This window comes from Streptomyces sp. NPDC057854 (assembly GCF_042797055.1).
GTDB lineage: Bacteria > Actinomycetota > Actinomycetes > Streptomycetales > Streptomycetaceae > Streptomyces.
In genome coordinates, this window is the sequence record NZ_JBHVMF010000015.1 from 55934 (window position 1) to 111875 (window position 55942).

Annotated in this window: 46 protein-coding genes and 1 tRNA gene (2 of these 47 cut by a window edge); 18 read left to right on the forward strand and 29 right to left on the reverse strand. The window is 74.4% G+C overall.

The features are described from left to right. The 4 genes from ACFVQZ_RS21825 to ACFVQZ_RS21840 form a co-directional block, all read left to right on the forward strand. A protein-coding gene (locus tag ACFVQZ_RS21825) for a nuclear transport factor 2 family protein (RefSeq protein ID WP_030495864.1) crosses the window boundary here: on the forward strand, positions 1 to 464 show its 3' portion. The gene continues 22 nt to the left of window position 1, outside the view; only the last 464 of its 486 coding nucleotides appear in the window; its start codon lies off the left edge, out of view; its stop codon occupies positions 462 to 464. A gap of 112 nt (positions 465 to 576) precedes the next feature. Continuing rightward, the gene (folB, locus tag ACFVQZ_RS21830) at positions 577 to 936 is read left to right on the forward strand and encodes a dihydroneopterin aldolase (protein ID WP_030495863.1); all 360 of its coding nucleotides are present in this window, start codon (positions 577 to 579) and stop codon (positions 934 to 936) included. Next, the gene (gene folK, locus ACFVQZ_RS21835; RefSeq protein ID WP_030495862.1) at positions 933 to 1532 is read left to right on the forward strand and encodes a 2-amino-4-hydroxy-6-hydroxymethyldihydropteridine diphosphokinase; all 600 of its coding nucleotides are present in this window, start codon (positions 933 to 935) and stop codon (positions 1530 to 1532) included. The genes folB and folK overlap by 4 nt, the downstream gene beginning before the upstream one ends. A gap of 48 nt (positions 1533 to 1580) precedes the next feature. Then, on the forward strand, positions 1581 to 2060 hold the full coding sequence (locus tag ACFVQZ_RS21840; RefSeq protein WP_030495861.1) for a DUF3180 domain-containing protein: 480 nt from the start codon (positions 1581 to 1583) through the stop codon (positions 2058 to 2060). A gap of 18 nt (positions 2061 to 2078) precedes the next feature. Here ACFVQZ_RS21840 and folE read toward each other — a convergent pair whose 3' ends face one another. The 6 genes from folE to dacB form a co-directional block, all read right to left on the reverse strand. Further along, entirely contained in the window at positions 2079 to 2684 is a 606-nt protein-coding gene (gene folE, locus ACFVQZ_RS21845; protein ID WP_030495860.1) for a GTP cyclohydrolase I FolE, read from the reverse strand. 101 nt (positions 2685 to 2785) lie between these two features. Next, on the reverse strand, positions 2786 to 4798 hold the full coding sequence (gene ftsH / locus ACFVQZ_RS21850) for an ATP-dependent zinc metalloprotease FtsH (RefSeq protein WP_030495859.1): 2013 nt from the start codon (positions 4796 to 4798) through the stop codon (positions 2786 to 2788). Positions 4799 to 4983: 185 nt separating this feature from the next. Then, complete coding sequence (gene hpt, locus ACFVQZ_RS21855; protein WP_030219931.1) at positions 4984 to 5523, reverse strand: hypoxanthine phosphoribosyltransferase; 540 nt, start codon at positions 5521 to 5523, stop codon at positions 4984 to 4986. 41 nt (positions 5524 to 5564) lie between these two features. After that, positions 5565 to 6581: a tRNA lysidine(34) synthetase TilS gene (gene tilS / locus ACFVQZ_RS21860; RefSeq protein WP_030495858.1), complete on the reverse strand. Its 1017-nt coding sequence runs from the start codon at positions 6579 to 6581 to the stop codon at positions 5565 to 5567. A gap of 270 nt (positions 6582 to 6851) precedes the next feature. Then, the gene (locus tag ACFVQZ_RS21865) at positions 6852 to 7991 is read right to left on the reverse strand and encodes a zinc-dependent metalloprotease (protein ID WP_030495857.1); all 1140 of its coding nucleotides are present in this window, start codon (positions 7989 to 7991) and stop codon (positions 6852 to 6854) included. An 80-nt stretch (positions 7992 to 8071) separates the two neighbouring features. Then, positions 8072 to 9478: a D-alanyl-D-alanine carboxypeptidase/D-alanyl-D-alanine-endopeptidase gene (dacB, locus tag ACFVQZ_RS21870; RefSeq protein WP_030495856.1), complete on the reverse strand. Its 1407-nt coding sequence runs from the start codon at positions 9476 to 9478 to the stop codon at positions 8072 to 8074. A 103-nt stretch (positions 9479 to 9581) separates the two neighbouring features. Here dacB and ACFVQZ_RS21875 point away from each other — a divergent pair, with 103 nt between their 5' ends. Together ACFVQZ_RS21875 and ACFVQZ_RS21880 are read left to right on the forward strand one after the other, a co-directional pair. After that, complete coding sequence (locus ACFVQZ_RS21875) at positions 9582 to 10073, forward strand: inorganic diphosphatase (protein ID WP_030495855.1); 492 nt, start codon at positions 9582 to 9584, stop codon at positions 10071 to 10073. Between the two features lie 128 nt (positions 10074 to 10201). Beyond that, complete coding sequence (locus tag ACFVQZ_RS21880) at positions 10202 to 11857, forward strand: threonine/serine exporter family protein (RefSeq protein ID WP_030495854.1); 1656 nt, start codon at positions 10202 to 10204, stop codon at positions 11855 to 11857. Between the two features lie 81 nt (positions 11858 to 11938). On the opposite strand, the gene ACFVQZ_RS21885 is transcribed toward ACFVQZ_RS21880, so the two are convergent. Continuing rightward, the gene (locus ACFVQZ_RS21885) at positions 11939 to 13126 is read right to left on the reverse strand and encodes a DedA family protein (protein ID WP_383625051.1); all 1188 of its coding nucleotides are present in this window, start codon (positions 13124 to 13126) and stop codon (positions 11939 to 11941) included. 174 nt (positions 13127 to 13300) lie between these two features. Between ACFVQZ_RS21885 and ACFVQZ_RS21890 the strand changes: the two genes are divergently transcribed. From ACFVQZ_RS21890 to ACFVQZ_RS21900, 3 genes are all read left to right on the forward strand, one after another. Next, entirely contained in the window at positions 13301 to 13669 is a 369-nt protein-coding gene (locus tag ACFVQZ_RS21890; protein WP_030495852.1) for a YbjQ family protein, read from the forward strand. A 112-nt stretch (positions 13670 to 13781) separates the two neighbouring features. Beyond that, on the forward strand, positions 13782 to 15059 hold the full coding sequence (locus ACFVQZ_RS21895; protein ID WP_030495851.1) for an ion channel protein: 1278 nt from the start codon (positions 13782 to 13784) through the stop codon (positions 15057 to 15059). A gap of 28 nt (positions 15060 to 15087) precedes the next feature. Continuing rightward, positions 15088 to 16509 carry a glutamate decarboxylase gene (locus tag ACFVQZ_RS21900; protein WP_030495850.1) on the forward strand — a complete coding sequence of 474 codons (1422 nt, stop codon included), beginning with the start codon at positions 15088 to 15090 and terminating at the stop codon, positions 16507 to 16509. Here the strand turns inward: ACFVQZ_RS21900 and ACFVQZ_RS21905 are convergent. The 4 genes from ACFVQZ_RS21905 to ACFVQZ_RS21920 form a co-directional block, all read right to left on the reverse strand. After that, positions 16506 to 17738: a WD40/YVTN/BNR-like repeat-containing protein gene (locus ACFVQZ_RS21905; RefSeq protein WP_383625056.1), complete on the reverse strand. Its 1233-nt coding sequence runs from the start codon at positions 17736 to 17738 to the stop codon at positions 16506 to 16508. The two genes, ACFVQZ_RS21900 and ACFVQZ_RS21905, sit on opposite strands and share 4 nt — an antisense overlap. 107 nt (positions 17739 to 17845) lie before the next feature. Further along, positions 17846 to 18385: a DinB family protein gene (locus tag ACFVQZ_RS21910; RefSeq protein WP_030495848.1), complete on the reverse strand. Its 540-nt coding sequence runs from the start codon at positions 18383 to 18385 to the stop codon at positions 17846 to 17848. An 82-nt stretch (positions 18386 to 18467) separates the two neighbouring features. Then, on the reverse strand, positions 18468 to 19925 hold the full coding sequence (locus tag ACFVQZ_RS21915) for an aldehyde dehydrogenase family protein (protein WP_030495847.1): 1458 nt from the start codon (positions 19923 to 19925) through the stop codon (positions 18468 to 18470). Between the two features lie 95 nt (positions 19926 to 20020). After that, positions 20021 to 20893 carry a Scr1 family TA system antitoxin-like transcriptional regulator gene (locus tag ACFVQZ_RS21920; protein WP_030495846.1) on the reverse strand — a complete coding sequence of 291 codons (873 nt, stop codon included), beginning with the start codon at positions 20891 to 20893 and terminating at the stop codon, positions 20021 to 20023. 368 nt (positions 20894 to 21261) lie between these two features. Here ACFVQZ_RS21920 and ACFVQZ_RS21925 point away from each other — a divergent pair, with 368 nt between their 5' ends. Beyond that, positions 21262 to 21759: an ATP-binding protein gene (locus tag ACFVQZ_RS21925; RefSeq protein WP_030495845.1), complete on the forward strand. Its 498-nt coding sequence runs from the start codon at positions 21262 to 21264 to the stop codon at positions 21757 to 21759. Positions 21760 to 21878: 119 nt separating this feature from the next. Here ACFVQZ_RS21925 and ACFVQZ_RS21930 read toward each other — a convergent pair whose 3' ends face one another. Continuing rightward, positions 21879 to 22091 carry a DUF397 domain-containing protein gene (locus ACFVQZ_RS21930; protein ID WP_030219358.1) on the reverse strand — a complete coding sequence of 71 codons (213 nt, stop codon included), beginning with the start codon at positions 22089 to 22091 and terminating at the stop codon, positions 21879 to 21881. Positions 22092 to 22307: 216 nt separating this feature from the next. Then, complete coding sequence (locus ACFVQZ_RS21935; protein ID WP_383625061.1) at positions 22308 to 23294, reverse strand: FUSC family protein; 987 nt, start codon at positions 23292 to 23294, stop codon at positions 22308 to 22310. 971 nt (positions 23295 to 24265) lie between these two features. Between ACFVQZ_RS21935 and ACFVQZ_RS21940 the strand changes: the two genes are divergently transcribed. Next, the gene (locus ACFVQZ_RS21940; protein WP_383625064.1) at positions 24266 to 24463 is read left to right on the forward strand and encodes a hypothetical protein; all 198 of its coding nucleotides are present in this window, start codon (positions 24266 to 24268) and stop codon (positions 24461 to 24463) included. A gap of 121 nt (positions 24464 to 24584) precedes the next feature. Here the strand turns inward: ACFVQZ_RS21940 and ACFVQZ_RS21945 are convergent, their stop codons facing one another. After that, positions 24585 to 25748, reverse strand: a complete 1164-nt coding sequence (locus tag ACFVQZ_RS21945; RefSeq protein ID WP_383625067.1) for a DUF2786 domain-containing protein — start codon at positions 25746 to 25748, stop codon at positions 24585 to 24587. 172 nt (positions 25749 to 25920) lie between these two features. Here ACFVQZ_RS21945 and ACFVQZ_RS21950 point away from each other — a divergent pair, with 172 nt between their 5' ends. Together ACFVQZ_RS21950 and ACFVQZ_RS21955 are read left to right on the forward strand one after the other, a co-directional pair. After that, a complete protein-coding gene (locus ACFVQZ_RS21950; RefSeq protein ID WP_383625071.1) occupies positions 25921 to 26736 on the forward strand; it encodes an ABC transporter ATP-binding protein in 816 nt (271 codons plus the stop codon). Next, positions 26730 to 28745 (forward strand): FtsX-like permease family protein, encoded by a 2016-nt coding sequence (locus ACFVQZ_RS21955; RefSeq protein ID WP_383625074.1) that lies wholly within the window; start codon positions 26730 to 26732, stop codon positions 28743 to 28745. Before ACFVQZ_RS21950 ends, ACFVQZ_RS21955 begins: the two co-directional genes overlap by 7 nt. 122 nt (positions 28746 to 28867) lie before the next feature. Here ACFVQZ_RS21955 and ACFVQZ_RS21960 read toward each other — a convergent pair whose 3' ends face one another. After that, entirely contained in the window at positions 28868 to 29797 is a 930-nt protein-coding gene (locus ACFVQZ_RS21960; protein WP_383625077.1) for an NADP-dependent oxidoreductase, read from the reverse strand. Between the two features lie 242 nt (positions 29798 to 30039). Here ACFVQZ_RS21960 and ACFVQZ_RS21965 point away from each other — a divergent pair, with 242 nt between their 5' ends. Both ACFVQZ_RS21965 and ACFVQZ_RS21970 read left to right on the forward strand, forming a co-directional pair. After that, positions 30040 to 31284, forward strand: coding sequence for a LuxR C-terminal-related transcriptional regulator (locus tag ACFVQZ_RS21965; RefSeq protein ID WP_030495840.1), 1245 nt, complete (start codon positions 30040 to 30042; stop codon positions 31282 to 31284). 64 nt (positions 31285 to 31348) lie between these two features. Continuing rightward, on the forward strand, positions 31349 to 33046 hold the full coding sequence (locus ACFVQZ_RS21970) for a bifunctional 3'-5' exonuclease/DNA polymerase (RefSeq protein ID WP_383625081.1): 1698 nt from the start codon (positions 31349 to 31351) through the stop codon (positions 33044 to 33046). A 55-nt stretch (positions 33047 to 33101) separates the two neighbouring features. Here ACFVQZ_RS21970 and ACFVQZ_RS21975 read toward each other — a convergent pair whose 3' ends face one another. Together ACFVQZ_RS21975 and ACFVQZ_RS21980 are read right to left on the reverse strand one after the other, a co-directional pair. Further along, a complete protein-coding gene (locus tag ACFVQZ_RS21975; RefSeq protein WP_030495838.1) occupies positions 33102 to 34415 on the reverse strand; it encodes a hypothetical protein in 1314 nt (437 codons plus the stop codon). Between the two features lie 159 nt (positions 34416 to 34574). Next, positions 34575 to 35084, reverse strand: coding sequence for a SigE family RNA polymerase sigma factor (locus ACFVQZ_RS21980; protein ID WP_030495837.1), 510 nt, complete (start codon positions 35082 to 35084; stop codon positions 34575 to 34577). 166 nt (positions 35085 to 35250) lie between these two features. Between ACFVQZ_RS21980 and ACFVQZ_RS21985 the strand changes: the two genes are divergently transcribed. Both ACFVQZ_RS21985 and ACFVQZ_RS21990 read left to right on the forward strand, forming a co-directional pair. Then, complete coding sequence (locus ACFVQZ_RS21985) at positions 35251 to 35640, forward strand: DUF6479 family protein (RefSeq protein ID WP_030495836.1); 390 nt, start codon at positions 35251 to 35253, stop codon at positions 35638 to 35640. A 52-nt stretch (positions 35641 to 35692) separates the two neighbouring features. After that, positions 35693 to 36430, forward strand: coding sequence for a sigma factor-like helix-turn-helix DNA-binding protein (locus tag ACFVQZ_RS21990; RefSeq protein WP_383625086.1), 738 nt, complete (start codon positions 35693 to 35695; stop codon positions 36428 to 36430). Here the strand turns inward: ACFVQZ_RS21990 and ACFVQZ_RS21995 are convergent. The 12 genes from ACFVQZ_RS21995 to ACFVQZ_RS22050 all read right to left on the reverse strand — a co-directional run bounded on the left by ACFVQZ_RS21995 (position 36427) and on the right by ACFVQZ_RS22050 (position 53367). Continuing rightward, a complete protein-coding gene (locus ACFVQZ_RS21995) occupies positions 36427 to 37074 on the reverse strand; it encodes a pyridoxamine 5'-phosphate oxidase family protein (protein ID WP_383625089.1) in 648 nt (215 codons plus the stop codon). The genes ACFVQZ_RS21990 and ACFVQZ_RS21995 overlap by 4 nt on opposite strands. A gap of 129 nt (positions 37075 to 37203) precedes the next feature. Next, positions 37204 to 37277, reverse strand: a tRNA-Thr gene (locus ACFVQZ_RS22000). A gap of 96 nt (positions 37278 to 37373) precedes the next feature. Beyond that, positions 37374 to 38936 carry an alpha/beta hydrolase gene (locus tag ACFVQZ_RS22005; RefSeq protein WP_030495833.1) on the reverse strand — a complete coding sequence of 521 codons (1563 nt, stop codon included), beginning with the start codon at positions 38934 to 38936 and terminating at the stop codon, positions 37374 to 37376. Between the two features lie 61 nt (positions 38937 to 38997). Beyond that, complete coding sequence (locus ACFVQZ_RS22010; RefSeq protein WP_383625094.1) at positions 38998 to 40197, reverse strand: DNA polymerase III subunit delta'; 1200 nt, start codon at positions 40195 to 40197, stop codon at positions 38998 to 39000. Between the two features lie 155 nt (positions 40198 to 40352). After that, positions 40353 to 43757 (reverse strand): dTMP kinase, encoded by a 3405-nt coding sequence (gene tmk, locus ACFVQZ_RS22015; RefSeq protein ID WP_383625097.1) that lies wholly within the window; start codon positions 43755 to 43757, stop codon positions 40353 to 40355. 180 nt (positions 43758 to 43937) lie between these two features. Next, positions 43938 to 46769 carry a type I DNA topoisomerase gene (topA, locus tag ACFVQZ_RS22020; RefSeq protein WP_383625100.1) on the reverse strand — a complete coding sequence of 944 codons (2832 nt, stop codon included), beginning with the start codon at positions 46767 to 46769 and terminating at the stop codon, positions 43938 to 43940. Positions 46770 to 47018: 249 nt separating this feature from the next. Continuing rightward, positions 47019 to 47216, reverse strand: coding sequence for a hypothetical protein (locus ACFVQZ_RS22025; protein WP_030495829.1), 198 nt, complete (start codon positions 47214 to 47216; stop codon positions 47019 to 47021). Positions 47217 to 47366: 150 nt separating this feature from the next. Next, positions 47367 to 48929: a methyltransferase gene (locus tag ACFVQZ_RS22030; protein ID WP_383625103.1), complete on the reverse strand. Its 1563-nt coding sequence runs from the start codon at positions 48927 to 48929 to the stop codon at positions 47367 to 47369. A 174-nt stretch (positions 48930 to 49103) separates the two neighbouring features. Beyond that, entirely contained in the window at positions 49104 to 49763 is a 660-nt protein-coding gene (locus tag ACFVQZ_RS22035) for a hypothetical protein (protein WP_030495827.1), read from the reverse strand. Positions 49764 to 49925: 162 nt separating this feature from the next. After that, the gene (locus ACFVQZ_RS22040; protein WP_030495826.1) at positions 49926 to 52259 is read right to left on the reverse strand and encodes a sodium-translocating pyrophosphatase; all 2334 of its coding nucleotides are present in this window, start codon (positions 52257 to 52259) and stop codon (positions 49926 to 49928) included. Positions 52260 to 52548: 289 nt separating this feature from the next. Further along, the gene (locus tag ACFVQZ_RS22045; protein WP_030495825.1) at positions 52549 to 53010 is read right to left on the reverse strand and encodes an ATP-binding protein; all 462 of its coding nucleotides are present in this window, start codon (positions 53008 to 53010) and stop codon (positions 52549 to 52551) included. 3 nt (positions 53011 to 53013) lie between these two features. Further along, a complete protein-coding gene (locus ACFVQZ_RS22050) occupies positions 53014 to 53367 on the reverse strand; it encodes an STAS domain-containing protein (RefSeq protein ID WP_030495824.1) in 354 nt (117 codons plus the stop codon). Between the two features lie 108 nt (positions 53368 to 53475). On the opposite strand from ACFVQZ_RS22050, the gene ACFVQZ_RS22055 reads away from it, so the two are divergent. Further along, positions 53476 to 55942: the 5' portion of a DEAD/DEAH box helicase gene (locus ACFVQZ_RS22055; RefSeq protein ID WP_383625109.1), read on the forward strand. It continues 83 nt past the right edge of the window; only the first 2467 of its 2550 coding nucleotides appear in the window; it begins with the start codon at positions 53476 to 53478; its stop codon lies beyond the right edge, outside the window.

The following is a 55942-nucleotide window of genomic DNA, read 5'->3' on the forward strand; positions in this document are numbered from 1 at the left end:
ACCGGGCGGCCGTGGAGGCCGCCAACACCGCCTTCTACGCCGCCATGGAGGAGGGCGACTTCGACCGGCTCGAAGACCTCTGGCTCGACGACGGCGCCACCGACATCTCCTGCGTCCACCCCGGCTGGCCCGTCCTCACCGGCCGCGGCGAGGTGCTCCGCTCGTACGCGCTGATCATGGCGCACACCGACTACATCCAGTTCTTCCTCACCGACGTCCGGGTCTCCCTCTCCGGCGACACCGCGCTCGTCACCTGCACCGAGAACATCCTCAGCGGCGGCCCCGCCGAGGACGGCGACGAACTCGGCCCCCTCGTCGGACAGCTCGTCGTCGCCACCAACGCCTTCCGCCGCACCCCCGAGGGCTGGCGGATCTGGTCCCACCACGCCTCCCCCGTCCTCGCCGGACCCGACGACGACACGCCCCCCGCGCCCGGCGCCGACGACCCCGGCCCCATCGCCTGACGGCCCCCGACAGCCGACGCTGTCGGTGCCCGCAGGTAGATTCGATGGTGGACACCCGGCCGTCCGCACCCGGCCGCGTGCCTCCGCACCTACGACAGCAGGAGTGATTCGCGTGGATCGTGTCGCGCTGCGCGGCCTCAAGGCCCGAGGTCACCACGGCGTCTTCCCCAAGGAGCGCGAGGAGGGGCAGACCTTCATCGTGGACCTGGTCCTCGGCCTCGACACCCGCCCGGCGGCCGCCGACGACGACCTCACCAAGACCGTCCACTACGGCGTCGTCGCCGAAGAGGTCGTCGACGTCGTCCAGGGTGAGCCCGTCGACCTGATCGAGACCCTCGCCGAGCGCATCGCCCAGCAGTGCCTCAGCCACGCCGGCGTCCAGGAGGTGGAGGTGGTCGTGCACAAGCCCGACGCCCCCATCACCGTCCCCTTCGACGACGTCACCGTCACGATCACCCGGAGCCGACGATGAAGCCGACCCAGAGCGACCCCACCGTCCAGCCCGTGCCGGCGTCGGTCGTCGCCGCCGTCGACGCCGCCGACAGCACCCTCTCCAACCCGCGCTGGGCCGTCGTCGCCCTCGGCGCCAACCTCGGCAACCGCCTGGAGAACCTCCAGGGAGCCCTCGACGCCCTCGCCGACACCCCCGGCCTCCGCGTCAAGGCCGTCTCCCCCGTCTACGAGACCGAGCCCTGGGGCGTCGAGCCCGGCAGCCAGCCGTCGTACCTCAACGCCGTCGCCCTCGTGAAGACCACCCTCCCGCCCTCCTCCCTCCTGGAGCGCGCCCAGGCGGTCGAGGAAGCGTTTCTGCGCGTCCGGGACGAGCGCTGGGGCGCCCGCACCCTGGACGTCGACATCATCGCGTACGCGGACACCGTCTCCGACGACCCCGTCCTCACCCTCCCGCACCCCCGCGCCCACCAGCGCGCCTTCGTCCTCGCCCCGTGGCACGACGTCGACCCCGAGGCCCAGCTCCCCGGCCACGGCCCGGTCGCGGCCCTCCTCGCCGCCGCCGACCGCACCGGCGTGACGCCCCGGACCGACCTGGAACTCCGTCTCCCCGAGTAGTCGTTACGCTACGTGGCAGACCACCCGCGACCACGTGAAGGACTCCCGGTGAAACAACTGCGGCTCAAGGTGCTCGCCGGACTCTTCGTCGCCGCCGGCATCCTCTCCTGGGGCGGCGCCCGCCTCTGGAACTCGGTCGGCACGCTCCCCAGCGTGCCGCTCGCCGCGCCCGTCGTCCTCGCCGTGATCGCGGTGGTCCTCACCGCCACCGCCCTCTCCCTCCGGGCCCGCCTCAAGGCCCAGCGGGAGCGCCGCCCCGGCGCCAAGGGCGTCGAGCCCCTGATGGCCGCCCGCGCGGTCGTCTTCGGCCAGGCCAGCGCCCTGGTCGCCGCCCTCGTCGCCGGCCTCTACGGCGGCGTGGGCGTCTTCCTCCTCGGCTCCCTCGACGTCCCCGCCCGCCGCGACCAGGCCCTCTACGCCGCCGCCGCGGTCGCCGCCGCCTTCGCCGTCATCGCCGCCGCCCTCTTCCTGGAACGCGTCTGCAAACTCCCCGAGGACGACGAAGGCCCGGGCGGCGCCCGGGCCTGAGGCCGTTCTCCCCGCGCGTCAGCGGGCCATGATGAGGCTCATCGCCTCGGCCCGGGTCGCGGGGTCGCGCAGCTGTCCCCGGACCGCCGAGGTGATGGTCTTCGCACCCGGCTTGCGGATCCCGCGCATCGACATGCACATGTGCTCGCACTCGAAGACCACGATGACGCCGCGCGGCTCCAGGATCTCCATCAGCGAATCCGCCACCTGGGTGGTGAGACGTTCCTGCACCTGCGGGCGGCGGGCGTAGACGTCGACGAGCCGGGCCAGCTTCGACAGCCCCGTGATCTTGCCGGTGGTGGAGGGGATGTACCCCACGTGGGCCACCCCGCGGAACGGGACGAGGTGGTGCTCACAGGTCGAGTACACCTCGATGTCCTTGACCAGCACCATCTCGTCGTGACCCAGGTCGAACGTGGTGGTCAGCACGTCCTCGGGCTGCTGCCACAGCCCGGCGAAGATCTCCTTGTACGCCCGCGCCACCCGCGCCGGCGTCTCGCGCAGGCCCTCGCGGTCCGGGTCCTCGCCGACCGCGATGAGGAGCTCGCGTACGGCGGCCTCGGCGCGCTTCTCGTCGAACTCGCCGATGGTTCCCTCGCCGTCCAGCGTCACCGGGTCGGTCATCTGTGCCTCGTTCCGTCTGGTCTGACTTGGCGCGAAAAAGGGCCGCGCCCTCACAGGCTAGATCCTGGGAGGGCGCGGCTTCCATTCCGGGGGGCCGGGGGTCAGGGCTCCGGGGTGTCCTCCGGGGCGACCTCGATGCCCTTGGTGGTGTCCACCGCGGCCGTGCCGTTCGCGCTGTTCGTCAGGGCCAGCTCCTTGGGGGAGAGGACCGGCGGGCGCGTGGACGGGGTGCGGCGGGACGAGCCGGTCCAGGCCGGGCGGGCCGGGCGCTTGACGATCGGCGCGAAGATCTCGGCGATCTCCTCCTTGCCCAGGGTCTCCTTCTCCAGGAGGGCCAGGACCAGGTTGTCGAGGACGTCGCGGTTCTCGACCAGGATCTCCCACGCCTCGTTGTGCGCGGTCTCGATGAGCTTCTTGACCTCTTCGTCGACGAGCGCGGCGACCTCTTCGGAGTAGTCGCGCTGGTGCGACATCTCGCGGCCCAGGAAGGGCTCGGTGTTGTCGCCGCCGAACTTGATGGCGCCGAGCCGCTCGGTCATGCCGTACTGGGTGACCATCGCGCGGGCGGTGGCCGTGGCCTTCTCGATGTCGTTCGCGGCGCCGGTGGTCGGGTCGTGGAAGACCAGTTCCTCCGCCGCCCGGCCGCCCAGCATGTAGGCGAGCTGGTCGAGCATCTCGTTGCGGGTGGTGGAGTACTTGTCCTCGTCCGGGAGGACCATCGTGTAGCCCAGGGCGCGGCCGCGGGACAGGATGGTGATCTTGTGGACGGGGTCGGCGTTCGGGGAGGCCGCCGCGACCAGGGCGTGGCCGCCCTCGTGGTACGCGGTGATCTTCTTCTCCTTGTCCGACATGATCCGGGTCCGCTTCTGCGGGCCCGCGACCACGCGGTCGATCGCCTCGTCCAGCATGTGGTTGTCGATCAGCTTCTTGTCCGAGCGGGCGGTGAGGAGCGCCGCCTCGTTGAGGACGTTGGAGAGATCGGCACCGGTGAAGCCGGGGGTGCGGCGGGCGACGGCGCCCAGGTCGACGTCGGGCGCGACCGGCTTGCCCTTCTGGTGGACCTTGAGGATCTCCAGTCGGCCCTGCATGTCGGGGCGGTCGACGGCGATCTGCCGGTCGAAGCGGCCCGGGCGCAGGAGGGCGGGGTCGAGGATGTCGGGCCGGTTGGTGGCGGCGATGAGGATGACGCCGCCCTTCACGTCGAAGCCGTCCATCTCGACCAGGAGCTGGTTGAGGGTCTGCTCGCGCTCGTCGTGTCCGCCGCCGAGGCCGGCGCCGCGGTGGCGGCCGACCGCGTCGATCTCGTCGACGAAGACGATGGCCGGGGCGTTGGCCTTGGCCTGCTCGAAGAGGTCGCGGACGCGGCTGGCGCCGACGCCGACGAACATCTCGACGAAGTCGGAGCCGGAGATCGAGTAGAAGGGCACGCCAGCCTCGCCGGCGACGGCGCGCGCGAGGAGCGTCTTGCCGGTGCCGGGCGGGCCGTAGAGGAGGACGCCCTTGGGGATCTTGGCGCCGACGGCCTGGAACTTGGCGGGCTCCTGGAGGAACTCCTTGATCTCGTGGAGTTCCTCGACGGCCTCGTCCGAGCCGGCGACGTCGGCGAAGGTGGTCTTCGGGGTGTCCTTGGTGATGAGCTTGGCCTTGGACTTGCCGAAGTTCATGACCCGGCTGCCGCCGCCCTGCATCTGGTTCATCAGGAAGAGGAAGACGACCACGATGAGGACGAAGGGGAGGAGCGAGAGCAGGATCGAGACGAAGGGCGACTGCTTCGTCGGGGAGACGGTGTAGCCCTTCTCGATCTGTCCGGCCTCGAACTTCTCCTGCAGCTTGTCGGCGATGTCGACGCCCTGGCTGCCGATGTAGCTGGCCTGGACCTTGCTGCTGCCGTCGATCTTCGTGTCGCCGGTGAGCTCGATCTTGACGAACTGCTCGTCACCGGTGGTGATCTTTGCCTGCTTGACCTGGTTCTTGTCGATCGCCTGGACGACCTTGCCGGTGTCCACCGTCTTGTAGCCCTCGGACGAGCCGACGACCTGCATCAGCACGACCACGGCGAGGACGGCCAGCACGATCCACATGACCGGCCCACGGAAGTATCGCTTCACGTCCATCCATACGGGGCGCGAGCGCCCCGTCCCTCCTGCCCGTAGGTAAATGCCTCTGTGAGAAATGCGGTGTGAAAAGCGGTGTGAGAAAAGCTGTTCTTCGGACGGTACCTCAGCATCGTCGCCCGCGACCGCCTTCCCGTGGTTCAACGGGGGGAAGGCGGTGCGGGTTCCCCGGGGAGGGGGGCGGTTCAGCCGCCGTAGACGTGCGGGGCGAGGGTGCCGACGAAGGGGAGGTTGCGGTACTTCTCCGCGTAGTCGAGGCCGTAGCCGACGACGAACTCGTTCGGGATGTCGAAGCCGATCCACTTGACGTCGATGGCGACCTTGGCGGCCTCGGGCTTGCGCAGCAGGGTGCAGACCTCCAGGGAGGCCGGCTCGCGCGAGCCGAGGTTCGACAGAAGCCAGGAGAGCGTCAGGCCGGAGTCGATGATGTCCTCGACGATCAGGACGTGCTTGCCCTTGATGTCGGTGTCGAGGTCCTTGAGGATGCGGACGACGCCCGAGGACTGGGTGCCGGCGCCGTAGGAGGAGACGGCCATCCAGTCCATGGTGACGGGGGTGGACAGGGCGCGTGCCAGGTCCGCCATCACCATCACGGCGCCCTTGAGGACGCCGACGATGAGCAGGTCCTTGCCCGCGTATTCCGCGTCGATCTTCGCGGCCAGCTCGGCCAGCTTCGCGTCGATCTCTTCCTTGGTGATGAGCACCGACTGGAGGTCGGTGCCCATGTCCTTCTCGTTCACCCGGGTCACTTTCGTTGCAGCGTGCGTCAGCCTTGCCGGATGACCAGTCTGCCACCCTGGCGGCGGGCTTCGACGCGGCCGGGCAGGTTGATGGCGCCCTGGCCGCGCCATCCGGTGATGAGCCGGTCGAGTTCTTCGATGTGGCGGGCGAAGAGGGAGCCGGCGGGGGCGCCCTCGGCGATGACGGCCCGGCGCAGGACGCGGCGGCGTACGGCGGGGGGCAGTCCGTGGAGCTTGTCGCAGGCGAGGGCGCCGGCTTCGTCGCGTACGGCGGTCTCGGCGTCGGCGGCCCAGGTGTCGAGGGCGTCGGCGTCGTCGCGGGAGAGCTGGGCCGTCCGGGCGAGGGCTTCGACGACGCCCTTGCCGAGTGCCTTCTCCAGGGCGGGGAGACCTTCGTGGCGGAGGCGGGAGCGGGTGTAGGCGGGGTCGCTGTTGTGGGGGTCGTCCCAGACGGCGAGTTCCTGGGCGATGCACGCCGTGCGGACGGTCTGGCGGTCGAGCTGGAGGAAGGGGCGGCGGTAGCGGCCGTGGGTGCCGGAGACGGCGGCCATGCCGGAGAGGGAGCGGATGCCGGAGCCGCGGGCGAGGCCGAGGAGGACGGTCTCGGCCTGGTCGTCGCGGGTGTGTCCGAGGAGGATCGCGGCGGCGCCGTGGCGTTCGGCGGCGGCGTCGAGGGCGGCGTACCGGGCGTCGCGGGCGGCGGCCTCGGGGCCGCCTTCGCGGCCGACGGTGACGGACACGGCTTCGGCGGGGGCGAGGCCGAGGGCGGTCATGCGGCCGGCGACCTCGTCGGCGCGGGCGGTGGAGCCGTCCTGGAGGCCGTGGTCGACGGTGACGCCTCCGGCGCGGAGGGGGAGTTTGCGCGCCTCGAAGGCGAGGGCGGAGGCGAGCGCCATGGAGTCGGCTCCGCCGGAGCAGGCGACGAGCACGAGGGGGTGCGTGTCGCGGGGGGCGGCGGGGTCGGTGGGGTGCTCGGTGAGGACGTCGTGGAGTACGCGGCGGACCGCCAGGCGTATCGCCGCGACCGCAGGATGGGGACCCATGGTTCGGTGCCCTTCGTGAATGGGGTGGGGTGCCTCGGTCGGAGTGTTAACGGTCGGAATGGGGTGTTCGGTCACTCAGAGTGCGTCGATGGTGACAGAAACGTGGCCCTTACCCGAGCATTGCACGCCTCACCCCACGGCCAGGGTCCCTCGGATGGGTGATTGGTGGGGTGTGCGCCGGTGTCGTGGTGCCGTGCGGCGCTTCCGCCCCGGGAGTCTGCCGTACGGTTCGGCCCCGCGCCGGGGCCGGCCGTGCGGTCCGGCCTCGTGTCAGGAGTCGGCCCGGCGGTGCACGCGGGCGATCCAGTCGGCGGGGGCGGCGATCTCGCTCTTGGTGGGGAGGGTGTTGGGGGAGGTCCAGACGCGGTTGAAGCCGTCCATGCCGACCTCGTCGACGACGGCGCGGACGAAGCGTTCGCCGTCGCGGTACTGGCGGAGCTTGGCGTCGAGGCCGAGGAGCTTGCGGAGGGCGAGGTCGAGGCGGGAGGCGCCGCGGGCGCGGCGCTGCTGGAACTTCTCGCGGATCTCGGCGACGGAGGGGACGACCTGGGGGCCGACGCCGTCCATGACGTAGTCGGCGTGGCCTTCGAGCAGGGACATGACGGCGGTGAGGCGGCCGAGGATCTCGCGCTGCTCGGGGGTCTGGACGAGTTCGACGAGGGAGGGTGCGGGGTCGCCCTCCTCGGCTTCGGGGCGTCCGCCGGCGAGGGTCTGGGCGGCTTCGCGGAGGCGTTCGAGGAAGGTGCCCGGGTCGACGTCGGTGGCGGCGAGGAATGTCTGGATCTCGCCCTGGAGGTGGTCGCGGAGCCAGGGGACGGCGGTGAACTGGGTGCGGTGGGTCTCCTCGTGGAGGCAGACCCAGAGCCGGAAGTCGTGCGGGGAGACGGCCAGCTCGCGTTCGACGTGGACGATGTTGGGGGCGACGAGGAGGAGCCGTCCGCCGCCTTCGGGGGCGCCGGGGAGGTCGCGGGTGACGGGGGCGAAGGTCTCGTACTGGCCGAGGATGCGGGAGGCCAGGAAGGAGAGCAGCATGCCGAGCTCGACGCCGGTGACCTTGCCGCCGACGGCGCCGAGGACGGCGCCGCCCGGGGTGTCGGCGCGGCGTTCGCGCATCTTGCCGAGGAGCGGGGTGAGGAGTTCGCGGAAGCCGGCGACGTTGGCCTTGATCCAGCCGGCGCGGTCGACGACGAGGACGGGCGTGTCGTGGGCGGTGCCGTCCTCGGGGAGCATCCGGGTGTAGGCGCGGACGTGTTCCTCGGCGGCCTTGGCGTGCCTGCGGAGTTCGGCGACGACGGCGCGGGCCTCGTCGCGGCCGACGTCGGGGCCGGGTCGGACCAGCCTGGTCGCGGTCGCCACCGCGAGGTTCCAGTCGACCATTCCGGACGTGCCTGCACCACCGATGCTCGTCATGTGTCAACCGTACGGGTTCGGGGCGGGTTCGGGCCCGGTCCGGCGGGTGGTGCCGGGCCGGTTCCGGCCGGTCGCGGGTGTCATTTCTGGCCGGTGAGGGCGGCGGAGAGGCGGTCGAGGGCGGGCTGGGCGAGGTCCGGGGAGGGGGTGCGGCCGGCGAGGAACGCGAAGGCGAGGAGGCGTCCGTCGGCGGTGACGACGGTGCCGGCGAGGGTGTTGACGCCGGTGAGGGTGCCGGTCTTGGCGCGGACGAGTCCGGCGCCGGCGGGGGCCTGGCCGAAGCGGCCGGCGAGGGTGCCGGTGAAGCCGCCGACGGGGAGGCCGGTGAGGAGGGGCCGCAGCTCGGGCCGGGCGGGGTCGGCCGCCCGGGTGAGGAGGCCGGTGAGAAGGGCGGCGGAGACGCGGTCGCGGCGGTCGAGGCCGCTGCCGTCGGCGAAGCGGGCGCCGGCGAGCGGGAGGCCGAGGGTGCCGAGCTGGTCGCGGACGGCCTTCTCGGCGCCGCGGAAGGAGGCGGGCTGCTCGCGGGCGAGGGCGGTCTGCCGGGCGAGGGCCTCGGCGAGGTCGTTGTCGCTCTGGGTGAGGGTGCGCTCGACGAGGTCGGCGAGCGGGGCGGAGTGGGTACGGGCGACGGGGGCGCCCTTCGGGGTGCGGCCGGGCGCGGGGGTGCCGGTGACCGCGACGCCGGCGTCGGCGAGATGGGCGGCGAAGGCGGTGGCGGTGTCCCGGGCGGGGTCGCCGGAGCGGGGGGCGGGGCCGCTGTCGCTGTCGTCGAGGCGGCCCGCCCGGGTCATGAGGGCGGTGACGGGGGCGAGGTTCTCGTTGGGGCCGATGGGGTGGCGGGCGGGGCCCTGGTAGAGGCTCGTGTCGTAGGCGAGGCGTACGGAGGTGCGGCCGCGCTGGGTGAGGGCGCGGGCGGTGTCGGCGGCGAGGGCCTTCAGCCGGGCGTCGTCGAGGGTGGGGTCGCCGCCGCCGGTGAGGGTGACCGCGGTGCCGTCGGGGGCGGCGGTGACGGTGGTGGCGATGCGGTGGTCGGCGCCGAGGGCGGAGAGGGCCGCGGCGGCGGTGGCGATCTTGACGGTGGAGGCCGGTGTCATGGGGGTGCCGGCGCCCTCCCCGTACAGCTGCTTCCCGGTGGCGGTGTCGACGACGGAGGCGGTGCGCGCGGTGCCGAGGCCGGGGTCGGCCAGGAGGGGGACGAGGGTCCGGGCGAGGTCGGCGGGGCGGCCGGCGGCGGCGGGTTCCGGCAGGGCGGTGAGGACGCCGGGGGCGCTGGGCGCGGGGGCGGGTTCGGCGGGCTTCGGGGCGGCGGGGGCGGCGGCCGGGCCGGGGTGACGCTCGCCACCCGTCGCGGGGGCGGCGGCGCGGGCCCGCTCGGCCGTACGCTGGCCTCCGTCCCAGGGGCCTGCCGCGGTCGCCGCCGCGGCGGCGAGAGCCAGACCGAGCACGGCGGAGCCCGCCGTGAGCTGCCACACCCTCGGCTCCGGCATAGCTGACCAGCCCCTTTCGCGATCACGTACGTGCGTGAGAGACACTTAATCACCGCGCGTCGTCGCGAGCATTCACTTGTGTTGATTCAGGAGGAGCCCCACCGTGGAGTTCGACGTTCTCATCGAGATCCCCAAGGGATCGCGGAACAAGTACGAGGTCGACCACGAGACCGGTCGCATCCGTCTGGACCGTCGCCTCTTCACGTCGACGGCCTACCCGACCGACTACGGCTACGTGGAGAACACCCTCGGCGAGGACGGCGACCCGCTGGACGCGCTGGTCATCCTCGACGAGCCCACCTTCCCGGGCTGCCTCATCAAGTGCCGCGCCATCGGCATGTTCCGCATGACGGACGAGGCCGGCGGCGACGACAAGCTGCTGTGCGTGCCGGCGACGGACCCGCGGATGGAGCACCTGCGCGACATCCACCACGTGCCGGAGTTCGACCGCCTGGAGATCCAGCACTTCTTCGAGGTCTACAAGGACCTGGAGCCGGGCAAGTCGGTCGAGGGCGCCGACTGGGTCGGCCGCGCCGAGGCCGAGGCCGAGATCGAGAAGTCGATCGCGCGCGCCAAGGAGCAGGGCGCTCACTGACGCCCGGGGTCCTTCACGGAAGGCGGTGCACCCTTCGGGGTGTACCGCCTTTCGCGCATCCACGTTTCGCACGCCCGTCTGACGCCCATACTGGAATCCACGATTCCCTGGTGTGAGGCGGAGAGCGAGTGGTGGCGGAGCCGGAGGGCCCCGAGGAGGCTCCGGAGGACCGGAAGCCCCTGTCGGACGAGGCGACCTCGGAGTTCGCGCTGCCGGAGGGGCTGGTGCCCGAGCCGCCTCCGGAGCCGGAGGGCTCGGCGTTCGTGGTGCCGGAGGGACTGGTGCCGGAGCCGCCGCCGGAGCCCGAGGGGTCGGCGTTCGCGGCGCCGTCGACGTACTCCGCGAAGGACTCGCCGCCCGCCTTCGCCCCGGCGTACGGGGTGCCGCTGGCGCGGCTGCCGCACAACGCGCCGTGGCAGGACCGGATGCGGACGATGCTGCGGCTGCCCGTCGGCGACCGGCCGGTGGTCCCGGAGACCGCGGACGCGAAGGACGAGACGGGGCCGTCGGTGCCGCGCGTGCTCGACCTGAGCCTGCGCATCGGGGAGCTGCTGCTGGCCGGCGGCGAGGGCGCGGAGGACGTCGAGGCGGCGATGTTCGCGATCTGCCGCTCGTACGGCCTGGACCGCTGCGAGCCGACGGTGACGTTCACGCTGCTGTCGATCACCCACCAGCCGTCGCTGGTGGACGACCCGGTGACGGCGAACCGCACGGTACGGCGCCGGGGCACCGACTACACCCGGCTGGCGGCCGTCTACCAGCTGCTCGCGGACATCAACGCGCCCGCGCACGAGGTGTCGCCGGAGGAGGCCTACCGGCGGCTGGCGGAGATCCGGCGCAACCGGCACCCGTACCCGGGGTGGGTGCTGACGGGAGCGGCGGGCGTGCTCGCGGGCGCGGCGTCGACGCTGCTCGGCGGCGGGCCGTACGTGTTCTTCGTGGCGGCGCTGGGCGCGGTGCTCGGCGACCGGCTGGCGTGGCTGTGCGCGGGGCGCGGGCTGCCGGAGTTCTACCAGTTCCTGGTGGCGGCGATGCCGCCGGCCGCGATGGGGGTGCTGCTGACGCTGCTCCACGCGGACCTGCGGCCGTCGGCGGTGATCACCGGTGGCCTGTTCGCGCTGATCCCGGGGCGGGCGCTGGTGGCGGCGGTGCAGGACGGTCTGACCGGCTTCTACATCACGGCGTCGGCGCGGCTCCTGGAGGTCGCCTACTTCTTCGTGGCGATCGTGGTGGGCGTGCTGTCGGTGCTGTACGTGGCCGTGCAGTTCGACGCGCAGCTCAATCCGGAGGGGACGCTGCGTCCGGTCGAGCGGCCGGTGACGCAGATCGTGTCGTCGATGGTGCTGTGCGCGACCTTCGCGATCCTGCTGCAGCAGTCGCGGGCGACGGTGCTGTTCGCGACGCTGAACGGCGGGGTGGCGTGGGTGGTGTACGCGTCGATCGCGATCACCGCCGGGGGTTCGGCGGTGATGGCGACGGCGGCGGCGTCGGGGCTGGTGGGCCTGTTCGGGCAGCTGATGGCCCGCTACCAGCACACGTCGTCGCTGCCGTACGTGACGGCGGCGATCGGGCCGCTGCTGCCGGGTTCGGCGACGTACTTCGGTGTGCTCGCGATCGCCCAGAACAACCTGGACCAGGGCTTCACGTCGCTGGCGAAGGCGGCGGCCCTCGCGCTGGCGATCGCGATCGGGGTGAACCTGGGCGGCGAGCTGGCGCGGCTCTTCATGCGCGCGCCGGGCGCGCGCTCGGCGCGCAGCGCGGCGAAGCGGACCCGCGGCTTCTGAGGGCTCTGGGGATGTGACGAGGCCCCGCCCCCGGCCGGGTGGCCGGGGGCGGGGCCTCGTCACGTCGCGGGTCCGACGCGGTCAGCGCTCGCCGTACGGGTACGGGGGCTGGTTCTGGCCGCCGTAGCCGTGCTGGTCGCCGTGGCCGGGCTGCTGCGGCTGCTGGGCCTGCTGCGGCTGCTGGGGATGGCCGGGCTGCTGGGTGTAGCCGGGGTGGTTGCCGTAGGCGGGCTGCTGGGGGTGCTGGGGCTGCTGCGGCTGGCCGTAGCCGGGCTGGGGGGCCGGGTAGCCGTAGCCGCCCTGCTGGCCGTAGCCGCCGCCCTGCTGCCCGTACGTCCCCTGGTCGCCGTAGCCGCCGGGCTGGGCCTGGTAGGCGCCCTGCTGCCCGTAGCCGGCCTGCTGCTGCCCCTGCCCGTAGCCGTACCCCTGCTGGTCGCCGTAGCCACCGGCCTGGGCGCCGTACCCGCCCTGGTTGCCGTAGCCGGTCTGGCCCGCGTAGCCGTCCTGGTGGCCGTAGCCGCCCTGGCCCGGATGGTTGCCGTAACCGCGCTGGTCGCCGTAGCCGCCCTGCTGCCCGGGCTGGTCACCGTGGGCGGGCGGCGCCTCGGGGCCGGCGGGGGGCGCGTCCTGCCGGGCGGCGGCGGCCTTCTTCGACTGGGAGCGGGCCTTCAGGTACTCGATCACGATCGGGACGACCGACAGCAGGACGATGCCGACGAGGATCGCCTCGATGTTCTTGTGGACGAAGTCCACCTTGCCGAGCGAGGCGCCGAGCAGGGTCACGCCGGCGCCCCACAGCACGCCGCCGATGATGTTGAAGGTGATGAAGGAGCGGTAGTTCATCCGGCTGACGCCGGCGATGATCGGCGTGAAGGTGCGGATGATCGGGACGAAGCGGGCCAGGATGAGGGACTTCGGACCGTGCTTCTCGAAGAACTCGTGGGCCTTCTCGACGTTCTCCTGCTTGAAGAACTTGGAGTCGGGGCGCCGGAAGAGCGACGGACCCACCTTCCGGCCGAACAGGTAGCCCACCTGGTCGCCGATGATCGCCGCGAGGACGATCAGCGTGCAGACCAGCCACAGCGGCGAGTCGAGCTTGCCGGTGGTGACGAGGAGGCCGGTGGTGAAGAGCAGCGAGTCACCGGGCAGGAAGAACCCGATGAGGAGGCCGGACTCGGCGAAGACGATGACGAGGACACCGATCAGGCCGAAGGTCTGGATCAGGTAGTCCGGATCCAGCCAGCTCGGTCCGAGGGCAAGCGTGTTCACGGGTTCCGGGCTCCTGGGTTCGGGGTGGGGGGCATGTCGAGGTGCGGGCGGGACATGCCTGCGGCGCGCCCCAAGCTATCAACGCGGAGCGGCGTCCCCCGGTTCCGCCCGGGTCGTACGGGATGCGGGCGGGCGTCCGCGCGGCGACCCTGGGTGACCAGGAGGTGAGTGCCGATGGGCATCGAGGAGTACGGAGGCGGTCAGGGACCGCACCCCGACGTGCTGGTGGTGACGACGAACGACGTCCCGGGGTACGAGGTGCGCCAGGTGATCGGAGAGGTCTTCGGGCTGACGGTCCGGTCCCGTCATCTGGGCAGCCAGATCGGCGCCGGTCTGAAGTCGATGATCGGCGGTGAGCTGAAGGGGCTGACGAAGACCCTGGTGGAGACCCGGAACCAGGCGATGGACCGCCTGGTGGAGCAGGCGAGGGCGCGCGGCGCGAACGCGGTGCTGATGTTCCGCTTCGACGTGACCGAGGCGGCGGACGTCGGCACCGAGGTCTGCGCGTACGGGACCGCGGTCGTCATCGCCCCGAGTCCCTGAGCCGCGAGCCGCCGCGCCGCCGGGCCACGGACCCTGACGCCCTGTGAGACGCGGGCCCACCCTCGGGGGTTTTCGAGGTGTTGTGCGGCATTTGCTCACTTATGGTGGGGCGGTGGCCACCGATCATGACGCGACCGCCCCCGCCGAAGCACCGGTACGGCTCCTGCTCCCGCAGGTGCTGCCCGCCCTCGTGGTGGGCGTCGGATCGGGCCTGCTGTTCCTCGGCATCAGCCTGGTCGCCGAGGAACTCCAGGCGGTGCTCTGGGAGACCGTGCCGGACGCCCTGGACATCGGCCGGTACTCCTCGCTGTGGATGATCACCGTCCTCACCGTCACCGGCGTCGCCGCCGGCCTCGTCGTCTGGAAGGCCCCCGGGCACGCCGGACCCGACCCGGCGTCCGAGGGGCTCGGCGGGCCGCCGCTGCCGCCGCTCGTGGTGCCCGGCCTCCTCGTCGCCTCGACCCTCGCCCTCGCCGGCGGCGTCAGCCTCGGCCCCGAGCAGCCGACGATCGCCGCCGCGATCTCCCTGGCCGCCTGGCTGGGCCTGCGGGCCGCGCCGAACGTGCCCGGCGCCTTCTGGGTCTCCCTCGCCATCGCCGGCACCTTCGGCGCCCTCTTCGGCACGCCCGTCGCCGCCGCCCTGGTCCTCTCCGAGGCGCTCACCGGGCAGCCCGGCCGCGGCTCGCTGTGGGACCGGCTGTTCGCGCCGCTGCTCGCCGCCGGCGCCGGCTCGATGACCACCCAGCTGCTGTCGGACCCCAGCTTCGCGATGGGCCTCCCGCCGCTGACCGACCCCGGCTGGGAGGACCTGCTCGCCTCCCTCGTCGTCGCCTCCCTCGGCGCCGCCTTCGGGCTCCTCGGCTGCTACGCCTTCCCCCACCTCCACCGCGCCTTCGGCCGGCTGCGGCACCCGATGCTGATGCTGCCCGCCGGCGGGCTGCTGCTCGGCCTGCTGGGCGCCCTCGGCGGCCACCTCACCCTCTTCAAGGGCCTCCACGAGACGAAGGAGCTCGTCGCCTCCCTCGGGGTGTACTCCTCCGGCGAGCTGGCCCGGCTGGCCGTCGTGAAGCTCGCCGCCCTGCTGGTCGCCGCCGCCTGCGGCTTCCGCGGCGGCCGGGTCTTCCCGGCGGTCTTCCTCGGCGCCGCCCTCGGCCTGGTCGCCCAGGCCCTCGTCCCCGAGATCCACCCGGCGGTCGCCGTCTCCTCCGCCGTCCTCGGCGTCCTCCTCGCCACCACCCGGCAGGGCTGGGTGAGCCTCTTCATCGCCGCCGTCATCGCCTCCTCCCCCGCGATGCTCTCGCTCCTCTGCCTGGCCACCCTGCCCGCCTGGCTGATCGTCACCGGCCGGCCCCAGCTCGAACTCGACCACCACGGCAAGCCCCTCCGCTGACCCGCCCCCCGCCGCAGAAGGAGCCCCGATGGCCCCCCTCCACCAGGGAACCGACGACCCCGACGCCGCCCCCTTCCGGCGGCTCGCCCTCAACCCCTTCTACGGCGAGGCCGACCCCGTCGGCGGGATGACCGAGGCCCCGCCCCGCCACCGGCTGCCCGACGGCCCGCTCCCGCCGTCCAGCGCCTACCAGCTCGTCCACGACGAGCTGATGCTCGACGGCAACTCCCGCCTCAACCTCGCCACCTTCGTCACCACCTGGATGGAACCGCAGGCCGGCGTCCTCATGGGCGAGTGCCGCGACAAGAACATGATCGACAAGGACGAGTACCCGCGCACCGCGGAACTCGAACGCCGCTGCGTCGCCATGCTCGCCGACCTCTGGCACGCCCCCGACCCGGCCGCCGCCGTCGGTTGCTCCACCACCGGCTCCAGCGAGGCGTGCATGCTCGCCGGCATGGCCCTCAAGCGCCGCTGGGCCCGGCGGAACGCCGACCGCTACCCGGCCACCGCCCGCCCCAACCTGGTGATGGGCGTCAACGTGCAGGTCTGCTGGGAGAAGTTCTGCACCTTCTGGGAGGTCGAGCCCCGCCTCGTCCCCATGGAGGGCGACCGCTACCACCTCGACGCCGCCTCCGCCGCCGCGCTGTGCGACGAGAACACCATCGGCGTCGTCGCCGTCCTCGGCTCCACCTTCGACGGCTCCTACGAGCCCGTCGCCGACATCTGCGCCGCCCTCGACGACCTCCAGGCCCGCACCGGCCTCGACGTCCCCGTCCACGTCGACGGCGCCTCCGGCGGCATGGTCGCCCCGTTCCTCGACGAGGACCTGGTGTGGGACTTCCGCCTCCCCCGCGTCTCCTCGATCAACACCTCCGGGCACAAGTACGGACTCGTCTACCCGGGCGTCGGCTGGGCGCTGTGGCGGAGCGCGGAGGAGCTTCCCGAGGAGCTGGTCTTCCGGGTCAACTACCTCGGCGGCGACATGCCGACCTTCGCCCTCAACTTCTCCCGCCCCGGCGCCCAGGTCGTCGCCCAGTACTACACGTTCCTCCGGCTCGGCCGGGACGGCTACCGGGCCGTCCAGCAGACCAGCCGGGACGTCGCCCGCGGCCTCGCCGAACGCATCGAGGCGCTGGGCGACTTCCGCCTCCTCACCCGCGGCGACCAGCTGCCCGTCTTCGCCTTCACCACCTCCCCCGACGTCACCTCCTACGACGTCTTCGACGTGTCCCGCCGGCTCCGCGAGCACGGCTGGCTCGTCCCCGCCTACACCTTCCCCGCCCACCGCGAGGACCTGTCCGTCCTGCGGATCGTCTGCCGCAACGGCTTCTCCGCCGACCTCGCCGGCCTCCTCGTCGAGGACCTGCACCGGCTGCTGCCCGACCTCCGCCGCCAGCCCCGCCCCCTCACCCACGACAAGGACGCCGCGACCTCCTTCCACCACTAGGAACCGCCCGCCGAGGCGTCGCCGCCGCACGCCAGCTGGAACGGCGACCAGCGGACGCCGTCGCGCGTCAGCTCGTACCGGCAGCGGGCGTCCTCCCGCAGCAGGCCGATCGCGGTGCGGCGGACGTACGCGCCGCCGTCGTCCAGCTCCCGGAACGTCCGGCCGCCGTCCACGCTGCCGTACGGGCCCGACTGGGCGGCCAGCTCGATCCGGCCCCCCGGCCCCGGCACGGGCAGCCCCTCCACCGAGCGCGGCTCCCGCACGGGGCCCGAGGTCCACACCCGCTGCCAGGTCCGGCCGCCGTCGCCCGAGCGGTGCAGCGCCCGCAGCGGGTTCTTCACCGGCTCGCCGCCCTCCAGCTCGCCGGCCTCCGCCGCGTACACGGCGTCCGGGCCCACCACCACCGACGTGTACCAGGACGGGCCGGCCGGGGAGCCGGGGCTCGGCAGCCGGCTCACCGACCAGCTGCGGCCCCGGTCCCGGGAGACCGCGACCACCGCCGGGCCCGTCCCCGGCTCGGTGCCCGACGCCCACCACGAGCCGTCCGGTTCCGCGACCGCCGCGGGACGCGGATGCGCCCCCAGCGCCGGCTGCGCCACCAGCACCCGCCGCCGCCCGTCCCGGGGCGAGAGCACCGCCAGCCGCTCCCGGGCGCACTCCTCCGGCGGAGCCCCCGGATCCGACACGCACACGGCGGTGAGCCCCGCCCCCGCGGGTATGTCGGCCGTCCGGCCGGCCGGGCGCGGATCGACGCCCCGCCAGCTCCGCCCCCCGTCGGAGGTGAACCAGCCCCGCACCGGCTCGTCCCCGCCGCCGTCCTCGATCAGCGCCCGGCCCGGGCCCAGCACCCACAGCCGCGCCGACACCCCCTCCGTACCGCGCAGTTCGGGCAGCGGCGAGGCGCGCGGCTCCCAGCGGCCGGCGCCCGCGTCGAGCACCGCGACCCGCTGGCGGCAGAAGCCGTTCGCCGGCCGGGCGGGGTCGGTCACGCACTCCGCGAGCAGCGCGAAGCCGCTGCCGTCGGCGGCGAAGTCGAGCCCCGCTACGGTGCCCGGCAGCGCGGCGCCGTCCGCGATCCTCGGCGGCGCGCCGAACACCCCGTCAGCGGCGGGCCGTTCACTCCTCAGGGCCGGCCCCGGCCCGCCCGTACAGGCGGCGAGCAGGCCGGTGAGCAGCAGGGCCACGAGCGCGCGGAGCGACGCCGGCGCCCGGGAAACGGGAACGCGCATCGGACTTCCCCCTGTCCGTCGGGCGGTTCGCGGTGAACCGTCTGCTTCTTGTACACCGCTCACCGCCTTCGGGTTCCCACCCCCGCGAGGCATTCCCGGACGGGCTCTCAGCCCTCGCGCTCCTGCGCGATCAGCTCGAAGGAGGTCCTGCCGTCCAGGGACTCGCGGATCACGTCCGCCTGCCCGGCGTGCCGTCCCATCTCCTGCACCAGGTGCAGCAGCATCCAGCGGACCGTCACCCGGCCCTCCGGCGGGAACCAGGGCGCAGGCGGCAGCGGGAAGGTGTCGTCGAGGCTCGGCACCGTCCGCACGAACTCCTCGGTCTCCCGGGCGACGCCGTCCCAGAAGGCCAGGACGCCGGGGATCGTCTCCCCGTCGACGAGCCGGAACGCGTCGCCCCAGGTCTCCTCGGTCCGCTGCCGTTCGTTCGGCTTGCCCTGGGCGAGCCGCAGCCAGTTCAGCTCGACCTCGGCCACGTGCTTGACCAGGCCGGACAGGCTCAGCTCGCTGACGCTGGGCCGGCCCGCCGCCTGCTCCTCGGTGAGGCCGAGGAGCGTGCGGCGGAGCGCGGCGCGCTGGGCCTCCACGAAGTTGAGGAACGCGCCGCGCTCGTCGCCGGGAGCCTCCGCAGGAACCAGAGCCACCATGATGTCCGCCTTCCGTACCGGTCCTGCCCGGGGTCTTCCCGGGCAGGACCTACGCTACGGAGCGAACAGGACAGATCCCGTCCTAGAAGGGGAAGCGGCTCCGGCCGTGCTGGATGGAGATCCACTTCTGGGTGGTGAAGGCGTCCACCATCGCGTCGCCGTTGAGCCGCCCGATGCCCGAGTGCTTCTCGCCGCCGAAGGGGACGATCGGCTCGTCGTGCACGGTGCCGTCGTTGATGTGGATCATGCCGGTGTGGATCCGCTTGGCCACCCGGACGCCGCGCTCGACGTCGGCGGTGTGGACGGCGCCGCTGAGCCCGTACGGGGTGTCGTTGGCGATGCGTACGGCCTCGTCCTCGCCGTCGAAGGCGACGATCAGCGCCACCGGGCCGAAGATCTCCTGGCCGAGGACGGGGGCGTCGGCGGGGATGCCGGTCAGCACGGACGGGGAGACGAGGTTGCCCTCGACGGTGCCGTGCAGCAGCGCGGTGGCGCCCGCGGCCACGGTCTGCTCGACGACGCCGGCGACGGACTCGGCCTGCTGGGAGTTGATGAGCGGGCCGATGTGGGTGCCGGGGTCGGCCGGGTCGCCGACCCGCAGGGTCTTCACCTTCGCCACGAACTTCTCGGTGAACTCCGCCTCCAGGCGGCGGTCGACCAGGATGCGGTTGGCGGCCATGCAGACCTGGCCCTGGTGGACGAAGCGGCTGAAGACGGCCGCGTCGACCGCGTAGTCGACGTCGGCGTCGTCGAGGACGATCAGGGCGCTGTTGCCGCCGAGTTCGAGGACGGCGTGCTTGAAGTTCTGGGCGCAGACGGTGGCCACGTGGCGGCCGACCTTGTCGGAGCCGGTGAAGGAGATGACCTTCGGGACCGGGTGGGTGAGCAGCGCGTCGCCGATCTCGGCGATGTCGGTGACGACGACGTTGAGCAGCCCGGCGGGGAGGCCCGCGTCCTCCATGATCTTCGCGACCAGGGTGCCGCCGCAGACCGGCGTGTTCTGGTGCGGCTTGAGGACGACCGCGTTGCCGAGCGCGAGGGCGGGGGCGACCGACTTCAGCGAGAGGAGGAAGGGGAAGTTGAACGGGGAGATGACGCCGACGACGCCGACCGGCAGGCGGTAGACGCGGTTCTCCTTGCCGTCGACCGGGGACGGCAGGATGCGGCCCTCGGGGCGCAGCGCCAGCTGGACCGCCTCGCGCAGGAACTCCTTGGCGAGGTGGAGCTCGAAGGCGGCCTTGAGGCGGGTGCCGCCGAGCTCGGCGACGATCGTCTCGGCTATCTCGTCCTCGCGGTCCTCGACGATCCGCAGGGCGCGCTCGAAGACCTGCCGGCGGGCGTACGGGTTGGTCTCGGCCCAGGCGGTCTGGGCGCGCTCGGCGGCCCGGTAGGCCCGGTCGACCTCGTCGGCGGTGGCGACCGTGATCGAGGCGAGCTTCTCGCCGGTGTACGGGTTGAAGTCGATGATGTCCCAGGAGCCGCTGCCCGGCTTCCATTCGCCGTCGATGAACTGGTGGGCCAGGTCGGTGAAGTGCGACATGGACGTGAGGACCCCTCTGCCGGCTGCCGGTCGGCCGGGAGCGCGCGGGCGCCCGGTCGCCGGGGCTACTGATGCGCCGTCATCGTACTGATGTGTCAGGAGAGTTGGAGGAGTCCGCGGAGAAGATCACGGCTTTCGGCCGGATCCGGACTGTCCTTCGCCAGCTTCTCCATCACGGCGGCGTACTGGCCGACCTCCTCGCGCTTGTCGAGGTAGAGGGCGCCGGTGAGCTGTTCCAGGTAGACGATGTCGGAGAGGTCGGACTCCGGGAAGCTGAGCATGGTGAAGGCGCCGCTCTCGCCCGCGTGCCCGCCGAAGCTGAAGGGCATCACCTGGAGGGTGACCCCGGGGTGCTCGGAGACCTCGATGAGGTGCTTCAGCTGCCCGCGCATAACGGCCCGGTCGCCGTACGGGCGGCGCAGCGCGGCCTCGTCGAGGACGACGTGGACGTGCGGGGCGTGCTCGGAGACGAGGACCTTCTGGCGCTCGACGCGGAGGGCGACGCGGCGGTCGATCTCGGCTTGCGTGGCGCCGGGCATGCCCCGGGAGACGACCGCGTGGGCGTACTGCTCGGTCTGCAGCAGGCCGTGCACGAACTGCACTTCGTAGACGCGGATGAGGGAGGCGGCGGCCTCCAGGCCGATGTACGTCTGGAACCAGCCCGGCAGGACGTCGCCGAAGCTGTGCCACCAGCCGGCGAGGTTGGCCTCGCGGGCGAGACCCAGGAGCGCGCCGCGCTCGGTCTCCTCGGTGACTCCGTAGAGAGTGAGCAGATCCTCTATGTCCCGGGCCTTGAAGCTCACCCTTCCCAACTCCATACGGCTGATCTTGGATTCGGAGGCGCGGATCGAGTAGCCGGCGGCCTCGCGGGTGATGCCCCTCGATTCGCGCAGGCGCCTCAGCTGGGAGCCCAGAAGGATGCGCCGGACGACGCTCCCGCCCGCTCCGTTCATTTCGCCTGCGGTCACGGCTCCAGCCTTCCCTTCACGGTGACGAGCCCCCGTCGAGCCCCGGATTCTGCCACCAAACGCTTCAGCGCGTACACATCTGGTTACGGAAGGGGAGGCGGAGGGGTGAGATCCGGACGGGGGCGGCGGAGGGCCGGGGGCGGCGGCGTCAAGAAGATTTCCACAGATTCGCCACAGGGTCGGACAGGTCCGGCACCCGGGGGGCGCGTGCACGTGCATCTGCCCTTGCATCCCGTGGTCGCATTCGGAACCATGGAGCCCGCGCAGCCGCGTACTCGTTCGCGTTGTCGTGTTGGCGTGTTGTCGCAATGTTTCGCGCTGTTCGCACCGTTGTCGCACCACCACCGCGATACCCGGGAGTGCCTCGCATGGGGACGAATGGATCGACCGTGCTCGAGCCTTTACGGCAGGGTCTCCCGCCGATCGATCCCGGCGCCGTCTCCACCTCCGCCTCCTGCGCCCTGCCCGCCCGGTACGAAGCGGTGCGCGGTGCCCGGACGTTCACGCGCCAGACGCTCAGCAGCTGGGACCTGGCCGACCGTTTCGACGACGTGGCCCTGGTCGTCTCCGAGCTGGTCACCAACGCGCTGCGGCACGCCGTGCCGGACGCCGGCCCCGACGACCTGCCGGGCCCGCCGGTGCGGCTGCACCTGATGCGCTGGGCGTCCCGTCTGGTGTGCGCGGTGCGCGATCCCAGCCGGGAGAGCCCGGAGGCGCGCGGCGGCGAGGAGGACTTCTCGGCCGAGTCGGGCCGGGGGCTGTTCCTGGTGGAGTCGTTCAGCGACAGCTGGGGCTGGCACCCGCTCGCGGGCCGGCTCCAGGGCAAGGTGGTGTGGGCGCTGTTCCGGGTGGGCCCGGAGGAGTAGGCGCGCCCCGCAGGACAGCGACAGCGACAGCATGAGGAAAGGCCCCGGCGGTGACCGCCGGGGCCTTTCCTCGTGTCCGCGGTCCGGGCGGCCCGGTGGTCCGCCGGGCCGGTGCCACGTCAGACCAGGTGGTCGAACTCCCCGTCCTTGACACCCAGCAGAAGCGCCTCGATCTCGGCCGGCGTGTAGACGAGCGCGGGCCCGTCCGGGTGGCGGGAGTTGCGCACGGCAACGTTTCCCCCCGGCAGTTTGGCGAACTCCACGCAGGAACCCTGGGAGTTGCTGTGCCGGCTCTTCTGCCAGACGACGCCCCGCAGCTCCGTGGCCGCCATGCCGTTGTACGCGTGGTGCGCGTGGTGCACTGGTAGCTCCCCGAGTTGCTTGGTACAGGTGTCAACTTCCCCGGATCATAGCTGCGTTCACGTGCGCCTGCATGAGCAGATGCACGTGCACGAGGCGTGGCGTAGCCACTACGCGACACACCGTGCGAGCTGCCGCGATCTTCCCACCCGAGTGGACGGCCCGGCGGCGCCGGGGGTTCCCGCCGGTCAGGCGTCGGCGAGGGCGGCCGACAGGTCGTCCAGCGCGGCCAGGAGCAGCCGGGCGGCCTTCCGCAGCAGCGGGTCGGCGACCTCGGTGTCCCAGGCGGCGACGGTCTCGCGGAGGTCGTCCCAGGCCGGGACCGTCCGCTCGCGGACCGCCTTCGCGCCCCGCTCGGTCGCCTCGCGCAGCACCTCCGCGAGGCCCGCCGCCGCCGGCACCGGCGGGGCGTCCCGGTCCGGGAGGTGCGCCTCCAGGAGCATCGCGGCCCGCCCGAACTCGGCGATCGCGTGCCCCGCGTCCTCCGCCGCCGCGTGCGACAGGCCCCGGTGCCGCACCGGTTCGTGGACGGCCCGCCCCAGCGCCTCGTGCCAGGCGACGCGGGCGGCGCGGGCGTCCAGCAGCGCCTCCCGCACCTCGGGGCCGCCGGGCCCGGCGGGGTCCTCGTACCGGGCGGCGACGGCCGCCGCGTACCGCCCCGACGCGGCCAGCCAGTCGGCGAGCCGGCCGCGCAGCCGGGGCGTCTCCCAGGCGGGGTAGAGGGCGTAGCCGAGCATCGCGAGGAGGCCGCCGAGGAGGGTGAGCGCGACCCGGTCCCGCACGGTCTGGGTCACACCCGAGCCCTCCATGCCGAGGAGGAAGACGACGTACGCGGCGACGCAGACCTGGCTGACGGCGTACCCGGTCCGCATCAGCAGGTACATGCCGAAGGCGCAGAGGACGGCGAGACCGGCGGAGAGGTACGTCCCCGGGTGCGCGGTCCGCACCACGGCGGTGGCGAGCGCGACGCCGACGAGCGTGCCGCCGAAGCGGGCCACGGAGCGCGCGTACGTCTGCGAGAAGTCCGGGCGCATCACCATCACGGACGCCATCGGCGCCCAGTACCCGTGCCCCAGCGGCAGCACCTGGCCGAGCAGGTACCCGGCGGCGGTGACGGCCGAGACCCGGAGCGCGTGCCGCAGGATCGGCGACCCCGGCCGCACCTCGGCCCGCATCGCGGCGAGGACGAGCGGGGCGAGGCGGAGGAGGGTGGGCCGGGTGAGGGCGGGTGGGGTGGCGCGGGGGGCCGCCGCCCGCGTTCCCGCGTCCGCCGCCGGGCGCGTCTTCGTGTCGGTGTCCGGGCGCTGCGTGCCGGTGTCCGGGCGCGTCTTCCTGTTCGTCTCCGTGCGGGGTTCGGCGGGTCTCGACGACGTCGTCGAGGAGGGCGATCAGGCGGAGGGCGGCGCGGTGGGAGCGGTCGTCGAGGATCGTGCCGGTGTCCGGGGTGCGGAGGGCGGCGACGGCGGACGGCGGCAGGCGGACCGGTTCGCCGTGCCGGATGGCGCGCGCGGCGGCGTCCAGCACCTCCCCGGCCGCCGCGAGCAGTTCGCGGACCCGGTCGCGCCGAGGTCCCTCGGCGGGGGCGCCGACGGCCGGGTCGGCGAGCGAGGCCAGCACCGGCCGGATCCGCTCGGCGAGCCGCCGGGGCCCGTGCAGTTCGGCGGGCCGGCGCCGGGCCTGGCGGGGCGTGACGGTGGCGGCGCTGCGGGCGGTCATGAGCGGGACCGGGTCGAAGGGCGCGACCGGGTCGTGGCGCAGCCGGCGGGCGTAGTCCGCCTCGGCGGCGAGCGCGTCGGCGAGGGCGTCGCGCTGGGCGCCCCAGGGACGGACCGGGAGCAGCACGATCAGCGCGGCCTGGACGACCCCGCCCGCGAAGATCATGGCGGCGTGGCCGGCGGCGGTCGCGACGGAGGTCGGCAGGGTGACGGTGACCAGCATGATCGCCACGTTGGAGGAGGCGATGATCCCGGCCGTGGGGCCGGCCGCCCAGACGAGCCCGGAGAGGAACGTCCACAGCAGCAGGAGGGCGAGGAAGAGGGCCGGATGGGAGCCGGTCAGATAGCCGAGGAAGGTCGAGACGGCGAGGCTGCCGCCGGAGGCGAGCGCGAGGGTCGGCCGGGGCCGCCAGGACCGCTGGAAGGTGGCGATGGCCGCCTGGAACGCGCCGAACGCGGACGACGCGGCGACGCCCGGCCCGAAGACGGCCAGCGAGAAGCCGACGACGAGCGCGAGCCCGAGGGCGCCCCGGGCGGCGACGGCCGGGGCGAGCCGCCGCCGCTCGACGGTGAGGCCGGAGCGGGCGGTCTCCCTCAGCGCCCGGAGCCAGCTCATGGTCCGAGCGTAGCGACGACTCCGCCACAATCCGACATTTCACCCGGCGGTCGGGTGCCCGGGCGCTCCTGCGCTCTCCGGCCCTGTGCTCTCCGGCCCCGTGGTCTCCCGCCCCACGACGTCGCCCCGCCGCGTCAGTCCCGGGTGCGGTGCTGTCCTCGGTCCAGGCGGGTCCGCTCCGGGGTGAGGGTGGCGGACTCGGCGGCGGTGGCGCCGTGGTTCCAGCCGGCCTCGTCCCACATCGCGCGGACCCGGGTGGTCCGCGTCTCGGGGAACAGCTCGTCCGTGCGGGCGGTGACCGCGACCTCGCGGGAGGCGAGGACCGGCAGCAGCGTCGGGGCCTCGGCGGCGACCCGCCGGGAGGTCGCCTCCAGCCGGGCGCCGAGCCGGTTCGCGTACGCGAGGAGGAAGGACTGCCGGAACGACTTGGTGCGCTTGCGCCCGCCCTTCCGCTGCTCGGCCTCCGCGCGGGTCATCGCCGCCGTGCCCTGCACGAGGAGCGAGGTGTAGAGCAGTTCGACCGGGTCGAGGTCGGCCTCGAAGCCGACGACCGTCGAGAAGCCGTACGCCTCGTTCCACACCGCCCGGCAGTGGTTCGCGGTCGCCACCGCGTCCAGCAGGATCGCCTTCGCCTGCTCGTACGGGGGCTCCACCCCGATCCGGATCGCGCCGGGCGTCTGCGGCGACGGGGCGCCCGCCGCGAGCCCCGCCTCGTCGAGGCTGTGCCGGGCCATCAGCTCCTGCGCCTTCGCGGTCAGCGCCTCCGCCTCCTCCGGGTAGCCGGTGGCCTCGGCCTTGGCGAGCAGCGCGCGGATCCGGGTGAGCATCCGCGGCTCCCCGACGGCCGCCGGCGGCAGCGCCTCCCCCGGTACGGGCCCCACCGCGTCGAGCCGGGGCAGCCGGACGAGCAGCCGGTACAGCTCCAGGACAGCCGTCGCGTACGAGAAGCGGTCGGCGGGCACGGGCCCGGCGGCGTCCGCGTCCAGCGCGTCGAGCTGCTCTCGCCAGCGCCGCGGCAGGGTCGCGTACCGGGCCGTCTCGGCGCGCACCAGGCCGCCGAGCAGCCGCAGGTGCTCCTCGGCCAGCTCGCGGCGGACCGTGCGGGCGAGGTCGGCGGGCTGCCAGCCGCGCTCCCACAGGGTGCGGACGAACTCCTCGCCGCGCCGTGCCAGCCCGGCGTCGGCGCCCGGGTCGGCGGCGAGCAGGGACGCGGCCGTGTCGAGGGAGCGGTCGTCGCGGGCGTGCAGCGACTCCCGCAGCGCCCGTTCGACCGTGGACTCCCGTGCCTCGTCCCGCATGCCTGCCACCCCTGTCCTCTCCGCGCCGCCGCCGACGCGTCCGCTTCCGGTCGTGTTCCTCAGTTCCTCCGCCGATGGTCTCAGGCAGCCCCCGGGGGTAGGTCTGGCCCTACCCCCGGGACGCCCGGTGGACGGCGTGACCGGAGGGGTGCCGGAACGGTTCGCTGGAGCCATGACCAGCACCCTTCCTCCTTCCGCCCCCGCCGCCGCCGTACGGCTCCGGGGGCTCGTCCGGCGGCACGGGGACGTCCGGGCCCTCGACGGCGTCGACCTCGACGTCGCCGCCGGGACCTTCACCGCCGTCATGGGCCCGTCCGGCTCCGGGAAGTCCACCCTGCTGCGCTGCGCCGCCGGGCTCGACCGCCCGGACGAGGGGCGCGTCGAGGTCGCCGGCACGGCCCTGGACGGGCTGAGCGAGCGGCGGCTCACGCTGCTGCGGCGGGACCGGATCGGCTTCGTCTTCCAGTCCTTCAACCTGCTGCCGACGCTGACGGCCGCGCAGAACGTGGCCCTCCCGCTCCGGCTCGCCGGCCGCCGCCCGGCGCGCGGCGAGGTCCGGGCGGCGCTCGCCCGGGTCGGCCTCGCGGGCCGCGAACGGCACCGCCCCGCGGAGCTGTCCGGCGGCCAGTGCCAGCGGGTCGCCATCGCGCGGGCGCTGATCTCCCGGCCCGCCGTCCTCTTCGGCGACGAGCCGACCGGCGCGCTCGACTCCACGACCGGCGCGGAGGTGATGGACATGCTCCGGTCGCTGGTGGACGAGGAGGCCCGGACGCTCGTCATGGTGACGCACGACCCGCTCGCCGCGGCCCGCGCGGACCGCGTCGTCTTCCTCGTCGACGGCCGCCTCGCGGGCGAACTCGCCGCCCCGACGGCGGACGAGGTGGCGGCGACCCTGGCGACCCTGCGGCCGGCGGCCGCGGGCGCCGGGGCGGGCACGGGCGCGGGCGCGCGCGTGGGCGCCGGGACCGCTGGGGGGTCGGCATGCTGAGCGTCGTCGTGGGCGGGCTGCGGGCGCGGTGGGCGTCCTTCCTGGGCGGGTTCCTCGCGCTGGCGCTCGGCGTCGGGCTGCTCACGGCGACCGGGCTCGGCCTCGCCGCCGCGCTGGACCCGCCGGCGCGCGCCCCCGAGCGGTTCGCCTCCTCCCCCGTCGTCGTCCTCGGCCAGGACCGGCTCACCGTGGAGGTCCGGCGCGGCCCCGGAACCGCCCTCGTCTCCCGGCCGCTCGACCGTCCACAGCCTGTGGACACGACCCTGCTGCGCGACCTCCGCGCCCGGTGGACCCTCACCGAAAACCCCGTCGACCGGGCCCCCTCGGGCCGCACCGCCGGCGCCGCCGCCCCCGACGCCGTCGGCCTCGACGCCCCCGCCGACCAGGTCCGGGCCGTCGTCGGCGACCGGGCCCAGGTGCTCACCGGCGCCGACCGCCGCCGCGCCGACCCCGGCCACGAGCGCGACGGGCAGGCGCTCACCGGCCTCTACGCCCTCCTCGGCACCGCCGGCGGCGTCGCCGCCTTCGTCTCCGTCTTCGTCGTCGCCTCCGTCTTCGCCTTCTCCGTGGCGCTGCGCCGCCGCGAGTTCGGGCTGCTCCGCACCGCCGGCGCCACCCCCGGCCAGGTCCGCCGGCTGCTGCTCGCCGAGGCGACGGTGCTGGGCGTCACCGCGTCCGCGACGGGCTGCGCGCTCGGCGCCCTCGCCGCGCCCCCGATGGCGCGGGCCCTGGCCGAACGGGCCCTGGCGCCCGACTGGTTCGTGTCCGCCGTCACCGCCGGCGGCGCCGGATGGCCGTACCACCTGGCCTTCTGGACCGGCCTCTGCGTCGCCCTCGCCGGCGCGACGGCCGCCGCCCACCGCGCCGGACGGACCGGCCCGACCGACGCCCTGCGCGAGGCCGACGTCGACCGGGACGTCCTGCCGCCGGGCCGGGCGCTGCTCGGCGCCGGGCTGCTCCTCGCCGGACTGGGCCTGCTGGTGTGGACGTACGCGACCGAACCGGAGGCGCTGCTCAAGCGGAAGACGTACACGACCCTGCCGATGCTCCTGATCGGCGGCGCGGCGCTGCTCGCCCCGCTCCTCGTCCGGCCCGTGGCCCGGCCGCTGCCGGTGCCGCGCGGCGGGGCCGTCGGACTGCTCGTCCGGCAGAACGGGGCGGCGGCCGTCCGCCGCACCGCCGCCGTCGCCGCGCCCGTCCTGGTGACCGTGGCGCTCGCCGGGACGCTGTTCGGCGCGTCGGAGAGCGTGACGCTGGCCAAGGAAACCGAGGCGCGGGGCCGCGCGGCCGCGGCGGCGACCTCGCTCTTCGTCCGGGACGGGGCCGAGGCGGTCGTGAAGTACCAGGCCCGGGCGGTCACCGACGGCGCGGCCTTCGCGGCCGGCACCCGGCTGCCCGTCGTGGCGGGCGACCCGCGGGACCTCGACGACCGGTCGATCGTCGTCAACGAGGACTTCGAGAAGCGGACCGTCGGCGAGGAGGTGGAGGTGTGGCGGGCCGACGGGAGCGGTCCGGTACGGCTCCGGATCGCGGCCGTCCTCGCGCGCGGCACCGGCGACAACGGGCCGTACGTGACCCGCGCCCAGGCGCCGGGCGCCTCCCCCGTGGCGGAGGCGCCCGCGGCGCCCCCCAACCAGGCGGCCCGCACCGGCCTCCGGATGATCCTCGTCCTGGTCCTCCTCTACACGGTCATCGCGCTCGCGAGCACCCTGCTCATGGCGACGTCCGTGCGCGGCGGCGAACTGGCCTCGCTGCGGCTGGCCGGCGCCACCCGCGCCCAGGCCCTGCGCGCGGTGACCGGCGAGGCGGTGCTCGCGGTCGCCCTCGGCGCGGCGCTCGGGATCGCCGTCACGGCGCTGGTCCTCGGCGCGCTCGGCGCGGGGCTCGCCGCGCTGTCCGCGCCGGTCGCCCTCGCGGTGCCGTGGGCGCAGGCGGGCGCGGCGGCGGGGGTCTGCGCGGTGGTCGCCGTCGCCGCGTCGGTCCTTCCCGCGTGGCGGCTCACCCGCTGAGCCGCCACCCTGGAGAGGGCGGTGGCCGGGGTCGGAGCCGGGCCACCGCCTCCCCGCGTCCCGCTTCACGCCCGGCGAAGGCGCTCCGGGACAGGACCCGGGATCCCCTTCCGGCGAAGGCGCTACGGGACCAGGATCAGCTTGCCCCGGGTGTGGCCGGACTCGCTGAGGTCCTGCGCCCGGGCCGCGTCCTTCAGCGGCAGCGACTCCGCGAACCGCAGCCGCAGCGTCCCCGCGAGGACGCCCTCCGCCTGCGCGGTGAGCCAGGCCCGGACCCGCTCGGGGTCCTGCTCGGGGACGCTGTAGACGATGCCGTACTCCGCCGCGTCCACGGACGCGATCGTCGCGATCCGCCGCTTGTCCGCGACGCCCTCCCCGCCGAGCAGCGCGAGGGCGACCGGCAGCACCCCGTGCCCCGCCGCGTCGAAGACGGCGTCGACGCCCTGCGGCGCGGCGGCGCGGACCCGGTCGGCGAGCCCGTCGCCGTACGTCACCGGGATCGCGCCGAGTCCCCGCAGGTACGCGTGGTTGGGCTCGGACGCCGAGCCGACGACCGTGACGCCCGCGGCGACCGCGAGCTGGACCGCGAGGGTGCCGACGATGCCGGCCGCGCCGTGCAGGAACAGCGTCTCGCCCTCCTGTACGCCGATCTGCTCCAGGACCCGGGCCGCGGTCTCGCCGGCGACGGGCAGGCTCACCGCCGCCTCCCAGGACAGGCCGGCCGGCTTCGGCAGGACGTGTCCGGCGATCGCGTACTGGGCGTAGCCGCCGGTCTTCGACCAGCCGAACACCTCGTCGCCGACGGCGAGTCCGGTGACGCCCTCGCCGAGCGCGTCGACCGTGCCGGCGACCTCGATCCCCGGCACGGCGGGGAACGTCGTCGGGAAGAAGTCCTCCAGGAGCCCCCGGCGCACCTTCCAGTCCATCGGGTTGACGCCGATCGCCACCACCCGCAGCCGCACCTCGCCGGGGCCCGGCACCGGCACCGCGGCGTCCGTCGTGTGCCGCAGCACCTCGGATCCGCCGAACTCCTCGAAGACGACGGCCTCCATCGTCCTCCTCGCCGCCCCCGCCTCCCCGGCCGTCCCCGCAGTCCCCGCAGTCCCCGCAGTCCCCGGCGTTCCCGCAGTCCCCGTCGTCCCCGTGGTCATGTCGCTCTCCTCGTCGGCGCGTTCACTGATCGACAGGGTCAAGCGTGCGCCGGGCGGCGGCTGTTCCCGGCCCTCCCTCCGGCCAGTCCCGCCTGGCCGAAAGTCCAGCCTTGCCCGGCCACTTGACGCCTAGGCTGGCCGGTATGGACCCGCTCACGCTGACCACCGTGTACGAGATCCTCAGCCGGCCGCTCGACGGCGTCCTCGCGCAGCTGTCCGCCGCGCTCGCGCCGGTCGTGCCGCACACCGGCGCCGCCGAACTCGCCACCCAGTGCGCCCACTCGCCGTTCAAGACGACCGGCGAGACGGGCGGCCTGACCACCGCCGAGCTGGCGCCGCTGCTCGCGTCCGGCGTGCCCGGCTCACCCTGGCAGGGGACGGTCCGGCTGGCCGGCCGGCCGCGTACGGTCCTCGCCGTGACCAGCGGCGCCACCGCCCGCCACGCGCTGCTCGTGCTGCTGCGGGAGGACGGCGCCGCAACGGCCGGGCCGGCCGCGACCGCCCTGGCGCAGGCCCTGTGGGACGTGGTGACGAGCCACCTGGACCGGTTCGCGGTCGAGGCGATGCCCGGGGCGCTGGCCCGTTCCCGTACCGCCGCGGACACCCGGGCCCGGGTCACCGCCGAACTGGCCACCTCGCACGCCGCCGCCCTCTCCGGGATGCTGTCGGTGCTCCGCAGCGGCACCCTGGACGACACCGCCGCCCGGGCCGCCGCCACCGAACTCGCCGACGCCGCGCTCCGCGAGGTCCGGGCGGTCCAGCGGCAGGACCGGGCGATCGCCGAGGAACCGGCCGGCGACGCCTTCGCCCGGCTCGCGGACCAGCTGCGGCCGATGCTCCGGCACAGCCCGGTCCGGCTCGAACTCGGCCCGCCCGACGACACCCGCTCGCTCGCCGCCGACGTCGCGCACGGCGCCCGCGCCATCGTCCGCGCGCTGCTCCTGATCGTCCTGGAACAGGACGGCCTGAGCCGCGTCCACGTCGGCTGGCAGCTCACCAAGGACGAGCTGCGCGCGGCCGTCCGCGACGACGGGCCGGGGCTCTTCGGCGCCTGCGAGACGGGCGCGGGGACCGTACGGGACCGGCTGGACGTCCTCGGCGGGCGCCTGGAGATCGAGGCGGTGCCGCACTGGGGCACCACCATGACCGCCGTCCTGCCGCTCGCCGCGCCGGACGCCCCGGCGGGCCCCGCGCACCCGCTGGCGTCGCTGGGCGAGCGGGAGACCGAGGTGTTGCGGCACCTGGCGCTCGGCCACCGCAACCGGCAGATCGCCGGGGAGCTGCACATCAGCGAGTCCACGGTGAAGTTCCACGTGACGAACATCCTCGGCAAGCTCGGCGTCGCCTCCCGCGGCGAGGCCGCCGCCCTCTTCCACGCGGCGGCGTGAGCCTCCCGCGCGGGACGGGCGTCGTGACCGGCGGCTGTCAGTGGCGGGTGCCAGACTCGCTTGCATGAGCGAGAGGTGGGCGCTGGCGCCGGAGCCGGAGGGGGAGGGCGCGGTCCTCGTCCCCCTCGGGCCGGACGGCGCGCCCGCGGGGGAGGCGCGCCGCGAGCCGGAGCTGGTGGCGGCGGTCCGCGCCCGGCCGGAGGTGACGCGCTGGGTGTGGCGGTCGACGGCCGAGGTGTACCCGCGGCTGCTCGCCGCCGGCGTCCGCGTCGAGCGGTGCTACGACGTGGAGGCCGCCGAGCAGCTGCTCCTCGGCCACGAGGGCCGTCTCGGCGAGCCGCGTTCGGCCGCCGCCGCGTGGGCCCGGCTGCGGGACGCGCCGGTGCCGCCGGACCCGCCGCAGCGCACCGCCGAGCCCGGCTCCCAGGACTCCCTGTTCGAACCGGGCCCCGTCGCCCCCGTCCCCTTCGAGGGCCTGCTCGCCGTCTACGCGGAGCAGCAGCGCCGCCACGACCGGGCCGAGCACCCGGGCCGGATGCGCCTGCTCACCGCCGCCGAGTCGGCCGGGATGCTGGTCGCCGCGGAGATGCACCGGGCCGGGCTGCCGTGGCGGGCCGACGTGCACCGGGACGTGCTGCACGAACTGCTGGGCGAGCGGTACGCGGGCGGCGGCGAGCCGCGCCGGCTGGCGGAGCTCGCGGACGAGGTGTCGGCGGCGTTCGGCCGCCGGGTCCGGCCCGACCTGCCCGCCGACGTGGTGAAGGCGTTCGCGCAGGCCGGCATCCGGGTGCGGTCGACCCGCCGCTGGGAGCTGGAGGAGATCGACCACCCGGCGGTGCCGCCGCTCATCGCGTACAAGAAGCTGTACCGGATCTGGACCGCGCACGGCTGGTCCTGGCTGGCGGACTGGGTGCGGGACGGCCGGTTCCGGCCCGAGTACCTGCCGGGCGGCTCGGTCAGCGGGCGCTGGACCACCAACGGCGGCGGGGCGCTCCAGATCCCGAAGGTCATCCGCCGGGCGGTCGTCGCCGACGACGGCTGGCGGCTGGTGGTGGCGGACGCCGACCAGATGGAGCCGCGGGTGCTCGCCGCGATCTCCCGCGACCCGGGCCTGATGGAGGTCGCCGGCCACCCCGACGACCTCTACACCCGGCTGTCCGACCGGGCGTTCTCCGGCGACCGCGACCACGCCAAGATCGCCCTGCTGGGCGCGATCTACGGGCAGACCAGCGGCGACGGCCTGAAGAACCTGGCGGCGCTGCGCCGCCGCTTCCCGCGCGCGGTCGCCTATGTGGACGACGCGGCGAAGGCCGGCGAGGAGGGCCGGCTCGTGCGCACCTGGCTCGGCCGGACCAGCCCGCGGGCCGTCGGCGCGGGCGACGACGGCGAGGCGGGCCTCCCGCAGGAGGGCCCCGCGCAGGCAGCCGAGGAGTACGGGATCATCCCCGGCTACGCCTCCGGCAACGCCCGGGCGCGCGGCAGGTTCACCCGTAACTTCGTGGTCCAGGGCAGCGCCGCCGACTGGGCGCTGCTGATGCTGGCGGCGCTGCGCCGGAGGCTGTCGGCCGCCGGGATGCGGGCCGAGCTGGTCTTCTTCCAGCACGACGAGGTGATCGTGCACTGCCCGGCGGAGGAGGCGGAGGCGGTGACGGAGGCGATCAGGGCGGCCGGCGACGAGGCGGGCCGCATCGCGTTCGGCCCGACCCCGGTCCGCTTCCCGTTCACGACGGCGACGGTGGAGCGGTACGCCGACGCGAAATGACGGGGGCGGTACGCGGCTCCATGAGCCGCCGCGTACCGCCCCCACGTCGCTCCGCCTACTTCGCGGGCAGCTTCGCCCACTTCGGGTCGAGGGCGATCGCCTTCAGCTGCTCCATGGTGAGCGCGGGCTCGGCCCGGGTGGCCGCCTCGTGCTGGGCGCCGCTGTTGAAGGCGCTGACGACGACCCGGAAGCCGTCCTTCCGCATGGTGTCGGCGGTCCACCAGACGACGCCCTCGCCGCCCTTCTCTCCGGGCTGCTGGGTGAGCTTCACCTTGCGCCCGTCGGGAAGGGTGGTGACGTCGCCGGAGCCGAAGAGGTCGTGGGCGACGTCGTCCATGCCGTACTGGACGTTGACCTGGACGAGACTCGTGCCCTTGCCGTCGTCGACGACGACGAAGCCGAACTCGCCCTCGCCGCCCTCGTCCGCGACCGTGAGCCCCTTCGGCAGCAGCGACCGCAGCGTGGCGGGCACGGAGCCGCCGGTGATCTGCGGCGGGGGCGTGCGCACCTGGCCGGGCTTGCCCGCCGCCGTCGGCAGCTTCGGGAGCTGTGCGAGCAGGGGCCGCCAGGCGTCGGTGGTGACGAGCGCCTGAAGCTGGGCGGCGCTGAAGGGCGGGTTCTCGCGGCTGACCGCGGCGCCCTTCTGGGCGGGCGCGTTCCACTCGTTCACGTCGACGAGGAACCCTTCCTTCGTGAGCAGCGTGGCCCGCCAGTTCTTCGTCTCCTCGCGCTTGTCGGGGTACTCGTACCCCTGGAGGACCATCCACCGCGAGCCGTCGGGCAGCCGGCCGGTGTCGCAGTCGTCGTAGGGGACGTACACCTTCTCGGGGCAGGTCACCATCTCGGCGCCCGCCTCCGGGTTGGTTCCGGCGCGGGAGAGGAAGACGCCGAAGGCGGCCTCGCCGTCGCCGTCGTCGTAGGTGCCGCTGATGCCCTGGCCGGTGCCCTCGATGCCCTCGATCCGCCACTCGCCGGCGGGGGTGTGGGCCTTGACGACGTCCGCGATCCGGGCCAGCGGGATCTCGGCCTCGCCCGGCTTCAGCGACTCGGAGGCCGGCTCGCCGCCGGACTCCGGGGACGGCGCCGCGCCGGTCTTCGGGGCCGCGGCGACGGACGCCTTCCCGGAGTCCTGGTCGGGGGTGACGACGGAGCCGGCGTAGACGCCGCCGACGCCGACGGCGGCGAGCGCGAGGGCTCCGCCGGTGACGGCGAGGCGGCGGCGCAGCAGCCTGCGGCGGCCCCGGGCGAGCCCGCCGGCGACCAGCTCGGGCCGGCCGTCGAGCGCGAAGCTCTCGCCGGTGGCGCGCAGGGCCGGACCGAGTTCGTCGGCGAACCCCGCGTCGGGGTCGTGGTGTTCGTGCTGGGACATGACGAGATCACCGTCTCTGCTTCGGAGGTACGGGAAAGGGGTACGGGCGTCCGCGGACGACCCGGGAACGGGGGCGGGGCCGGGCCGGGGACCAGGCGCCCGTGGGGCCGCCTGGTGCCCCGCGCGAGGGGGCGCGCCGCCGCCCGGCGGGCGGGCGGGCTACCGCCCGGCGAACTCGGCGATGCTGCCGCCGAGCCGCTGCCGCAGCTTCCCGAGCGCGCGGGTGGAGCGGGTGCGGACGGCGGCGGAGCTGGTGTGCAGGGCGTCGGCGGTCTCCTCGACGCTGCGGTCCTCCCAGTAGCGGAGCACCACGACCGCCCGGTCCTTCGGGGGCAGTGCGGCGAGCGCGTCGAGGAGGGCGATCCGCAGCAGCGGGTCGGAGCCGTCGTCCGGGGTGTGGTCGGGCAGTTCGCCGAGCGGGCGCTCGGTCGCGGAGCGGCGCCGCTGGTGGCTGAGGAACGTGCGGACGAGGACGGTCTGGGCGTAGGCGGCGGGGTTGCCGATCCGGGACGTCCGGCCCCAGAGGGCGTACATCTTGCCCAGCGTCTCCTGCGTGAGGTCCTCGGCGAGGTGGACGTCCCCGCTGGTCAGCAGGCAGGCCGAGCGGAACAGCTGGCCGGTGCGCGCCGAGGCGAACTCCAGGAACTCGTCCGCGCGGGACGTTCTCATGCCCCTCCTCTCCCTGTCAGTCGTGGTGGGCCGACGGGCCGACGGCCGTCTCCGGACCGCCGGTCGCTCGGTCGTACACCCCATCGACGCGGCGGGGCCGCGGAAATGTTTCACCGAACTGTCCGGGACACGCATCCGATGAAGCGGAATCGGGTAATCCTCTTCTATGAACACTCTCAGCGCAGAGGTCCTGGCCGCTGGGGTCTGGCAGTCAGGTCTGGCACAGGTGCTCGGCGGCCTGATCCTCGTCGCCGTCCTGCTCACGGCGTTCTGGTTCGGATACCGCGTCCGCACCAAGGAGTCGCGTCCACCACAGCCCGAGGAACAACCACACCGCCCGGACACCGGCGCGCTCCCCGGCGAGATGTCGGAGTACCGCCGTCCGGCCGAGATGCCGCATACCGACGGCGCTCACCGGCTGATGCCGTACCAGCTGAAGGACGGCGGCACGTCCGGCACGGAGACCTCCCCCGAGCCACCGAGCGAGGAGAAGCGCAAGTGGGGCGGCATCTCCAGCGGCGGCTTCGGCAGCGGCGGCCCCGGACACGGCGACTGACCCGGCGGCCGGCGTGCGGATCACCGCGCACACCCGGACCAGGCTGCGGGCGATGGCCCGCGGCCTGCTCGGCTCCGCCCCCGAGGCGGACCGGGCGGTCCGGACCACCGAACGGCTCCTCGCCCCGTACGGCCCCGGCCCCCGCGCCCGCCGGGGCCCCGGACCCGTCCCCGACCCGGGCCCGCCGCCGGAGGCGGTCCTCGCCCGGGTCTGCCTCGGCCGGCTGCGGGCCCGCGAGGCCCGCCGCACCGACCCGTGGGACCCCTGGTCCGACGGGCCGCGGGACTCCCCGGGCCTGACACCCGCGGAGCGGCTGGTCCTCGTCCTCCACGACCTCTTCGACGTCCCGTACGAGGACCTCGCCCTCGCCCTGGAACGCGCCCCGGCGGCGGTCCGCCAGATCGGCGCCCGCGCGCGGGCCCGGGCCCGGGGCGCCGAGGAGATGCCCGCACCCGATCCCGTACGCCTCCGGGCCGCCGTCGACGCGGTCCTCGCCGCCGCCCGGGAGGGCGACACGGCGGCCCTGCGCGCCCTGCTCGACCCGGACGCGGTGCTGCGGGCCGACCCCGGGGCGGTACGCGGCGGAGTCCGGCCCGCGCACGGCGCCCCGGCGGTGGCCCGGGTCCTCGCGGCCCGCGCGGCGGTCGCCCGGCCGGTCCTGGTGGACGGCGCGCCGGGCCTGGTCGCCGCGCCGGACGCGGTCTACCGCTTCACGGCCCCGGCCGGCCCGATCACCTCGGTCGACGTCCTGGCCGACCCGCCCCACCTGTCCCGCCTGACGATCTCCTAGTCCGACTCGCCGCCGCCCCCGTCGGCGCGCCGCCCGGCCCGCTCGGCGACGTGCCCGGGGACGGCGGCGGCGAGGTCCGCCGGCAGCGCCGGGTCCGGCACGGGCGTCCCGAAGGTGGTGACCACCGGCAGCACGCCGGCCCACAGCCCCAGCTCCGCGTCCGGGGAGTCGCCGTCGTCCGGCGGCCCGCTCCGCGTCTTCACGGACGCCTCGGTGAGGTCGAGCGCGAGCAGCGAGGTCGCGGCCAGCTCCTTCCGGCTGGGCCGGCGCACGTAGTCCCACTGCCCCGGGCTGCTCTGCTCGGTCAGCGCCCGCAGCCCCCGCAGCTTCTCCTCCGGGTCGGTCACGAGCTCGGGCACGCCGTAGACCATGGCGCACCGGTAGTTCACCCCGTGCTCGAACACGGACCGCGCCAGCACCAGCCCGTCCACGTGCGTCACCGTCACGCACACCGTGGACCCCGGCGCCTGCACCAGGCTCCGGCTGGCCACCGACCCGTGCACGTACAGCCGGTCGCCGTCGACGCCGTACGCGGTGGGCACCACCATCGGCACCCCGTCCACGGTCACCCCGAGGTGGCACAGCCACCCGGCCGCCAGCACCGCGTCCAGGTCCTCCCGCCGGTACGACCCCTTCTCCCGCATCCGCCGCAACCGCGTCCGCTCGGTCACATCCAGCCCGCTCGCACCCACGCCGCCCCCTGTTCCCCGTTCCATCCGATCCCTGAACCACGAAACCCCAGGTCAGAAAGATCTGACCTGGGGTTTCCAGTGAGCCGCCTTCGGGATTCGAACCCGAGACCTACGCATTACGAGTGCGTTGCTCTGGCCAACTGAGCTAAGGCGGCGCGCTGCGCGTCACCATGGTGGGTGCAGCAGCGTCGCCAAGTCTACACAGTTTCCGGGGGTGCTCCGACCAGGGGCGGAGCGGGCCGGGGCGGGGGTCAGGAGCAGCGCTTGCCGGGGGCGGGCGGGGTGCCTTCCAGGAGGTAGGTGTTGACCGCGGTGTCGACGCAGTCGCTGCCCCGGCCGTAGGCGGTGTGGCCGTCGCCCTCGTAGGTGAGGAGGGTGCCGGAGGAGAGCTGGTCCGCGAGGGACTCGGCCCACTTGTAGGGGGTGGCCGGGTCGCGGGTGGTGCCGACGACGAGGATCGGGGCGGCGCCGTCGGCCGTGATGCGGTGCGGGCGGCCGGTGGCCGGGGAGGGCCAGTACGTGCAGTTCAGGGCGGCCCAGGCGAGGCCCGTGCCGAAGACCGGGGACGCCTTGTCGAAGGACGGGACGGCCCGCCGGGCGGCGGCCGGGTCCGGGTAGGCGGGCGGCAGGTCGAGGCAGTTCACGGCGGCGTTGGCGAACATGAGGTTCGCGTACGAGCCGTCCGGCTCCCGCTCGTAGTAGCTGTCGGCGAGCGCCAGCAGCCCCGAGCCCTCGCCGCCGATCGCCCGGGTCAGGGCCTCGCGCAGCTGCGGCCAGGCGCCCTCGTCGTACATCGCGGCGATGACGCCGGTGGTGGCCAGGGACTCGCCGAGCGCCCGCTCCTCCCCGGTGGGGACGGGTTCGGCGTCCGTGGCGCGGAAGAACGCGCGGAGCGCCTTCCCGGCGTCCGCGACCGAGCCGGTGCCGAGCGGGCAGTCGGGCCGGGTGACGCAGTCGGCGGCGAACGCCGTGAACGCGGTCTCGAAGCCGGCCGTCTGGTCCCGGTTGAGGTCGAGCGCCGACAGCGACGGGTCCATGGCCCCGTCGAGGACGAGCCGGCCGACCCGGCCGGGGAACAGCTCGGCGTAGGTGGCGCCGAGGAAGGTGCCGTACGAGGCGCCGACGTAGTGCAGCCGCTCGTCGCCGAGCACCGCGCGCAGGATGTCCATGTCGCGGGCGGTCTCCACCGTGGACACGTGCGGCAGGACCGTGCCGCTGCGCTTCTCGCAGCCCGCCGCGAACCGGCGGAACGAGGCCGCCAGCGCGTCGACCTCCGCCGCGTCGTCCGGCGTCTGGTCGACCTGGGTGTACGCGTCCATCTCGGGGCCCGTCAGACAGTCGACCGGCTCGCTGCGGCCGACCCCGCGCGGGTCGACGGCCACCATGTCGTAGCGGGCGCGCACCGGCTCGGGGTAGCCGATGCCCGCGTACCCCTGGAGGTAGTCGACGGCCGAGCCGCCGGGGCCGCCCGGGTTCACCAGCAGGGAGCCGATCCGCTCCCCCGGGCCGGTCGCCCGCACCCGGGACACGGCCAGCTTCACCGCCGGCCCGTCCGGGCGCGCGTAGTCGAGCGGGGCGCGGAGCGTCGCGCACTGGAACCCCTCGACGCCGCAGTCCCGCCAGGCGAGCTTCTGGGCGTAGTACGGGCGCAGCGCCTCGGGCGACGGCGACGGCGACGACGACGCGGCCGGGCGCCCGGACCCGGAGCCGGGGCCGGGAGCGGCGGCGTCGCTCCCTCCCGTGCAGCCGGAGAGGATCAGCCCGGCGGCGGCGAGCGCCGTGGCGGAGGTGCGGAGGAGACGCCTGGAGTCCATTCCCGGAGCGTATCCGGACGAGTACGGAACGTGTCCAATCGCGGGTGCGGAGCCGGCCGGCTCAGCGGAGCGCCATCGTCATCGCCTCCACCGCGAGCAGCGGCGCCACGTTCCGCTCCAGGGCCTCGCGGCACGCGAGGACGGCCTCCACGCGGCGGAGGGTCCGCTCGGGGGTGGTCTCGCGGGCGATCCGCTCGATCGCGTCCCGCACGTCCTCGTTGGCCAGCGCCGAGCGGGTGCCGAGCTGGAGCGTGAGGACGTCCCGGTAGAAACCGGTGAGGTCGGTGAGCGCGAGGTCCAGGCTGTCGAGCTGGGTGCGGCGGCCCCGGCGCTTCTGCTTGTCCTCCAGCTCCTTCATGATCCCGGCGGTGCCGCGCGGCATCCGGCCGCCCTGCGCGGCGCCGAGCGCCGCCTTCAGCTCCTCGGTCTCCTTGGCGTCGACCTCCTCGGCGACCTCCTTCGCGTCCTCGGCCGCCGCGTCCACCAGCTCCTGCGCGGCCTTGAGGCAGCCGCCGATGTCCGCCACCCGCAGCGGCAGCTTCAGGACGACGGCGCGGCGGGCGCGCGCCCGCTCGTCGGTGGCGAGCCGGCGGGCCCGGTCGATGTGGCCCTGGGTGGCCCGGGCCGCCGCGTGGGCGGCGTCCGGCTCGATGCCGTCCCGCCGGATCAGCACGTCGGCGACGGCCTCGACCGGCGGGGTGCGCAGGGTCAGGTGGCGGCAGCGGGAGCGGATCGTCGGCAGGACGTCCTCGACGGAGGGGGCGCACAGCAGCCAGACCGTGCGCGGGGCGGGCTCCTCGACGGCCTTCAGCACGGCGTTGGCGGACTTCTCGTTGAGCCGCTCGGCGTCGGTGACCAGGATGACCTGCCAGCGGCCGTTGGCCGGCGAGGTGAAGGACTTGCGGACCGTCTCCCGCATGTCGTCGGCGAGGATCTGGGTGCCCACGGCGGCGATCGTGGTCACGTCCGCGTGGGTGCCGACCAGCACCGTGTGGCAGCCGGTGCAGAAGCCGCAGCCCGGCGTCCCGCCGAGCGCCCGGTCGGGGCTCACGCACTGGAGGGCCGCCGCGAACGCCCGCGCGGCGTCGACCCGGCCCGCGCCGGGCGGGCCGGTGAAGAGCCAGGCGTGCGTCATCTTCGACGCCTCGGGGGCGGGCTCGCCCGCGGCCTGGGCGGTGACCAGCGCGTCGGCGTCCCGCGCGGCGGCGGCGAGCTGCTCCTCGACCCGCTCCTGTCCGACCAGGTCGTCCCATACGGCCATGTCTGCCCCTCCTGAAGGTACGCCCTCCATTGTGGGGCAGGGCTCCGACAACGCGGCGACCGCCGGCGCGAGGGGCGCCACCGGGCGGGCGGGCGGCGGGCGCGCCGGCGACGGTCCCTCGCGCGGCGCACCCGCCCCGCCGCCCGTCCCCGTCCTCAGCGCCGCCGGCGCCCGTCCCGCTCGTCGTCCCCGTCGTCGTACCCGCCGAACAGCTCGTCCGCGAGCGTCGGCAGGTCGTCGAGCGGGGTCTCCTCGGCCCAGTCGGAGCGGCGGCGCGGCCGGCCCTGCTCGTCGAGCTGGGGCAGCTCGCGGGTGACGTCGTTCGCGCCCGCGCCGGCCTCCGGCTCGTCCCGGAAGAAGTCCCGCGGCACCCGGTCCACCGGATCGGCCGGCCGCGCGTCCCGCACGGGCGGCAGCACGGCGGTCTCGTCCGCCGCCCGGTCGTCGCGGACCGGCGGCAGCACGGCCGTCTCGTCCGCCGCGCGGTCGTCGCGGATCTGCGGCAGGACCGCGGTCTCGTCGTCCGCCGGACGGGCGCCGGACGGCCGGCGCGGGTCCTCCGGGCGGACGACCGGGGTCGGGACGGTGACCTCGTTCGGCGAGACGGTGGGGGCGTCGCCGCCCGCCGCCGGAGCCGTACCGGAGCCCGTGACGGCACCCGCACCGGAGCCCTCGCCGGCGTCCGTGCCCGCGTCCTTGCCGAGCCGTACGACCGGCGTCTGGACCGTGACCTCGTTCGCCGACTCCTCGGCCGCCGTCCGCTCCCGGGCGGCCCGCTCGGCGGCGGCCTTCTCCTGCGCCGCACGCTCCTGGGCGGCCTTCGCGCGGGCCGCCTTCTCCCGCGCGGTCTGCTCCTGGGCGGCCTTCTCGGCGGCGGCACGGCGCTCCGCCGCCTTCGCGGCCTGTTCGGCGGCCAGCCGCTGCGCCGCGGCGGCCTCCTCCGCGGCCTGGGCGGCGGCGGCCGCGGCGGCGAGCTTGCGGGCCTCCTCGGCGCGGAGCAGCGCCTCCTCGGCCTTCCGCCGCTTCTCCTCGCGCAGCGCCTCGGCCTCCGCCCGGAGCCGGGCCTCCTCCTCGGCCTGCTTGCGGAGCCGTTCCTCCTCCTCGCGGCGGGCCTTCTCCTCGGCCGCGCGGCGGCGGGCCTCCTCCTCGGCGGCGATCCGGGCCTCCTCGGCCTTCCGCCGGGCCTCCTCCGCCTGCCGCTCGGCCTCCAGCCGGCGCGCCTCTTCCTCCTCTCGCCGCTTGCGCTCCTCCTCCTCGGCGCGCAGCTTCGCCAGCTGCTCCTGGCGCTCGCGCTCCAGGCGCTCCTCCTCGGCCTTGCGGGCGGCCTCCTCCTCGGCCTTGCGCCGGGCTTCCTCCTCGGCCTTCCGGCGGGCCTCCTCGGCGGCCTTCACCTCGGCCTCGGAGAGCGGCAGCATCCGGTCGAGCCGGTGGCGTACGACGGTGGTGACGGCCTCGGGCTCCTGGCCGGCGTCGACGACGAGGTAGCGGCTCGGGTCGGCGGCGGCGAGCGCGAGGAAACCGGCCCGCACGCGCGCGTGGAACTCCGGCGGCTCCGACTCCAGCCGGTCCGGCGCCTCGGTGAACCGCTCCCGGGCGGTCTCCGGGGAGACGTCCAGCAGGACGGTCAGGTGGGGTACGAGGCCGCCGGTCGCCCAGCGGGAGATGCGGGCGATCTCGGTCGGCGAGAGGTCGCGGCCCGCGCCCTGGTAGGCGACGGACGAGTCGATGTACCGGTCGGTGATGACGACGGCGCCGCGCTCCAGGGCGGGCCGGACCAGCGAGTCGACGTGCTCGGCGCGGTCGGCGGCGTACAGCAGCGCCTCGGCGCGGTTCGACAGGCCGGCCGAGGAGACGTCGAGCAGGATCGAGCGGAGCCGCTTGCCGATGGGGGTGGCGCCGGGCTCGCGGGTGACGACGACCTCGTGGCCCTTGGCGCGGATCCAGTCGGCGAGCGCCTGGACCTGGGTGGACTTGCCGGCGCCGTCGCCGCCCTCCAGGGCGATGAAGAAGCCGGTGGCGGACGGGGCCTGCGCCGGGTCGGCGCCGCGCAGCGCCTCGCGGAGGTCGCGGCGGAGCGGGACGCCCGCGCGGTCGTCGGTCTTCGCGAGGACAAGCGCGGCGACGGGCAGCAGCAGCGCGCCGACGAGCGCGAGGGTGAAGGCGGCGCCGCCGTGGTCGAAGACGAACTTCCCGGAGCCGGAGACGAAGCGGTGCGGGCCGATCGCGGCGGCGAGCAGCGGCGCGGCGAGCGCGCCGACGGCGATGCCCACGCGCGCGGTGGCCTGGAGGTGCGCGGTGGTGCGCTCGCGGCGCGGCTCCTCGGTCTCCTGGTCGATGAGGGTGTGCCCGGTGTGGGCGGCCACGCCCGCCGCGTATCCGGCGAGGGCGGCGAGGAGCAGCACGGTCGCGGTGTCGGGCACGAGGCCGACGGCGATCAGGGCGACGCCGGTGACGGTGATCGCGAGGGCGAGCATCCGGCGGCGGGAGAGCACCGGCAGCACGGAGCGGGCGGTGCGGATGCCGAGGGCGGTGGCGCCGCTGAGCGCGAGCACCAGCAGGGCGTAGGTGACGGGGCCGCCGCCGAGGTCGAAGGCGTGGAGGGCGGCGACCGAGGCGGCGGCGCCGATGGCGCCGGCGACGGTGGCGCAGGCCAGGACGAGCAGGGGGACGGCTCCGGTGCGGCCCTTGTCGGCGGCGGGGCGGCGCAGCCCCTCCAGCGGCGAGCGGGGGCGCGGGGTCCGGCCGCCGAGCAGGGTGATCGCGGCGAGGACGGCGGCGGAGGCGGCGAACAGGCCGGCGGCGGCGTAGGCGCCGAGGGCGGCCTGGTGGAGCGAGAACCAGTCGATGCCGGAGCCCAGCAGGTTGGAGACGAGGGTGGCGCCGAGCAGTACGGCGGCGGCGGCCGGGACGGCGAGGAAGGCCGTGCGCTGGGTGAGGGTGCGCAGGGCGCCGAGGTGGTCGGGGAGCGGCCGGACGGCGTCGCCCTCGACGGGCGCGGCGGGCAGCAGCGCGGGCGCGGCGCCGTCGCGGCAGACGGCCCACAGGCGCTCGGCGGCGCCGGTGAGGAGGACGGTGCCGAGGAGGAACCACAGGGCGCTGCCGGGGACCCAGTCGATCCACAGCGGGGCGACGACGAGCAGCGCGATCCGCAGCCCGTCGGCGCCGATCATGGTCCACCGCCGGTCGAGGGCGGCGCCGGGCGCGGTCAGCGCGGTGAGCGGGCCGAGCAGGACGGCGCCGAAGAGGACGGTGGCGAGCAGCCGGGTGCCGACGACGGCGGCCACGGCGAAGGCGGCGCCCCGGTAGCCGCCGCCGAGGGCGCCCTCGGTGAAGGCGGTCTGGAGGCCGAGGAGGACCAGGACGAGGAGGGCGAGGGCGTCGCCGACCCCGCCGACGGCCTGGGCGCTCCACAGCCTGCGCAGCGGCTGGTGGCGGACGAGGGCCCGTACGGCGCGCTCCCGGGAGTCCGCGACGAGGGCCGCGTCGGAGACGGGGGCGGCGCCGGGGGCGGGTGCGGCTTCGGAGTCGCCCAGAAGCTCTGGCTGCTCTGCTCGCGTCATCCGTCCACCCTATCCGGACGGCCTCCCCGACCGGGGCCGCGACCGAACAAACGTAGGAGGGGCGGGAGCCCTCGCTCCCGCCCCTCCCGTCGCCTTGTTCCCGCCGGACCTGCCGGACCCGCCGGACCTGCCGGACCCGCCGGACCTGCCGGACCCGCCGGACCTGCCGGACCCGCCGGACTACTCCGGCTTGGCCGCCGCGGTCTTCTTCGCCGCGGTGGTCTTCTTGGCGGCCGTCGTGGTCTTCTTCGCCGCCGTCTTCTTGGCCGTCGTCGTCTTCGCGGCCGTCTTCTTCGCCGCCGTCTTCTTGGCGGCGGTCTTCTTGGCCGGCGCCTTCTTGGCGGTCTTCTTCGCCGGTCCCTTGGCGCGCTTCTCGGCCAGCAGCTCGTAGCCGCGCTCGGGCGTGATCGTCTCGACGCTGTCGCCGGTGCGCAGGGTCGCGTTGGTCTCGCCGTCGGTGACGTACGGGCCGAAGCGGCCGTCCTTGACGACGACGGGACGCTCGCTGACCGGGTCGGTGCCGAGTTCCTTCAGCGGCGGCTTGGCGGCGGCCCGGCCGCGCTGCTTGGGCTGGGCGTAGATCGCCAGCGCCTCGTCAAGCGTGATGGTGAAGAGCTGGTCCTCGCTGGTCAGCGACCGCGAGTCGGTGCCCTTCTTCAGGTACGGGCCGTACCGGCCGTTCTGCGCGGTGATCTCGACGCCCTCGGCGTCGGTGCCGACGACCCGCGGCAGCGACATGAGCTGCAGGGCCTCCTCCAGGGTGACCGTGTCCAGGGACATGGTCTTGAAGAGGGAGGCGGTGCGCGGCTTGACCGCGTTCTTACCGGTCTTCGGGACGTCGTCGGGGAGGACCTCGGTGACGTACGGGCCGTACCGGCCGGCCTTGGCGACGATCTGGTGGCCGGTGACCGGGTCGGTGCCCAGCTCGAAGTCGCCGCTCGGCTTGGCGAGCAGTTCCTCGGCGTACTCGACGGTGAGCTCGTCGGGCGCGAGGTCGTCGGGCACGTCGGCGCGCTGGTGGCCTTCCTGGTCCTTCTCGCCGCGCTCGACGTACGGGCCGTAGCGGCCGACGCGGAGCACGATGTCGTTGCCGACGGGGAAGGAGGAGATCTCGCGGGCGTCGATGGCGCCGAGGTCGGTGACGAGTTCCTTGAGGCCGCCGAGGTGGTCGCCGTCGCCGTTGCCGGCGTCGGCGGCGCCGCCGGCCGCCCCCTCGCCCTCGCCGAAGTAGAAGCGCTTCAGCCACGGCACGGACTGGGCCTCGCCGCGGGCGATGCGGTCGAGGTCGTCCTCCATCTTCGCGGTGAAGTCGTAGTCGACGAGCCGGCCGAAGTGCTTCTCCAGCAGGTTGACGACGGCGAAGGAGAGGAAGGACGGCACGAGGGCCGTGCCCTTCTTGAAGACGTAGCCGCGGTCGAGGATGGTGCCGATGATCGAGGCGTACGTCGACGGGCGGCCGATCTCGCGCTCTTCCAGCTCCTTGACCAGGGTGGCCTCGGTGTAGCGGGCGGGCGGCTTGGTGGCGTGGCCGTCGGCGGTGATCTCCTCGGCGGCGAGCGCGTCGCCCTCGGCGACCTGCGGGAGGCGCCGCTCGCGGTCGTCGAGCTCCGCGTTCGGGTCGTCGGCGCCCTCGACGTAGGCCTTCATGAAGCCGTGGAAGGTGATCGTCTTGCCGGAGGCCGAGAACTCGGCGTCGCGGCCGTCGGCGGAGGTGCCGCCGATCTTGACGGTGACCGAGTTGCCGGTCGCGTCCTTCATCTGGGAGGCGACGGTCCGCTTCCAGATCAGCTCGTACAGCTTGAACTGGTCGCCGGTGAGACCGGTCTCGGCCGGGGTGCGGAAACGATCACCCGAAGGCCGGATCGCCTCGTGCGCCTCCTGCGCGTTCTTGACCTTGCCCGCGTAGACGCGCGGCTTCTCCGGCAGGTAGTCGGCGCCGTACAGCTGCGTCACCTGGGTGCGGGCGGCGGCGACGGCCGTGTCGGAGAGCACGGTGGAGTCCGTACGCATGTAGGTGATGAAGCCGTTCTCGTACAGCTTCTGCGCCACCTGCATGGTCGCCTTCGCGCCGAAGCCGAGCTTGCGGCTGGCCTCCTGCTGGAGGGTGGTGGTGCGGAAGGGCGCGTACGGGGAGCGGCGGTACGGCTTCGACTCGACCGAGCGGACGGTGAAGCGGGTGTCGGCGAGGGAGGCGGCGAGCGCGCGGGCCCGCTCCTCGTCGAGGTGGAGCACGGTCTCGCTCTTCAGCCGCCCGTCGGCGCCGAAGTCGCGGCCCTGCGCGACGCGCTTGCCGTCGACGGCGGCGAGGCGGGCGGTGAGCGACGAGGGGTCGCTGGGGTCGCCGGCCCGGCCGGTGGAGAAGGTGCCGGTGAGGTCCCAGTACTCGGCGGAGCGGAAGGCGATGCGCTCGCGCTCGCGCTCGACGACGAGCCGGGTGGCGACGGACTGCACGCGGCCGGCGGAGAGGCCGCGCATGACCTTCTTCCACAGGACCGGGGAGACCTCGTAGCCGTAGAGGCGGTCGAGGATGCGGCGGGTCTCCTGGGCGTCGACCATCCGCTTGTTCAGCTCGCGGGGGTTGGCGACGGCGGCCTGGATCGCGTCCTTGGTGATCTCGTGGAAGACCATCCGGTGGACGGGCACCTTGGGCTTGAGGACTTCCTGGAGGTGCCACGCGATGGCCTCGCCCTCGCGGTCCTCATCGGTGGCGAGGAAGAGCTCGTCGGACTCGGCGAGCAGGTCCTTGAGCTTCTTGACCTGCGCCTTCTTGTCCGCGTTGACGACATAGATCGGCTGGAAGTCGTGCTCGACGTCCACGCCGAGGCGGCGCACCTCGCCGGTGTACTTCTCCGGCACCTCGGCGGCGCCGCTGGGGAGGTCACGGATGTGCCCGACGCTCGCCTCGACGACATAGCCGGGGCCGAGGTAGCCCTTGATCGTCTTCGCCTTGGCAGGCGACTCGACGATGACGAGTCGGCGGCCGCCGTGTGCGGTCTCGCTGGTCGGGGACAACTTCGCTCTTCTCTCCGGTCGACGCGGTCTGCGCTGGCACGCACGTCAGCGGCACCCACGGTGACGCTGGCGTCGCTGCGGAGTGTGACGGTACAACCCGCCCCCGTGTCAAACAGGGAAAGCCCGCAACGGCCACTCGAACGGTAACCCGACTCCTGCCCTTCCTGCCGCCCGGACTGCCGGACCGGCGGGGCGGTTCCCTGTGGGGCGGGTCTCAGGGCGGCGCCCGGAGCGTGTCCCGGGACGCGCTCAGAGGCGGCCGAAGCACCAGAGGCCGAGGCCGAGGAAGAGGGCGCCGGAGAGGCCCGCGAGGGCGGCGGCGGCCCGGGGCGCGACGCCGAGCGCGACCGGCTCGCCCTGCCGGACCCGGACGGACGTCCACAGCAGCAGAGCGCCTCCGAACAGCGTGAACGCCGTCCCCGCGAAGATCGCCGGCCCGCTCTCCATGCCCGTACCCGCTTCCCGTCCCGGCGCCGTCCCGCGCGTGGTGTGTCTCCCGAGGGGAGGCTGGCACCCTCCGGCGTCAGCGACGCGAATTCCGGGTGAACGACGCGGGCCGGGCCGTCCGGTTTCACGAGGATGGCCGGTAGTGTCCGACTACTCCGGAGCGCCCGTCTGCTCCGGAAGCAGTGATTCCGGCGTGAGGAACCCCTCTTCGACGAGGAGGCGGATGGACTGCGGGGTCCGGTCCCGCAGCAGCACCGGGTCCTCGCCCATGAGCTGGGCGATCGCGTCGAGGATCCGGCCGGCGCTGAGGGTGCCGTCGCAGACGCCCGCGAACCCGGCGCCCACGTGGTCGACCCGGGTGGCCCGGCGCATGCCCCGGTTCTGCCGGAGGACGACGTGCTCGGGGTCCTCCGCGCCGGGCAGCCCGACCTGCTCCTGGACCACCTCGGGGGCGAGCGTGAAGCGGTCCGCGAGCAGGGCGGCGTCGTCGTGCGTCCGCAGGTACTCCTGGCGCTCGAAGTGGGCGCGGACGGCCGGGCCGAGCGGCTGCTCCACCGGGTGCGGCCACTCCTCGATCACGATCGACGGCTCGGCCTTCCCGGCGGCCACCGCCGGATCGCGCCGCAGAATGATCCAGCCGAAGCCGATCGACCGGGTGCCGCTCGCCTCGAAGGCGTCCATCCAGCGCTCGTACGCCGCCCGGTACGCCTCCGGGTCGCCCCGGTGGTCGCCGCTGTCGCGCAGCCACAGCTCGGTGTACTGGGTGACGTCCTGCACCTCGCGCTGGACGATCCAGGCGTCGCAGCCGCGCGGGACCCAGGAGCGGAGCCGGTCCTGCCACTCCTCGCCGTCCACGTGCTGCCAGTTGGCGAGGAACTGGGCGTACCCGCCGTCGTTCAGCCGCTCCCCGGCCTGCTGGACGAGGGTGCGGCACAGGTCGTCGCCGCTCATCCCGCCGTCCCGGTAGGTGAGGCCGGAGCCGGGGGAGATCACGAACGGCGGGTTGGAGACGATCAGGTCGTACGTGTCGCCCTCCACCGGCTCGTACAGCGAGCCCTCCAGCAGCTCGGCCTCCCGCGCCCCGGACAGGGCGAGCGTCAGCCGGGTGAAGCCCAGCGCCCGCGGGTTGAGGTCGGTGGCGGTGACCAGGGTGCTGTGCTGGGCGGCGTGCAGGGCCTGGATGCCGGAGCCGGTGCCGAGGTCGAGCGCGGCGGCGACCGGGGTGCGGACGGTGATGCCGGCGAGCGTGGTGGAGGCGCCGCCCACGCCGAGCACGACCCCCTTCTCCTTGGAACCGATGCCGCCGGCGCCGCCGACGGCGCAGCCCAGGTCGGAGACGATGAACCAGTCCTCGCCGTCCGGGCCGCCGTACGGCCGCACGTCGACGGTCGCGCGCACGGCGCCGTCCTCCTCGACCACCCAGCCGTCGGCCAGGGCCTCGGCCAGCGGCAGCGCGGCGGCGGCCCGCGCGGTCTCGACGGGCCGCTGCAGCAGGAAGAGCCGGACGAGGGCCTCCAGCGGGGAGTCGCCGCGGGTGGCCCGGAGGGCGGGCACGGTCTCGCTGCGCGCGAGCGCCGCGTAGGCGGGGGCGCCGAGCAGGTCGAGCAGCCCGTCGGCGGTGAAGTCCGCGGCGAGCAGGGCCTCCCGCAGTCGGTCGGCGTGCGCGGGCACCGGAAGGCTGGTGGTCAGACTGGTCGTACTCACGCCCCCCATTGTGACCCCCGCCGTGCTCCCGGTCCCGGCAGCACGACGGCCGGCACCGGGAAGACCGGGCCGGCCGTGGGGACGCCCGGTCGTCGGCGGCGCGGAGGACGGGGCCGGCCCTGGGCGTGGCCAGCGCCCGAGGACCGGGCCGACCGTCGGGGCGCCTGGTGGCCGGCGAAGGGCTTACGACTCCGGGGAGCCGGAGGACGTGGGCTTCGGCGCGGCCGAGGCGGCGGCCGACGCCGTGGCGCCCGCCTTCGGGGAGGCGGAGGCCGAGCCGGACGGCGTCCTCGGCACCGACGGCGTCGGCTTCTGGCAGCCCGGCTGCTTGGCCATGGCCTGGCCCAGTTCGCCGTTCTCCAGGCTGGCCAGCGCGTTCTGGTCCATCTTCTCGATCTTGGTGAGGCCGTCGGCGACGTCCTTCAGGCCCTCGGCGAACTTCTGCTGGTTCGTCGGGTCCAGCGCGTCGACCTGCTTCTTCAGCCCGTCGTAGGCGAGGGCGGTCGCGTTGAGTTCCTTGACGACGTCCTTCTGGACCTGCTCGCCGTTCGCGATCGGCGGGACGCCCGCGCTCTCCACGGCCTTGGCGAGCGCCCGGTCGGCGTCGGCGATGTCCTTGAACGCCTTGGAGTCCGCGGCCTGGATCTCCGCCGGACGGCTGTCCGCCGCCGTCGAGATGATGATCTGGTGGGCGTCGGCCCGCTTCTGGATCTGCGGCTTCGCCTGGTCGCAGAACGACTTGGCCCAGTCGTTGGCCTTGTCGCCCTCGTCCTCGCTGCAACCGGACAGCACGAGCACCAGTACCGCACCGCCGGACAGCGCGGCCGCAAGCTTCTTGTTCACCGGATCGGTCCCTTCCAAGACTCTCGGCCCCGGAACATACACGCCGCGCGGACGACTTCCACCTTTCGTACGACGGATTCCTCCCGTGTTGAATCCGTTTGAACCAAGCGGCGCCGGGCTTCCGGGCACCTGGCGCGCCCGCGGAATGAGACGGACGCCACGTCAGGCGACGGTCACCGCGCGCCGTTTGGAGGCACGGACGGCGACCGCCACCACGAGCAGCGCGAGGACGGCGATCCCGGCCCGCACCCACGCGTTCGCGTCCTCGCCGTAGCCGAACTTCACCACCGCCGGGGCGATCAGCAGCGCCACCAGGTTCATCACCTTCAGGAGCGGGTTGATCGCCGGCCCCGCGGTGTCCTTGAACGGGTCGCCCACCGTGTCGCCGATCACCGTCGCCTCGTGCGCGGGGCTGCCCTTGCCGCCGTGGTGCCCGTCCTCGACCAGCTTCTTCGCGTTGTCCCAGGCGCCGCCGGAGTTCGCGAGGAAGACGGCCATCAGCGCCCCGGTGCCGATCGCCCCGGCGAGGTACGCGCCGAGCGGTCCGACGCCGAGCGCGAAGCCGACGGCGATCGGCGCGGTGACCGCGAGCAGCCCGGGCGTGGCGAGCTCGCGCAGCGCGTCCTTGGTGCAGATGTCGACGACCCGTCCGTACTCGGGGAGTTCGCTGCCGTTCATGATCCCGGGGTGCTCGCGGAACTGCCGCCGCACCTCGTACACCACCGAACCTGCCGACCGGGACACCGCGTTGACGGCCAGTCCGGAGAAGAGGAAGACGACGGAGGCGCCGAGGATCAGCCCGACGAGGTTGTTGGGCTGGGAGATGTCCAGGGAGAGGGTCATCTCGCCGGCCTTCGCGCCGACCTCCGCGACCGAGGTGGCGATGGCGTCGCGGTAGGAGCCGAAGAGCGCGGCGGCGGCGAGGACGGCGGTCGCGATGGCGATGCCCTTGGTGATCGCCTTGGTGGTGTTGCCGACCGCGTCGAGCTCGGTGAGGACCTGCGCGCCGGCGCCCTGGACCTCGCCGGACATCTCCGCGATGCCCTGCGCGTTGTCGGCGACCGGCCCGAAGGTGTCCATGGCGACGATCACGCCGACGGTGGTGAGCAGTCCCGTCCCGGCGAGCGCGACCGCGAACAGCGCCAGCATCACGGAGGCGCCGCCGAGCAGGAAGGCCCCGTAGACGGAGAGGGCGATCAGCAGCGCCGCGTACACGGCGGACTCCAGGCCGATGGCGACGCCGGCGAGGACAACGGTCGCGGGGCCGGTCAGCGCGGACCTGCCGATGTCCTGGACGGGCCGGCGGTTGGTCTCGGTGAAGTAGCCGGTGAGCCGCTGGATGAGTGCGGCGAGCAGGATCCCGATGGCGACGGCGGCAAGCGCGAGGACCCGCGGGTCGCCGTCATGCCCGGCCAGTCCGGGCTCGGTGACGCCGGCCAGGTCCGCGTAGGACGACGGCAGGTAGACGAAGGCGGCGACCGCGACGAGCACGAGGGAGACGACCGCGGAGACGAAGAAGCCGCGGTCGACGGCGCGCATCCCGCCGCCGTCGGAGTGCCGGGGGGAGACGGAGAGGATGCCGATGACGGCGGTGAGGACCCCGATCGCGGGCACGATCAGCGGGAAGACCAGGCCGTGGTCGCCGAAGGCCGCCTTGCCGAGGATGAGGGCGGCGACCAGGGTGACGGCGTACGACTCGAAGAGGTCGGCGGCCATTCCCGCGCAGTCGCCGACGTTGTCGCCCACGTTGTCGGCGATGGTGGCGGCGTTGCGCGGGTCGTCCTCGGGGATGCCCTGTTCGACCTTGCCGACCAGGTCGGCGCCGACGTCGGCGGCCTTGGTGAAGATGCCTCCGCCGACCCGCATGAACATGGCGATGAGGGCGGCGCCGAGGCCGAAGCCCTCCAGCACCTTGGGCGCGTCGGCGGCGTAGACGAGGACGACGCAGGCGGCGCCGAGCAGTCCGAGCCCGACCGTGCACATGCCGACGACGCCACCGGTACGGAACGCGATCCGCATCGCCCGGCGCGCGGCCTCCGCGGGCTCCCGCCCGGGCTCGCCGGGCGAGGGGGCGGCCTCCCGCGCCGCCGCCGCGACCCGGACGTTGGCCCGCACGGCCAGCCGCATCCCGACGTACCCGGTGACCGCCGAGAACAGCGCCCCGACCAGGAAGAACAGCGACCGCCCGGCCCGCTGCGACCACGAGTCGGCGGGCAGCGCGAAGAGGAGGAGGAAGACGACGACGGCGAAGAGGCCGATGGTACGCAGCTGGCGGGCGAGGTAGGCGTTGGCGCCCTCCTGCACGGCGGCGGCGATCCGCCGCATGACCGGGGTGCCCTCGTCGGCCTTGAGCACCTGGCGGCTGAAGAGCCGGGCGGTGACCAGCGCGGCGAGGGCGACACCGGCGACGACGGCGACGATCGTCCGGTTCCCGCTGGTGAGCACCGCGGCGGCGAGGGCGGCGGGGTCCTGGACCACTTCCGTTTCCGGATACATGGGCACGGATCATAAGCACCCGAACCACCACGAACCGCCGTCCGGCGGCGGCACCCCGCAGGAATCCATCGATTGCCCGCGAGCACAGCCCGACCCCGCCCCGAGCACGCCCCCAGCACGCGCCGAGCACGCGCCCCGCCGCGCGACTGAGGCCCTGCCGTCGTCTCCGTCCGCCCCGCAGTCCTGGACACAAGCGAAGAGGCCCCGCCGTCAGGGCGGGGCCTCTTCGCGTGTGTCTCTTCGGTACGTCTCCGCGGTACGTCCTCGCGGGACGTCTCCGGGGGCGCGGTCAGGACAGGACGTCCGCGTCCGCCTCCGCCGGGGTGGTGGGCCAGGTCATGCGGATGGTGCCGCCGTCCTCGCCGGCGGTCACCTCGACGTCGTCGACGAGCCCGCGGATCACCGCGAGCCCCATCTCGTCCTCACCGCCGCCCTCGGAGTCCTCGGCGGCCTCCGCCGGGGACTCGGCGCGCGCGCCGGGCACCCCCGCCGCCCGCGCACCGGGCACCTCGTCACCGACCTCGATGGAGAACGTCTTCTCCTCCTCGGTCAGCACGACCCGGATGGGCGTGGTGAGACCGCTGCCGCGGTGCAGCCCGACGGCACGGGAACACGCCTCGCCGACGGCGAGCCGCACCTCGTCGAGAACCGCCTCGTCCACCCCGGCCCGGCGGGCGACCGCCGCCGCCACCAGGCGGGCGGTACGGACGTGCTCGGGCTGGGCGCTGAAGCGGAGTTCAACGGTGGCCATGGGTCAGTCGACCGCGTTGACGGCCTCGTCGACCGAGGTGTGGATCGGGAAGACCTTGGTGAGGCCCGTGATCCGGAAGATCTTGAGAATGCGCTCCTGGTTGCAGACCAGGCGCAGCGAGCCCTCGTGCGCGCGCACCCGCTTCAGGCCGCCCACGAGCACGCCGAGGCCGGTGGAGTCGAGGAAGTCCACTCCCTCCATGTCGACGACCAGGTGGTAACTGCCGTCGTTCACCAACTCGACCAACTGCTCGCGCAGCTTGGGCGCGGTATAAACATCAATCTCGCCACCGACCTGGACGACCGTACGGTCGCCGCCAGCTCCGGGCACAGTGCGAGTCGACAGGGACAGGTCCACGGATCCTCCAGCACCTTGCTATCGGGCGTTCGACCCCTCGGATCTCCCGGACGGGAGTCGGAGAACGAATCGCCAGCCGCGATGGCATTCAATCACTTACCAGCAGCCATGCACGACGCCTTGGAAGCATTGTCCGTCACGCCGGTGACACACTCGGTGCCGATGGCCAAGAATCAGCGCACCGCTCGACCCGCCGGGGACACGGGCAGCCGCCCCTCCCCGCACCGGGTCCTCGAACGGCTCACCTCCGGCGAGAGCCGGGCCGCGCGCATCACTCATATGGAGCACATGCCCGCCCGGGCGGGCCGTCATGCCGTCTGGCCGGACCGCATCCGCTCCGAGGTGATCGCCGCCGTCCGGGACGCCGGGATCGAGCACCCCTGGGCCCACCAGGCCGAGGCCGCCGAGCACGCCCTCGACGGCGAGTCGGTGGTGATCGCCACGGGCACCGCCTCGGGCAAGTCGCTCGCCTACCTCGCCCCCGTCCTCTCCACCCTCCTCGACGGCGCGGAGGCCCCGAACGGGCGCGGCGCGACCGCCCTCTACCTCGCCCCCACCAAGGCCCTCGCCGCCGACCAGCGCCGGGCCGTCCGCGAACTCGCCGCCCCGCTCGGCACCCGGATCCGCCCCGCCGTCTACGACGGCGACACCCCGGTCGAGGAACGCGAGTGGGTCCGCCAGTACGCGAACTACGTCCTCACCAACCCGGACATGCTGCACCGGGGCATACTCCCCTCCCACCCCCGCTGGTCCTCCTTCCTGCGCTCCCTCCGCTACGTCGTCATCGACGAGTGCCACACCTACCGCGGCGTCTTCGGCTCCCACGTCGCCCAGGTCCTGCGCCGGCTGCGCCGGGTGTGCGCCCGGTACGGCTCCGATCCGGTCTTCCTCCTCGCCTCCGCCACCTCCGCCGACCCGGCCCGCGCCGCCGGCCGCCTCACCGGCCTGCCCGTCACCGAGGTCTCCGACGACGCCTCCCCGCGCGGCGAACTGGTCTTCGCCCTGTGGGAACCGCCCCTCACCGACCTGCACGGCGAGCGCGGCGCGCCGGTCCGCCGCACCGCCACCGCCGAGACCGCCGACCTGCTCACCGACCTCACCCGGCAGGGCGTCCGCTCGGTCGCCTTCGTCCGCTCCCGGCGCGGCGCCGAACTGATCTCGGTGATCGCCCAGGAACGGCTCGCCGAGACCGACCGGGCCCTCGCCCGCCGGGTCGCCGCCTACCGCGGCGGCTACCTGCCCGAGGAGCGCCGCGCCCTGGAGCGGGCCCTGCACTCCGGGGAACTCCTGGGCCTCGCCGCCACCACGGCCCTGGAGCTGGGCGTGGACGTCTCCGGTCTCGACGCGGTCCTCATCGCCGGCTACCCCGGCACCCGGGCCTCGCTGTGGCAGCAGGCCGGCCGGGCGGGCCGCTCCGGCGAGGGCGCCCTCGCCGTCATGGTCGCCCGCGACGACCCGCTGGACACCTTCCTCGTCCACCACCCCGAGGCGATCTTCGACCAGCCGGTCGAGTCGACCGTCCTGGACCCCGACAACCCGTACGTCCTCGCCCCCCATCTCTGCGCCGCTGCGTCCGAACTCCCCCTCACCGAGGCCGACCTGGCCCTCTTCGGCCCCGCCGCCCCCGGCCTCATGCCCCAGCTGGAGGCGGCCGGGCTGCTGCGCCGCCGCAGCGGCGGCTGGTACTGGACCCGCCGCGAGCGGGCCGCCGACCTCGCCGACATCCGGGGCGGCGGCGGCAACCCCGTCCGGATCGTCGAGGAGGGCACCGGCCGGCTCCTCGGCACGGTCGACGAGGCCGCCTCCCACACCGCCGTCCACGAAGGCGCCGTCCACCTCCACCAGGGCCGCACCTACCTGGTGAGGAAGCTGGACCTGGAGGACTCCGTGGCCCTCGTCGAGGAGGCCGTCCCGCCGTACTCGACCACCGCCCGCGACACCACCTCCATCCGCGTCCTGGAGACCGACACCGAGATCCCCTGGGGCGCGGGCCGCCTCTGCTACGGCTCCGTCGAGGTCACCAACCAGGTCGTCTCCTTCCTGCGCCGCCGGCTGATCACGGGCGAGGTGCTGGGCGAGACCAAGCTCGACCTGCCGCCCCGCACCCTGCGCACCCGGGCCGTGTGGTGGACGGTCACCGAGGACCAGCTCGACGCCGCCCGGATCACCCCGGAGATCCTCGGCGGCGCCCTGCACGCCGCCGAGCACGCCTCCATCGGCATGCTGCCGCTCTTCGCCACCTGCGACCGCTGGGACATCGGCGGCGTCTCCGTCCCGCTCCACCCGGACACCCTGCTGCCGACGGTCTTCGTGTACGACGGGCACCCGGGCGGCGCCGGGTTCGCCGAGCGCGCCTTCCACACCGCCCGGGCCTGGCTCGCCGCCACCCGCGAGGCGATCGCCTCCTGCGAGTGCGAGGCGGGCTGCCCGTCCTGCATCCAGTCCCCCAAGTGCGGCAACGGCAACGACCCCCTCCACAAACGCGGCGCCGTCCGCCTCCTCACCGAACTCCTCCGCGAGGCACCGGAGGTTGGGGCGCCGGGGGGTGGGGCACCGGAGGGTGAGGCACCTGGGG

Bases quoted from the DNA above. Each gene is read 5' to 3' on its own strand.
- ACFVQZ_RS21865 (WP_030495857.1), bottom strand. From the start codon at position 7,991: ATGACGAGCATCGGTGGTGCAGGCACGTCCGGAATGGTCGACTGGAAC.
- hpt (WP_030219931.1), bottom strand. From the start codon at position 5,523: ATGGGCACCGACCTCCAGTCGGTGCTCATCACCAAGGAAGAGATCGAC.
- ACFVQZ_RS21900 (WP_030495850.1), top strand. From the start codon at position 15,088: ATGGCCCCCCTCCACCAGGGAACCGACGACCCCGACGCCGCCCCCTTC.
- ACFVQZ_RS21935 (WP_383625061.1), bottom strand. From the start codon at position 23,294: ATGCGGGCCGAGGTGCGGCCGGGGTCGCCGATCCTGCGGCACGCGCTC.
- ftsH (WP_030495859.1), bottom strand. From the start codon at position 4,798: ATGGACGTGAAGCGATACTTCCGTGGGCCGGTCATGTGGATCGTGCTG.
- ACFVQZ_RS21975 (WP_030495838.1), bottom strand. From the start codon at position 34,415: ATGTCCCAGCACGAACACCACGACCCCGACGCGGGGTTCGCCGACGAA.
- ACFVQZ_RS21950 (WP_383625071.1), top strand. From the start codon at position 25,921: ATGACCAGCACCCTTCCTCCTTCCGCCCCCGCCGCCGCCGTACGGCTC.
- ACFVQZ_RS22040 (WP_030495826.1), bottom strand. From the start codon at position 52,259: ATGTATCCGGAAACGGAAGTGGTCCAGGACCCCGCCGCCCTCGCCGCC.
- ACFVQZ_RS21925 (WP_030495845.1), top strand. From the start codon at position 21,262: ATGGGGACGAATGGATCGACCGTGCTCGAGCCTTTACGGCAGGGTCTC.
- ACFVQZ_RS21980 (WP_030495837.1), bottom strand. From the start codon at position 35,084: ATGAGAACGTCCCGCGCGGACGAGTTCCTGGAGTTCGCCTCGGCGCGC.
- dacB (WP_030495856.1), bottom strand. From the start codon at position 9,478: ATGCCGGAGCCGAGGGTGTGGCAGCTCACGGCGGGCTCCGCCGTGCTC.
- ACFVQZ_RS21940 (WP_383625064.1), top strand. From the start codon at position 24,266: ATGGCCGCCTGGAACGCGCCGAACGCGGACGACGCGGCGACGCCCGGC.
- ACFVQZ_RS21915 (WP_030495847.1), bottom strand. From the start codon at position 19,925: ATGTCGCACTTCACCGACCTGGCCCACCAGTTCATCGACGGCGAATGG.
- ACFVQZ_RS21995 (WP_383625089.1), bottom strand. From the start codon at position 37,074: ATGCGGGAGAAGGGGTCGTACCGGCGGGAGGACCTGGACGCGGTGCTG.
- tmk (WP_383625097.1), bottom strand. From the start codon at position 43,757: ATGACGCGAGCAGAGCAGCCAGAGCTTCTGGGCGACTCCGAAGCCGCA.
- ACFVQZ_RS21930 (WP_030219358.1), bottom strand. From the start codon at position 22,091: ATGGCGGCCACGGAGCTGCGGGGCGTCGTCTGGCAGAAGAGCCGGCAC.
- folK (WP_030495862.1), top strand. From the start codon at position 933: ATGAAGCCGACCCAGAGCGACCCCACCGTCCAGCCCGTGCCGGCGTCG.
- ACFVQZ_RS21960 (WP_383625077.1), bottom strand. From the start codon at position 29,797: ATGGAGGCCGTCGTCTTCGAGGAGTTCGGCGGATCCGAGGTGCTGCGG.
- ACFVQZ_RS22010 (WP_383625094.1), bottom strand. From the start codon at position 40,197: ATGGCCGTATGGGACGACCTGGTCGGACAGGAGCGGGTCGAGGAGCAG.
- ACFVQZ_RS21945 (WP_383625067.1), bottom strand. From the start codon at position 25,748: ATGCGGGACGAGGCACGGGAGTCCACGGTCGAACGGGCGCTGCGGGAG.
- ACFVQZ_RS21990 (WP_383625086.1), top strand. From the start codon at position 35,693: ATGGCCCGCGGCCTGCTCGGCTCCGCCCCCGAGGCGGACCGGGCGGTC.
- ACFVQZ_RS22025 (WP_030495829.1), bottom strand. From the start codon at position 47,216: ATGGAGAGCGGGCCGGCGATCTTCGCGGGGACGGCGTTCACGCTGTTC.
- ACFVQZ_RS21890 (WP_030495852.1), top strand. From the start codon at position 13,301: ATGGGCATCGAGGAGTACGGAGGCGGTCAGGGACCGCACCCCGACGTG.
- ACFVQZ_RS21965 (WP_030495840.1), top strand. From the start codon at position 30,040: ATGGACCCGCTCACGCTGACCACCGTGTACGAGATCCTCAGCCGGCCG.
- ACFVQZ_RS21955 (WP_383625074.1), top strand. From the start codon at position 26,730: ATGCTGAGCGTCGTCGTGGGCGGGCTGCGGGCGCGGTGGGCGTCCTTC.
- ACFVQZ_RS22005 (WP_030495833.1), bottom strand. From the start codon at position 38,936: ATGGACTCCAGGCGTCTCCTCCGCACCTCCGCCACGGCGCTCGCCGCC.
- tilS (WP_030495858.1), bottom strand. From the start codon at position 6,581: ATGGGTCCCCATCCTGCGGTCGCGGCGATACGCCTGGCGGTCCGCCGC.
- ACFVQZ_RS21970 (WP_383625081.1), top strand. From the start codon at position 31,349: ATGAGCGAGAGGTGGGCGCTGGCGCCGGAGCCGGAGGGGGAGGGCGCG.
- ACFVQZ_RS21910 (WP_030495848.1), bottom strand. From the start codon at position 18,385: ATGGTGGCTCTGGTTCCTGCGGAGGCTCCCGGCGACGAGCGCGGCGCG.
- folE (WP_030495860.1), bottom strand. From the start codon at position 2,684: ATGACCGACCCGGTGACGCTGGACGGCGAGGGAACCATCGGCGAGTTC.
- ACFVQZ_RS22045 (WP_030495825.1), bottom strand. From the start codon at position 53,010: ATGGCCACCGTTGAACTCCGCTTCAGCGCCCAGCCCGAGCACGTCCGT.
- ACFVQZ_RS21985 (WP_030495836.1), top strand. From the start codon at position 35,251: ATGAACACTCTCAGCGCAGAGGTCCTGGCCGCTGGGGTCTGGCAGTCA.
- ACFVQZ_RS21905 (WP_383625056.1), bottom strand. From the start codon at position 17,738: ATGCGCGTTCCCGTTTCCCGGGCGCCGGCGTCGCTCCGCGCGCTCGTG.
- ACFVQZ_RS22030 (WP_383625103.1), bottom strand. From the start codon at position 48,929: ATGGGGGGCGTGAGTACGACCAGTCTGACCACCAGCCTTCCGGTGCCC.